This window comes from Acinetobacter sp. YH12098 (assembly GCF_013419235.1).
Classification (GTDB): Bacteria; Pseudomonadota; Gammaproteobacteria; order Pseudomonadales; family Moraxellaceae; genus Acinetobacter; species Acinetobacter amyesii.
Genome location: NZ_VPAO01000024.1, coordinates 1 through 57,671, shown reverse-complemented (window position 1 = coordinate 57,671; position 57,671 = coordinate 1). Strand labels below are relative to the sequence as shown.

Below are 57,671 nucleotides of genomic sequence, written 5' to 3'. Positions count from 1 at the left end.
TTGATTTTGTTTGCTTTTTCAAGCCTGATTTGTATGTTACTCAGCGTGCTTTTGAAGAGTTTTAAATTACAGCTCACAACACTCACCGCGATTCCTGCAGTAGAACATAAAGTCGATGGAATTTTCTATTGTCTCTTAATTGTGTATAGCACCAGTGCTTTTGCTTACGTGCCCCATTCATTATTTTGGATTGACTATTTAACTCACACCCTACACCTGAGCCCGATCGGGATCAATTTCAATTGGATTTTATATGGTCTGGGGAGTGCTTTAGGGGCATTTGCTGCTTACTGCCTAGCACAAAAACTGGGAAATATCAGCGCTCTTAAAATTTTATATAGCTGCTATGTCTTCGCGATTTTTATAGCAATTATTAATATCCATCCACTTTTTACTTTTTTATCTTCTTTTGCTACAGGCCTACTCAATCCAGCAGTGGTTTTTCTTACCTCTTATACCATTCTGCAAATCTATGGTAGCGCCTATAAAAAGCTCTGGAGTATTGCAACCCTGTGCTTTGCATCTATTCAATTGATTGGCGGTATAAGCTTTAGTTTTTTACAGCGAATCGGTATTGATTATTCACAGCAATTTATTTTGGCCGCATGCGTGCTCTTCATTGGAACACTACAACTCTTTTGGTTCACTCGCACTGCAAAATTAAGTAAGCATCTCGTCTAGGTAGATCACAAGACATTCAACTACATCACCAATCATGTATATAAAGAAAAGACCTATTTAAATAGGTCTTTTCTTTTTGATAAATCGTGAATGGACTAAGCTTTTTTCAGCTTTTTCTTTAACTTTTTCAAAGCAGAATTATGCTTTGAAATTTTGTTCAACCTCGCTTTAATTTCCTTTTTAAGTGATTTGGTTTTCTTAGACAAATTCATCTCCTTCTCGTCTACGTATAAAACTTAAATTTCGATCAATTAAAAACCATTCGGCCAAATGAACTTTGATTCACAAAGTCTTTAGCCTACTAATGATGTTGTTGACGCTGATTTCGTTGATGTGGCTGTTGTTTCTGTTTTTTTTGGTCTTGTTGCTGTTGCTGTTGCTGATCATTTTGCTGCTGTTGATCAGTTTGTTGGTTTTGTTGATGCTGTTTACGAGACATTTCATTTCTCCTTATCATCATAAGTGTCACAATGTACTGTTACTAGATGTACATCTACTAAAGGACAACAACCAATGTACCGCTAATTTTCATGGAACCAACCCGATAAATGTTTCGAATTACGTCATTGTAAAATTTCTGGAGAATAATTAATTTGAAATCAATCCCCCTCTATTTTCTGCATTACTTAAGTTCACTCGAATAGTGTGGTTTTAAACTTTTAGTAACATGACAAGCATGCCAGACCATCTGATTGATTGCGTGAAGTCACCTTTTGAGTGCTGTTTTTTGAATGGTATTGAGAAGCTATGATTCTGTGTTTTTAATTATTCCCCATAAAAAAGACTGAATCATTCAGTCCTTTTTACCTAGCCTTTTTATACACCTAGCTTTTTTACACCTAGATTAGCAAATAAACTTAGTCCATATGCTCAATGATGGCTTGTCCAAACTCCGAACAACGCAAGAGTTTTGCACCTTGCATGAGTCGTTCAAAATCATAGGTCACTGTTTTGGCTTCAATCGCCCCTGCAATACCTTTAATAATTAGATCTGCAGCTTCTGTCCAGCCCATATTTCGCAGCAACATTTCTGCAGACAGAATAATAGAACCTGGGTTTACTTTATCTTGACCCGCATATTTAGGCGCTGTGCCATGTGTCGCTTCATATACTTGCACAGCGCCACCAATATTGGCACCCGGTGCAATACCAATACCGCCAACTTCGGCCGCCAAAGCATCTGAAATATAGTCACCGTTTAAATTTAGGGTAGCAATGACTGAATAATCGGTCGGACGCATTAGAATTTGTTGTAAAAATGCGTCTGCGATCGCATCTTTAATCACGATCTCTTTGCCAGTTTTCGGATTTTTTATTTTGACCCAAGGACCGCCATCTAGCAATTCACCACCAAAGCGCTCAACTGCGACTTCATAGCCCCACTCCTTAAACGCCCCTTCGGTATATTTCATGATATTGCCTTTGTGCACCAAAGTGACATTCGGCTTATCGTTATCAATGGCGAATTGAATGGCTTTACGCACTAGACGTTGAGAACCTTCTTTAGATACAGGCTTAATCCCGATACCGCAATTTTCCTCAAAGCGAATCTTGGTGACGCCCATTTCCTCTTTAAGAAATTTGATCATTTTCTTGGCTTCAGGTGAATCTGCTTTCCATTCGATCCCAGCGTATATATCTTCTGAGTTCTCTCGGAAGATCACCATGTCTGTACGTTCAGGATGCTGAACAGGTGAAGGAACGCCCTTAAACCAACGTACTGGGCGCACACAGACGTAGAGATCTAATTCTTGACGTAGTGCAACATTTAGCGAACGAATGCCACCACCGACAGGTGTCGTTAACGGCCCTTTAATTGAAACTACAAATTCGCGTAAAGCCTCAAAGGTTTCTTCGGGCATATAGGTACCATAAATTTTATTGGCTTTTTCACCACAATAAACTTCCATCCATTCTATGGCACGTTTTCCACCATAAGCTTTTTGTACTGCGGCATTCACCACAGTTTTCATCACGGGCGTGATATCAACACCAATACCATCACCTTCAATAAATGGAATAATTGGATTATTGGGAACATTGAATGATAAGTCTGAATTTACTGTAATTTTTGTCCCATCCACTGGAACGACGATCTTCTGATAACCCATTTTTATGATCCTCCCTGAGAAGCGAGTGAAAAAATAATTGCTGTTTGATAAGACTTTTAATTGCGCTTCACGCATAATACTCTAAAGCAAATCTACCTTTTTTGAGATTTAGATGGGAAATAGCTGCATTTCCCTATTGAATAAATCTTAACCAATTTGAATTATTGTATTTAATAGAAGTTATTTCCTATGAAAATCGTCATCTTAAACAAGCCATATGACGTGCTCTCCCAATTCCGTAAAGACGAAGCGCATATGACCATATCTGACTTCGTGGACGATCCTAGTCTACGTATTGCAGGTCGTTTAGATATGGACTCCGAAGGTTTGGTATTTTTAACCGATCATGGTGGTTTAAATCAGTACATCACCAATCCTGAAAATAAAAAGTTCAAAACCTACTTAGTGCAAGTCGATGGCGACATCACAGAAGAAGCGCTTGAACAATTACGTAAAGGCGTTGAGCTAAAAGATGGTATGACCTTACCAGCCAAAGCCATTAAAGTGCAACAGCCAGAATGGTTATGGGATCGTGATCCTCCTGTACGTTTCCGTGCAAACATTCCAACCTCTTGGGTTGAAATCCAAATTTGCGAAGGCCGTAACCGCCAAGTTCGTCGTATGACTTCAGCAGTAGGTTTCCCGACTTTACGTTTAATTCGTACACGTATTGGTGCCATCGATTTAGTTCAATTGGGTTTAGAACCAGGTAAAACCAAAGAAATTGAACCGTTACTTTACCCTGACTTTCAAAATGTACCTGCAGAAGAACCTTACCGTTCGCGCTCTTATGTGAAAAAACCTGGCGGTACAGGTGGTAAGCCAATGGTTCGTAAGAATAAAGATGGCTCAGTGAAAAAGTCTGGTACAAAACGTATCTGGCAAATGGATGAGAGCGAAAAACCAAAACGCCGTACCAATGGTACAACTCGTCCGAATACCAAAGCCCCTCGTGGCCGTGGTCGTAACGGACGTTAAGATTTAAGAATTAAAGCTCACGAAAGTGGGCTTTATTTTAATGGAATTTCTCGCTGTAAAATTAGCCCCTCAGGTTGAGGTTTCATCTTTTCCTCAAACTGCACTGCAAAAGATAAATACATCAAAGAATTTCTAACTAATCGAACAAGATCCATTAATGAGTTTTCAAATTCTGATAAAGGTATTTCTAAAATATAGTTTGCTTTCTTTTCTTTTTCTTTTATCTTTTCTAAGATTTCCAGATATTCAAAAGTCTCTACTTCGCCTTGTTTTATTAAAATATTCTGCTGATCTTTTAAGTTCTGATATGCAAATTCTGACGTCATATCAAATTTGGTATTTAATTCATATCCAAAATCATCAATAACTCTAAAAGACCTATGCTCTAGACAATTACGAATTTTTGATAATCTAGGCTTTTCAATTTTTTCTCTAGAATTTAATTCGCTCACTTTATCATGACCATTCAGCTGATCAGATTCAATTTCTTTTAAAATATAGAACAAAGCATGTAAAAAGTAGTTCTTTGAATCCTTCAGTTTATCACGTGGCTTAAATTTTCTATTTTCATTCCATCCAAAAACTTTTGAAAAAGTAATTTGACGATCATTCATTTCTAAATCTAAATACTTAGCTAAAAAGTATGAAATTTTGTCAAAAATTGAATATAAAATTCTAAAAGCCGATTTCATTTGTGATGTTTTTAAATTATCAATTGCATGTAAAGTATCATACACATGTGGATAGGTTTTATTATAAAAATGTTGAGTATCCGTTTTTATTTCAGAAGCTTGAAAAATTAAAAATCTAGCATAAGTATATTCATTTCTAAGCTCATCAAAATTTGAATGATATACGAGACTTTCTTTAAGGCTCAAAGACGAATTAATTTTATAGGTCATATCAGGAAGCCCCAAAATGTCCTGAAGTACAATTTCATCCTCAAATAAATCGTTTAAGTCATTTAAAAATAATTTGTTTTCTGCACTCCAAACTAGATACCTAAGCTCAGCCTTAGTTTTTGTCTTTTGTTTATATTCTTTTACATAATCAAAATCAGTATCTTGGAAGTGCTCTTGATACCAACAAGTAAAATGATATAAATCACCTGTCTCCTTTAACGGAATTTTCTGTTCCTCTTCTAAAGCATCAAAACTCATGTATGCCTGCTTTATCAACTGATTTGCAAAATAGTAATGAATATTTACATGTGATTGGTCATACAGTTGACTTGACCTAAAAATTACACCTTGTGCTTTAGCAACTAACGCTACAGGGTTATTATCCATTTTTATTGCTTGATCCCAATAATATTGAGCACAAAAACTGCGCCCTATTGAAGATAAAAAATTCCCAAAATTTGTTAAAACAAATGATAATAATCCATGATTATCATTTGTTTTTTTAAGGATATATAATGACTTCTCATACAAATTAACCGTAGTTATTAAGTTTTTCGAAAACCAATGCTCATCCTGATATTTATAAATTTCTGAACTACAATTCGCTAAAATATAGTAAAAATAGCCTTTACAGCCATCATCAGTAAAAGTGAACTCGTTATCAAAATGAAAATTAAACCACTTTATTAATTCAGCTTTTCGACTTGTATCCAATAATAAATCATCTACCAACCCTGCAAATGAATTTAATTGTTGCAGCCCCAATTCCATAATTTTTCTAATAAAAAACCCATACTAAGTATGGGTTTTACATGAAATTTAAATGTTTTTCAAATTAAGCCTTCAACCACTTCTCAGCTTTAGCCTGATCTTCCACTTTAAGTTCAACTTCCGTCAATTCTGAACCTGCCGCTTCTACTTCAAAGCTCATCAACTCATCACGGCGGAATGCCAGTACGGTATAAGTTCCATCTTGCTTGGCATATTTTTCTGCCAATTTAACGGTTGCTTTTAGACCATCAATTGCAATAATCACATCATTTGCAGACAAGCCAGTTTTTGCCGCCGCACCGTCACGGCGAGCAGACTGAACCAACACACCTTCAGGCTTATCAGCCAGTTTTAAACCAAATGGCAATGATTTGTCATTTTTGAGTGTATAGCTTAAGCCAAACTCAGGGAACAACTGATCTAACGGCAATTCATCTGTAGTATTAATCAAGTGATTGATTTGTTCTAACCAATCATCACCTGTTAATTCATTACATAAATTGAAAATAGTCCGTTCATTGACTTGAATGCCATTTTGCGCATTTTCATATAGCTTACGCATTAAGGCATCAAGGCTAGAACCGCGCAGGCGTAAGCCTAGATCTAAACACAATGCAACGAGGCAACCTTTGTTGTAGTAACTTGTACCTGCGTTATTTGAGTTTTCATCCTGACGGTAGAATTTCACCCATGCATCAAAGCTTGATTCAGCCACAGTTTGAATCTCACGACCCGGATTTTGCAAATAGCGATCAATTTGTGCTTTTAAAAGCTTGATATAAGAATCCTGATTGATCACACCGCTACGCAGCAAGATCAAATCATCATAATACGATGTAAAACCTTCAAAAATCCAAAGCAAAGAGGTATAGCCTTCTTTGTTGAGGTCATAATTCACAAAGTTTTCTGGACGGATAAATTTTACCAACCATGAGTGGAAATATTCATGGCTGCATAACCCTAAGAAACGTTGATAATCTGCCGATGGTTCTACAGGTTCATTGGCTTTTGGTAAATCATCACGCGGGCTAATTAAACTCGTACTGTTTGGATGCTCTAAACCACCATAGCTATTGACCGTTGCCATGGTCATAAAGGTATAGTCTTTAAATGGCGCCGAACCAAACATTGAAATTTCAGTCGAACAAATTTTTTCGATGTCTTGCTGCATACGCTGCGCGTTCATAGCATGTTTGCCCGACACCACAAACTCATGCGGAATGCCGTTGGCTTCAAAACTAAAACGGGTTTGTTCCGCCAGTTCAAACGGTGCATCAATTAACTGAGCATAGTTATCTGCATATAAGGTATAACGACCTTTCACTAAACTTTTTGACTTTAATCCAGTCGCAAGTTGGAAATGCTTTAACTCGGGTGGCAAGAAAACTTCAACCTCAATGGCTGTATCTTCTTGGTCAACTAAACCTAAACATGCGCAAGCTGGATTGACATATAAACGGCTTTGATCGACATAAGCACCACGGACCGATAAATCGAAGGCATATACATCATATTCAACCGTGATCAACTCATGATCTGTATTGAATAAACGCCATTTATTTTTTTCAAATTTCTCAATTTGTAACAAACGCCCATCTTCATCATATGCTCGAACGGCTTCGATATGCTTCGAAAATTCACGGATTAAGTAACTTCCGGGAATCCAAGTAGGCAACGAAAGCACCTGTGTAGGATTTGCCAAGAAACGTGCAGTGACATGGACTAGATGCTGACGATAATCGTCAAATTCGATTTGATAATGCAACATAATGGGCGATATAAAATAAATAAAAGATAACTTATCAATTAGATTAACATTTTTTACAACTGAATGCGGAACTGTCGCAATTGTCTACAATAATGACTAGTCAGCAGAAAAAAAAAGGCATAGCATGCCTAAAAATTTTTTCGTTTTACCACCAACGGAATGGTTGGTTAAGGAACCTCATTGAAACACATGATTTACCTCATCGCGCTGCTTAGTTTTCTATGCTCCACGATAGCAAATGCTGCCCTTTTAAATATTGTCCCTGAAACCGTTGAAGCTGAAGCTTGGACCATTTTAGACCCTCAGTCGGGTCAGGTGATTGCAGAACATAATAGCCATGTTCAGCGTGCCCCTGCTTCACTTACCAAAATGATGGTGGCTTATATTGCTTTAAAGGAAATTAAAGCAGGTCATTTAAAGAAAAATGAAATCCTAACCGCAACCCCAGTTGTACAAGTGGTTCAATGGGATGAATCACAAATGTATCTCAAAGCAGGCGAACAAATTTCAGTTGATCAGCTTTTGGCAGGTCTTGTGGTCATGTCTGCCAATGATGCCGCTGTGACTTTAGCTGAACGCATTTCTGGTGATATTCCAAAATTTATTGAACGCATGAACAAAGAAGCCAAAGCTTTGGGCATGAATGACACTAATTTTCAAAATCCAGCCGGCATTACCATGCCAGAACATTACTCTTCGGCGGCTGACCTTGCACGTTTAGGGCAAGCGCTAGTGACCGAAACACCTGACTATTTATATTATTCAAAACAACAAAGTTTTAGTTATAACCAACGCTTCCACCGTGCAACCAATATCTTATTAAAACAAGATCCCACCGTTGATGGCTTAAAAACAGGTTTTACCAAAGCTGCAGGTTATAACTTAGCCTTAACAGCCAACCGTTTGATCGCGAATCCTGACGCGCCAGAACGTCGTTTGATTGTTGTGGTATTAGGGGCGAAAAGTGGCTTAAAACGTGCTGAAGTGGCTCACAGCCTCATGAACTTGGCTTATACCTATACCCGTAATGAAGTTGCAATCAAAGATAAGCAATTAATTGCAGAATTACCTGTGGTTAAATCAACCTTGAAAATGTTTAAGGTAGAAACTCAACAACCTAAGCTGATTACAACTTCGCTTTATGATCAAGCTTATGCCATCGATTTAAAAGCTTTTGACCCAACACAGCAACGTATTCTTTTAAATACAGACAATGGTCAAATTCAAGCCATTGAACCACTTCACGAAACACAGACTAAACTGAGTGTTGAAGTAAATGAAAAAGAACTCACTGCGCCATTGGCTGAAGTGATGAAATTAGCTACCGTTACGGTTTATCAAAATAATCAGCTGATCAATACCTTTGATATCGAAGATGACGTGCAAATTGAAGAAGCCAATATTTTTGAGCGTTTCATGATGTGGATCAAAGGTCTTTTTAGCATCTTTAATACTGATTCAGCAGAAGTTAAAACCTACCCTTTAGGTCAATGATGTGATTATGTAACTTGTAAGACAATTCGTTATTCGTGCAAAAAAGAAGATGGCATACTCGTGCCATCTTCTTTTTTTCAACAATAATAAAATAGGTAATTCAATGAATAACGCTGATGACTCCAAGTTACACCATATTGTCATTGTCGGTGGTGGTGCCGGTGGTTTAGAACTGGTCACACAACTCGGTGATTTACTCGGTAAAAAAAAGAAAGCGCGCATTACCCTCGTAGATATGAAACTCACGCATGTTTGGAAGCCCCTCTTGCATGAAATTGCCGCAGGCACGATGTCAGTCAGCGAAGAAGAAATCAACTACTATGCGCATGCTGCGAAGCATCATTATGAATTTGTCTTGGCTAAGTTTGAAAATGTTCAGCCTGCTGAAAAAACCATTCAGCTCAGCAAAGTCCAACAAGGTAAATATGAATCTACTCAAGAACAACTGCAACTGAGTTATGACACCCTTGTTCTTGCTTTAGGCTCAGTTTCCAACGATTTCAGCACGCCGGGCGTGTATGAACATTGCCATTATTTGGACAGTCTGCAACAAGCTGAAATCTTCCAACAAGATCTCTTACAGTTATATTTGGATGCGCAAAATAGCAATACAGCACGTGAGTTGAAAATTGCCATTATTGGCGCAGGTGCAACTGGCGTTGAACTCTCCGCAGAATTGGTCGAAGCCAAACATAATTTTTATAAATATGGTTTAAATAAAATTCATCCGCAAAGCGTACAGATCAATTTAATTGAAGGTGCTGATCGGATTCTACCTGCACTCCCTGAAAAAATGGCCGAGCATGCACAGCAGCAATTAAAACGCATGAAAATTGAAGTGTTAACCTCTAAACGTGTGGAAAAAGTCGATGCTGAACATGTTTATTTTAATGATGGCAGTAAAATTAAAGCTGAACTGAAAGTTTGGGCGGCAGGTATTAAAACACCAGAAGTGATTTCGAAGCTTGAAGGTTTTGAAAAAGACCGTATGGGGCGTTTAAGTGTGTATGCAACACTACAAACCAAAGCCTACCCTGACATTTTCGCTTTTGGTGATTGTGCTCATTGCCAACCGCGTGCAGATGAACCCGTCCTCGGCCCACGCGCTCAAGTGGCCAGCCAACAAGCGTCATTTCTCGTGGATTGCTTAAAGGCACGCATCCGTGGTCAGCAACTCCCAATGTTCGTATTTTCAGACAAAGGCTCCCTAGTCTCATTAAGCAAGCATAAAGCGGTTGGTGAACTTTTAGGTCAGGTCAATGTTCAAGGCTTTGTTGCCAAATCAATGTATGTTTCATTGTATCGAATGCATCAAGCCACAATTTACGGCTATGCACATGCAGGACTATTAACGGCTAAAGATTTTGTTACACGAAAAATCGCGCCTAAAATTAAATTGCATTGAAATTTACAGATCTGCCCCGATTAATGAAAAAAGCATCATAAACATTTAAAAATTGCATTTTTTTGATAAATTTAGTCTACAAAAATGCAATTTCACTTTATGATGTAACCCTTAAAAAATTGAATGGATCAATAACATGACTGCTATTGCAAATAACTCTGTGGTTTCTTTCCACTACACATTGACTAATGCAGAGGGTGAAACTCTCGACCAATCTCAAGGTGAGCCACTAGCATATTTGCACGGCGCTGGTAACATCATTCCAGGTCTTGAAAAAGCTCTTTTAGGCAAAACAGTTGGTGAAAAATTCACTGTAACTGTACCTGCTGCTGAAGGTTATGGCGAATACAATCCTGATCTCGTTCAAGAAGTTCCTGCTCAAATGTTCCAAGGCGTGGACAACATCCAACCAGGTATGCAATTCCAAGCTCAAACTGATGACGGCGTTCAAATCGTGACAGTTAAAGCGGTTGAAGGCGACAACGTTCTTGTTGATGCGAACTTTCCACTTGCTGGTCAAGATTTAACTTTCGAAGTTGAAATCGTTGAAATCCGTGAGGCTTCTGCTGAAGAACTTGAACACGGTCACGTACACGGTGCAGGCGGTCACCACCACTAAGATCTTCTGATCTCTAGTGCAAAAAGGCAAAGTTTTTACTTTGCCTTTTTTATTGCGCCTGATATAGGTATGCCATATAAGAACTTTTCAAACTATTAAATACAAAAAAGCAAGCCACGGCCTGCTTTTTTAAAACGGATAATTAATTCTTATGAATTAACGACGTTGGTTATAAATCTGCTGCGCTGCAGGTAGATTTTTACGCATCGCTTCAATACGTTGTGAGTTTGATGGATGCGTAGACAGGAATGATGAACCTCCCGCACCTTCAAGCTTGTTCATTTTTTCCCAAAGTGTAATCGCCGCTTGTGGGTTATAACCTGCACGTGCCATTAACATTAAACCACCTTGGTCAGCACGGCTTTCTAGAGAACGTGAATACGGTAACCCTATACCGATTTGACTACCTAACTGCGCAGCAGCAGTGCCCAATTGACCGACATTATTGCCTGCGGCACTTAAACCAATATTCAGCGCAAGATCCGTTAAAGCTTGAGCACCCAATTTACTTTTTGCATGTTCTTCAAGAGCATGGACCATTTCATGTCCCATAACCGCTGCAATTTCTGCATCAGTTAAATTTAGTTTATTGACGATACCTGTATAAAATACAACTTTACCGCCTGGAGCTACAAAGGCATTGACTTGATCAGATTTCATGACCGCCAATTGCCATTGGAACGCTTGACCCGTTTGGTTCATTTGGTCTGCATAAGGACGTAGTTTTTGGAATACAGTATTAATGCGCTTATATGTACTCGAAGAGGTATCGAGCTGATTTTTAGAACGCGCATCTGTCACCATTTTGTTATAACTTTGTGTTGCTTGCGCGTTCAATGTAGCAGTATCCGCTCCTGCCATATCTGCCACTGTCGCACAGCCCGAAATCGTCATTACACCGGCCATACACAGGCTCGTTAGAATTATTTTTTTCATTAAGGATACTCCAGACCATTAAAATATAAGTGAATTTATGGATATTATATTCTTATGGTTTGGAGCTTAAAACGAAGTTATAGCGACTTATAATAGTATTTATGTAATTTTTTTAAGCTGAAAATTGAAGAACCAACCAATAGATTAAACAAACCACATTCAAGCCTAAATAAACATGCATTAATGGCTTGATTTTTTCTTCTAACTGCACATTTTTTCGCTTAAAAAATAGGACAGCATTTTGTATCAAAACTATAGGTACAAGAATACAGGCAATAATCACCGACAAACCAATTAGGGCTTGATAAATCAATTGAGGATCTTGAGTTTGGGCACGAATAATCATCATGGCAATGGTAGGTGCTCCCCCCATCGCAAATAATAAAGAATAAAAAATGGTCGTCGAAATATTCTTTTGCATCCTGCACTTCTCTTCCTAATTTAAATTGCATTTTAGCAACTCAACACAAAGTGTGTAGCGAACTAAAATGCAACTTTAGTCTTGAAAACAGCCGATATTAACGACGTACACTCGATGGTGTCGCATTTTTATAATATTGCTGTGCTTCTGGCATCATTTTTTGCATAGCAGCAATACGATCATTGTTACTTGGGTGTGTAGACATAAATTTGCTCAGTGCATCATTGCCACTGTTGTCATTCGCATTCATTTTTTTCCACAACGAGATCGCCGCTTCTGGGTTATATCCAGCTTTTGCCATCATCACTAGGCCACCTTTGTCTGCGCGGCTTTCCAAATTACGTGAATATGGTAAGCCCACACCGAACTGACTACCCAAATCAAGCAAGGTTGCACCATAGCCGCCTGCAGCATTGCCTACATATTGTGAACCGATACTCACCGCAAGATTGGTTAGTGCTGAAGCGCCAATTTTATTTTTTGCATGTTCTTCTAAGGCATGAACCATTTCGTGACCCATGATTGCAGCGACTTCATCATCCGTAAGTTTGAGTGTTTCGACGATTCCTGTATAGAAAACAACTTTGCCACCGGGTGCGACATAGGCATTGATTTCTTTAGACTTGATCACGGCAACTTTCCAATCAAAAGCCTGACCCGTTTGATTCATCTGATCTGCAAATGGTTTCATTTTCCAGAAAACACGGTTTACTTTTTGATAAGTCGCAGACTTGGTATCGAGCACTTGTTTGGTCTGTGCGTCTTTCAGCATTGCGTTATAAGACTGTGTTGCCTGTAAGTTCAAAGATGCAGAATCAGCACCTGCAAGATCAGCAATCGTGGTACAACCTGATAAAGAAGCTGCTACGGCAAAGCATGCCAAAGATTTTTTATAATTCATCATGATCTCTAGTTATTTATAAAGAGTGTCAAATATATACAAAAAATTGACTGACTCAATATTTTTATGCTTATTTTTTCAAAATCTTTATTTTTCCATCATTTAAATTTAATCAACTTTTTTGAAGTTGTATTCTTCGTTATATAAAAAAGCCCCGCTTTCGCGAGGCTTTTACATCTTAATTCAACAACATTATGCGTCGAATGGATGACGTAATACGATTGTTTCATCTCGGTCTGGACCAGTTGAAATGATGTCGATTGGACATTCAATCAATTGCTCTAAACGTTTCACGTAGTTAATTGCATTTTGTGGCAATTGATCTAGTGATTTCGCACCGAAAGTAGACTCAGACCAACCTGGCATAGTTTCGTAGATCGGTTTTAAAGTTTCAAATGCAAGCGCATCAGAAGAACCTACACAACCAGAATCAGCTGCTTCGTAACCTACACAGATTTTCACTTCTTCTAAACCATCTAGAACGTCTAGTTTAGTTAAGCAAATACCAGAAAGTGAGTTTACTTCTACTGAACGACGTAGAATTTCAGCATCGAACCAACCACAACGACGTTGACGGCCAGTAGACGCACCAAATTCAGAACCCACTGTACCTAAGTGTTTACCGATTGCATCACCAACATCGTTAGCAGCATCATAAACAAGTTCAGTTGGGAACGGACCAGCACCTACACGAGTTGTGTACGCTTTAGTAATACCCAATACATAGTCAAGGTGTAATGGACCAAGACCTGAACCTGAGCTTACGCCACCAGCAGTCGTATTTGAAGAAGTAACGTACGGATATGTACCGTGGTCAACGTCAAGAAGTGAACCTTGCGCACCTTCAAACATGATTTTCTTACCTGCTTTACGGTAAGCATGAAGTTCGCCAGTAACGTCCATCACCATAGGTTCGATGACTTTACGCCATTCGTCACATAGAGCGATTACATCTTCAACTTTAACGGCTTCAACACCGAAGAATTGAGTCAATTGGAAGTTATGGTATTCAAGAAGCTCTTCTAGTTGAGCTTTAAGATGAGCACCACCACGAACCAAGTCAGCAACACGGATTGCACGACGAGCCACTTTGTCTTCGTATGCAGGACCGATACCACGACCTGTAGTACCAATTTTCGCATTGCCACGTTTTTTCTCACGTGCTTGGTCAAGGGCGATATGGTGTGGAAGGATCAATGGGCAGTTTGGAGAAATACGTAGACGTTCACGTACAGGCACGCCTTCTTTTTCTAAAACTTCCATTTCGTGGATTAAAGCTTCAGGTGATAAAACAACACCATTACCAATTAAGCACAATACGTTGTCACGTAAAATACCAGATGGAATGAGGTGTAAAACAGTTTTCTTACCACCAACCACAAGTGTATGACCTGCGTTGTGTCCGCCTTGATAGCGAACTACCGCAGCCGCTTGATCTGTGAGCAGGTCGACGATCTTACCTTTACCTTCGTCGCCCCATTGGGTACCAAGTACCACAACATTCTTGCCCATAATAGCCTCATTGCATCATGCTGTTAAAATTGGAAAAAACGTGTGTGCCCGCAGGCACATCCGAGATTAAATTTGTTTGATTGTCCACTCGCCATTTGCATTCACCAACTGGTGCGTTGCATACGGTGCTGAGCTTAAATCATCATTACCTAACAATTGAACAACACTGAATCCTTCGGTACGTGCTGCCTCAATTGCCTTTAATAAATCTGCTTCGATGCCTTTTGGTGCAACCAAAACTTGGTTTTTCTGAACTTGACCTGCAGTTAATGCATATAGATCACAAGAGAAACCTGTCGCTGGACGCGCGCGACCGAAGTGTTCACCAATACCGTCATAACGACCACCTTGAGCCAATGGCGCAGCACGGTTTGGTGCATATACGGCATACATTAAACCAGTGTGATAATGATATGAACGAAGTTCTACAACATCGATACCAATATGTAGTTCTGGCCAACGCACCTGAATTGCGGCTTGTGTCGATTTCACTGCATCAAATGCAAGTTTAAATGCTTCGTTATTTAAAACTTCAGCACTTAAATTTGCTTGTAACGCATCTAAATCACTTGCAAAACGACCTAAAGTATAGAAGTCAGCACCATTTGGAATGCTTTGTGTGAATTCAGCAAGTTCAGGTAAAGCTTTACGTTGATACAAGTCAGATAACTGACGTTCAACCGCTTTGCTCAAGCCAGCTTGTTTTACCATGCTGCGGAATAAACCGACATGCCCTAAATCAAGATGGATACCATCTGCATGACCTGCTTTAGCAAGCAAGTTGATCATGACATCAATCAGTTCAACGTCAGCATCAATGCTGTCTGAACCAAATAATTCTGCACCTAACTGTAAAGGTGCACGTGTGGTATTAAAACCCTGTGGCTTAGTATGTAGTACTGTACCAGCGTAGCAATAACGAGCTACACCTTCGACAGGATGTACATGCGCATCAATACGAGCCACTTGTGGTGTCATATCGGCACGCACACCAAGCAAACGACCTGAAAGTTGGTCGATAACTTTAAAAGTGGCTAAGTCTAAATCTTGATTCGATTCTGAAAGAGAAGATAGAGATTCGATGTATTCAATGAATGGCGTGTACACCAACTGATAACCTCGAGATGCGAGGAAATCTAATGCTTCACGACGCAAAGATTCAATCACTTGCGCCTGTTCTGGCAGTACATCAGCTACACCATCAGGTAATAACCATGTCTCTGAAATGGGCATGTTGTAAACCTAAATTCTTGTCAGCGCGGAACAAATCCGCATAAAAAAATCGGGAGCACACCCGATTTCTCCTAGTTTAGCACGATAGTTTTACGCTTGCACACGACTTTTTCATAAAAGATGCTTCAGCATTCATTACTTCATCCACAGCTTTAACTTTTACAACTAAATCCATGTTTATGCTTCTATTTTAAAATCCTATGAACGTTATTTTTTAACCATTTGATAAAAAATAATAAGCATCCTACTTTCTATAGATGAAGTTTTAAACAAAGTTATAAATATGATCAGGCTCAACAACTTAATTTAAGACTCGAACATCAATCCAAAGGAAGCGCTGTGGTTAGTTTAACAGCCTGTAACGGTATCTCTGTTTTTACATTTTGCACACTGGCGATCTGCGTTAAATGATGAATCTGAAACTTTCGATAGGCTTCTAAATCTGCCACGACGATACGTAAGAAAAAGTCACAATCTCCTGCCATGAGTTGACATTCAATCACCTCAGGCATCGTTTGAATCGCTGCGACAAAATCATTCACGGTTTTTGCATCTTGACCTTTTAGCCAAATCCGCGCAAATACCGTTAAACTTAAATTCAATTTTGACTGATTCAGTAAAGCCACATATTTCTCAATATAGCCTTCATCTTCTAGTTGCTTAACCCGTCTCAAACACGGCGAAGGTGATAAACCAACTAGTTGGGCCAATTCATTATTTTGTAGTTTTCCATTTTGCTGTAATGCTTGCAAAATGCGTTTATCTATCTGATCCATCAATAAAGGCACTAAATTTCACAATAATCTTTATTTTAGCAATTTCATTGCACAATAAAAGCAATCTTTCACAAAACAGCTGCCAAATGCTGCTCAGATATCCATAAAATATTGCTTTCGATCTCGCTTCATGGAAAACGTCATGTTGATGTTTAGACAAAGTACACTCAATCATACCCATTCAGAGCATTCTATTGAGTTTAAACGAGGTCTAAAAACATCTATTCCAATGCTGCTGGGCATTATTCCTTTTGCATTAGTTCTGGGTGCTCAGGCAACACATAAAGGCTTTTCTAGTTTAGAAGTTCCGCTTTTGACTGGTCTTAACTTTGCAGGTGGTTCTGAATTTGCCATTTTGCAAGTTTGGACCAATCCCCCTAATATTCTCATGCTGATGTTTATTACGTTTTTAGTGAATAGTCGGCACCTATTAATGGGGGCGAGCCTTGTCCCGTATTTACGACATTTACCGAATCGTACGGTTTATACCGCTTTATTTTTTATGTGCGATGAAAGTTGGGCTGTGGGTTTGGCTGATGCGCAAAAAAAATCTAATGTTTTGGGAATTCAGCGCGCCTTTAGTTTAATGTTCTATGCAGGCTTATGCTGTGCTCTATATTTGATGTGGGTTGGCTTTACCACGCTAGGGGCAATAATTGGACCGATACTTGGCGATATTAGTCGACTTGGTTTTGACATGGCCTTCCCTGCTGTATTTCTTGTTTTACTGCGTGGTATGTGGAAAGGCTTTAAAGCGGCGCGCCCATGGCTGGTCAGTTTGATTGCCGCATCTCTGGCGTATTTTTATCTCCCAGCGGGCTGGTATGTTCCGATTGGCGCAGTTACGGGTATTGCTTCTGCATTTTTCCTAATTGGAGATGATGCATGATCCACACTAGCACCCTGATCTCGATTCTATTTATAGCCTTAACCACTTACCTGACCCGCATCTTGGGTTATGTGTTACTGAAAAACCGTAGCCTCACCAACAAACAACGTCAAATTATGGAAGTTGTCCCCGGCTGTGTTTTGATATCAGTGATTGCGCCCTATTTTGTCAAAGATAATCCTGCCGATCTGATTGCGATAGCTATTACCCTATTTGCAGCATCACGTTTTTCGTTATTGCCTACCGTTGTGATTAGCATGCTTTCAGCAGCAGTATTAAGACAAATTTTGATTTAACTAAGTAATACGCGATCATGTTTTGAATAACGAAAGAACTACGATTTAAACCCAATGATGATGAATATTAGGAATCATCTTATTGGATAAAAAAATACCCATACCTTGAGATTACATGCTTCATGCAGATATCGAGCTATGGGCAGTCTTCTTTATCTTTCGATTAGCTTTGATCGGTTTTGACCACTTTTGCCAAAATGTTCACCAATTCTGCATTTTGCAATTCAACTTGCTGTAATTTGTGAGTGGTTTGATCTAATACTTCTTGCTGGATATGCATTTTCTTTGCAAGGTCTTGCATAATTTCCAAGGTCTTTTTCAGGTTGGCTTCTAGATGCACCACTTTTTCTTCAAGTGGCAAGGTTTCATGCGCGGTAGATTGCGATACGTCACGATTAAACTGTAGCCAAATTAAAAATATAACCGCCAGCGCCAATAATAAAATAAATCCCCAAAGTAACATCAACATCATGCTCAATACTCTTTATATATTTCTTTGACTTTCATCTTAAACAATAAATCGGCTGTGCTTGAATATTTTTTAAAGTTTTTCAATATTTTCGAGATACATCAACGACATTACGCATGATTTTTCATCTAATTTTAGAAAATAAAAAAACACCTACAAGCTAGTAGATGTTTTCTATATTGGATAAGTTTGAATTTTTATAAAGAGTGAAAACTTTCACATAAATCGAGCAAGCGGTTCGCATAGCCCCATTCATTGTCATACCATGCGAAAACTTTTGCTTGCTTTCCTACCACCATGGTTTGATTCAAATCGACAATCAATGAATAAGGTGAATGATTAAAATCACTTGAGACCAAGGGCTCATCGGTTACTGACATAATTTCATGATAATCAAAACGTGCAGCTTTGCTTAACACTGCATTTAACTCATGCTTGGTGATAACTGATTGAGACACAAAACTTAAATCGATTGCAGCAACATTGATAGTCGGCACACGAATCGAATAGCCATCGATTCGATCTTCCATTTTCGGCATGACCCGTTTCAACGCACCCAGAGCTGAAGAGGTCGTTGGAATAATATTTTGACCTGAAGCTCGCGCACGACGTAAGTCACGATGTGCATGATCCAATACAGACTGATCCGCAGTCACAGCATGAATTTCTGTCATGAGTGCTGTGTCTATACCAAAGGCATCATCAATAATTTTGACTAAAGGCACCAAAGCCTGCGTGGTACACGACACACTCGAAATAATTTGATCCGTCGCTTTGACTTCATGATGATTAACACCATACACAATCGCAGCATCAACACTGTCAAACGGCGCCGCACCAATAATCACACGTTTGGCACCTGCACCAATATGTTGTGTGGCTGCCTCTCGCGATCTAAATAAACCTGTGCATTCGAGTACCACATCGACATTCAGGTGTTGCCAAGGCAAAAGACTCGGCTGTGCTTCATTTAAAACTTGCACTTTGAGATGCGCTTGAGCACAAGAGATATCTAGAAAAATAGCGCCATCTTGTTCAAGAATTTCGACTTGGCCTGCAAAACGACCATGCGTGGTGTCGTATTTAAACAAATGCACCATGGTTTCCACGTCAGCGACATCATTTATGGCAACAATTTCATAGTGAAATTCCTTTGGATTTTCAAACCAAGCGCGTAATACATTGCGTCCGATCCGACCAAATCCATTAATTGCCACTCGCTGCATGACCAATCCTTCGTTTTGAAACAAAAATAAAGCATCTATATGTTAATGGATTTCAACATGAAAACGTTATCATTTATTCGTTTAATGCTTATTGGGCTATATTTTTATAAACCGTTAGCGCCTGTATAAATCCAAATATTAGCTTCACTGAAAATGTACAGCACCAAGATCAAGTTCAATCACTCTTAATAAAATGGATACAAACATGCAATTTTCCCAATGAACTGAAAAATATAAATGCAAAACACCTTCATGTAGACCATTCATCAACATGTTGAATTTGAACTTTTAAAACTTTTCAAGACATATAAATAAAACGCCGAAAACAGTGCTCACTAGATTAATCAATAAATACTTTCAGCGTTACAAAGGTTTAAAAATCTAAAAATATAGGTGCTAAATTTAAAACATATAAAAAGTCATAGAGATAGCCGAAAATCATTGGTCACTACACCTTTTTCCGTTATAATTTAGCGTTTTTAAATTTTATGTCAGCATCTCAAGCCAGCTTTAAATTTTTGTAAGACTTGCTTGATATGCTATTACCAAATCGAAATTAGGAGAGACTTGGTTGTGAGTACTCGTTTTATGACATCAGCTGAAATTCGCGAAGCTTTTTTAAGCTACTTTGAATCGCAAGGGCATACACGTGTCGCGTCGAGTTCTCTGGTACCTGCCAACGACCCAACACTATTGTTCACAAATGCTGGTATGAACCAGTTTAAAGACTGCTTCCTTGGTCTTGAAAAACGTGACTACGTTCGTGCAACTTCTTCACAAAAATGTGTCCGTGCTGGCGGTAAACACAACGACTTAGACAACGTTGGTTATACAGCACGTCACCACACATTCTTTGAAATGTTGGGTAACTTCTCATTTGGTGACTACTTCAAACGTGATGCCATCACATTTGCTTGGGATTTCTTAACCAACGAAAAATGGTTAGGTCTGCCAAAAGATAAACTTTATGCCACTGTTTACCATACAGATGACGAAGCATTTGATATCTGGAACAAAGAAATTGGTCTAGACGCTTCACGCATTATCCGTATTGGTGACAACAAAGGCGAAAAATACGCTTCAGATAACTTCTGGGCAATGGGCGATACAGGTCCTTGCGGTCCATGTTCTGAAATCTTCTTTGACCATGGTGACCACATTTGGGGCGGCTTACCGGGCACTCCTGAAGAAGATGGCGATCGTTTCATCGAAATTTGGAACAACGTATTCATGCAGTTCAACCGTACTGCTGATGGTGTTCTGCATGCCCTTCCTGCACCTTCTGTAGATACAGGTATGGGCCTTGAGCGTATTTCTGCAGTTTTACAGCATGTAAACTCAAACTACGAAATTGACCTATTCCAAAACCTACTTAAAGCTGCTGCTGAAATCATTGGTTTAGATACCACTGAACTTGAAGCAAAAGCACAAGCAGAAAACAAACCAGTTGAATACCCTGCTTCACTTAAAGTTGTGGCTGACCATGCACGTTCTTGCTGCTTCTTGATTGCAGACGGTGTTAACCCGTCTAACGAAGGCCGTGGCTATGTACTTCGCCGTATTATCCGTCGTGCAGTACGTCATGGTAACAAATTGGGTGCAACAGGTTCATTCTTCCATAAAATGTTGCAGCCGCTGATCGACGTGATGGGCGCTGCTTATCCTGAGCTTGCTGCACAGCAAGCACGTATCGAAGCACAGCTTTTGAAAGAAGAAGAACAATTCGCAAAAACTTTAGAGCAAGGTTTGAAATTGCTTGAAGGCGAATTGGCTCAACTTAAAGGTTCAGTGATTCCAGGCGAAACTGTATTTAAACTTTACGATACTTACGGCTTCCCGACTGACTTAACAGCAGACATTGCACGTGAACGTGATTTAACGATTGATGAAGCTGGTTTCGAAGTCGAAATGGCGGCTCAACGTCAACGTGCGCGTGATGCTGGTAAATTTGCTGTCGACTACAACTCAATTGTCAAAGTTGAAGGCGAGACTCAATTTGACGGCTATGACGCAACTCAAGGCCAAGGTCAAATTGTTGCAATCTACAAAGATGGCGAACAAGTTGATGAAGTTTTTGAAGGTGACGAAGCACTAATCGTTCTAAACCAAACTCCTTTCTATGCAGAAAGTGGCGGTCAAGTTGGCGATACAGGTATCTTCAAAAACGAAACTGGTATTTTTGAAGTTCAAGACACCAAAAAATCAGGCGGCGCTTTTGTACACCAAGGCATCGTGACCATGGGTAACTTAAAAGCAGCTCAAGCAGTTGAGGCTATTGTTAAAGCGGATATCCGTGAAGCAACTTCACGCAACCACTCTGCAACTCACCTATTACATGCAGCACTTCGCCAAGTTTTAGGTACGCACGTACAGCAAAAAGGTTCATTGGTTGCAAGCGAACTTTTACGTTTTGACTTTGCTAATGACCAACCTGTTTCATTTGAACAGCTTCAAGAAATTGAACGCATTGTCAATGCCGAAGTGATTGCCAATACTGCTGTTTCAACTGAACTTTTAGACATCGAGGCGGCCAAAGAAAAAGGCGCAATGATGTTGTTCGGTGAGAAATACGGTGACGAAGTACGTGTACTTTCAATGGGTACAACCAAAGATGAGAAAAACTTCTCTATCGAACTTTGTGGCGGTATTCATGTAAAACGCACCGGTGATATTGGTCTATTCAAAATCACTTCTGAAGGCGGTGTTGCTGCAGGCGTACGTCGTATTGAAGCCGTTACGGGTACTAAAGCTGTTGAAGCTGCGCAAAAAGCAGATCGTGACATTCATGCAATTAACGACTTGCTGAAAGCGCAAAAAGATCAAACTTTAGAAAAAGTTGAAGCTTTGTCTCACACAGCATCTAGCTTGCAAAAACAAATTGAACAATTGAACCAAAAATTGGCAAGCTTCCAAGCCGCTGAGTTATTGAGTCAAGTTCAAGAGATTGGTGGCCGTAAAACATTAATCACCACGGTTCAAGGTGTAGATGCGAAATCACTTCGCAACTTGCACGACGGTGTGAAATCTAAGTTAGACAATGCTGTGATCGTGATCGCAGCGGTTGATGCCGACAAAGTGAGCCTCATTGCTTCGGTTGCTAAAGAATACACTGCTGCTGTAAAAGCAGGGGACATCATCAAACACCTTGGTCAAGAACTTGGCGGTAAAGGTGGTGGTAAACCTGATATGGCTCAAGGTGGTGCGCCTTATAGCGACAAACTTGAAGCGGTAATGACTGACCTCGTTGCATGGTTAGCTGCAAAATAAGACCAAAAGTCCTATAGCTCAAAGTGACTCACCTCCTTTGAGCAAATCAACAGGTTTAAGCAGTGTGTTTTTTAATGCTGGATCCTGCTTAAACACTATTGATGCGTGAAAGCGCAAACTCAATCATCATGTTGAAACCAATATTCAACCTCTGGCTAAATGATGAAAATGGAGTCTAAAAGGCTGGGTTCATGTGAATCCCCTGCAGACACAAAGTATCTATTTGAACTCCTCCTACCTTGGAGTTCATGAGCTACGTGGTATATTAAAATCGCGCCGAAGTGCGGTCTTAAAATATGTGTAAGTGCTTTAAGTCTTTAGACTTATTTACTTGGTAAGGATAGTTATGGCATTAATCGTTCAAAAATATGGCGGTACCTCAATGGGTACTCCAGAGCGCATTTTAAATGTTGCTCGTCGTGTAAAGCGTTGGCATGATCACGGTCACAAAGTTGTGGTTGTTGTATCTGCAATGAGTGGCGAAACCAATCGTCTACTTGCTTTAGCGAAAGCCATTACCGAAACCCCTGATCCACGCGAATTAGACCAAATGGTGTCTACGGGTGAACAGGTAACGATTTCTATGTTAGCAATGGCACTTAACTCTATTGGTGTTGAAGCTAAATCACTTACGGGCCGTCAAGTCGGTATTAAAACCGACAGCGCATTTACCAAGGCGCGTATTGAAGCGATTGATACGGATGTATTGACTTCAAACCTTGACGCTGGACGTGTCATTGTAGTGGCAGGTTTCCAAGGCTTTGATGCCGAAGGTAACACTACGACTCTAGGTCGTGGTGGTTCTGACACTTCAGGTGTTGCATTGGCAGCTGCACTTAAAGCTGATGAATGTCAGATTTACACAGACGTTGATGGTGTTTACACCACTGACCCTCGTGTCGCTCCAAAAGCGAAAAAAGTTGATCGTATTTCTTTTGAAGAAATGCTTGAAATGGCATCACTTGGTTCTAAAGTCCTTCAAATTCGCTCTGTAGAATTTGCCGGTAAATACCAAGTGCCTTTACGCGTATTATCAAGTTTTGATAATGACGATGATGGCGCATTCGACGAAAACTTTAAACAAAACGTCGGGACACTAATCACCACTGAAGCGGAAGACAACATGGAACAACCAATCATCTCAGGTATCGCGTTCAACCGTGATGAAGCTAAATTAACTATTCTTGGTGTACCGGATAAACCAGGTATCGCTTCAAACATCCTTTCACCAATTGGTGATGCCAATGTTGAAGTGGATATGATTATCCAAAACGTGGAAGAAGACGGTACAACTGATTTCACTTTTACAGTTAACCGTGGTGAATTACCAAAAGCGAAAGCTATTCTTGAAGCGACTGCACAAGAAATTGGTGCACGTGAAGTTGCAACTCGCGCAGACATCGTTAAAGTATCGATTGTTGGTGTTGGTATGCGTTCACACGCTGGTGTAGCAAGCAAAATGTTTACTGCTCTTGCAAAAGAAGGCATTAACATTTTGATGATCTCGACTTCTGAAATCAAAATTTCAGTGATTATCGATGAGAAATACTTAGAGCTTGCTGTACGTGCTCTACACACTGCATTCGGTCTAGATCGTGAAACAGGTGAATCAAGCGCGCGTGCTTAATTGACCTTGCTGTGTGTCAAAATTTGTCATTGTTAGACAGATTTTGAAAAACATCGTAAAAATTCAGAGCCACTATAGTTTTTTTTATAGTGGCTCTGTTATATTAAACCTGAGGATTTTAAAATTTACTCAGTTTGCGACTGTCACAATGATTGTTTCAGATGCACTGCTAAATTTTTTTGCTTTTACAAGTTATGAATTTTACATAACAGATCATTTGCAGGTTTTGCATTTTGCAAGGAGAGAAACATGCTGATTCTGACTCGTCGTGTCGGAGAAACATTAATGATTGGAGACCAAGTTAGCGTGACTGTACTTGGTGTTAAAGGTAATCAGGTTCGTATTGGCGTGAATGCTCCAAAAGAAGTATCTGTTCATCGTGAAGAAATTTACCAACGAATTCAACATGAACGCGCAATGCACGAACATCTCCAAAACATTGATCAAGAATATCAGCCATCTTTTGAAGAAACTGATTATTCACAAAACAACTATAATCGCTAAGATTTAAGTTGTTAAATGATAAAGCGGCTCATTAGGCCGCTTTAAATTTATCTAGAACATGCGTTTACTATATAAGTTCAACTGAGCTTAATTACTGCCCTTCTAGAACTTTACGTACGGGGCCAAAACTGCGGCGATGTTCATCAATCACCCCATACTGTGCAATCGCTTCGAAGTGCGCTTTGGTTGGATAGCCCTTGTGTTTCGCAAAACCATACTGTGGATATTTTGCATCCAGTTCAACCATTTCGTGGTCTCGAGTCACTTTTGCCAAAATACTCGCAGCCGAAATCTCTGGATGAATCGCATCACCGCCCACGATTGCATCACAGCTCATTGCTAAACCGGTTGGGACTTTATTACCATCGACCAACACGTGTTCTGGCTGTACATTGAGTTTTTCCACTGCACGACGCATCGCAAGTAACGATGCTTGCAAAATATTGATCTCATCAATTTCTTGTGCAGAACTTTCAGCAATTGCCCAAGCCAAGGCTTTTTCTTGAATCTCAATAAATAACTTTTCACGTTTTTTTTCAGTGAGTTTTTTAGAATCGTTTAAACCTTCAATCGGGTTATTTGGATCTAAAATGACAGCTGCCGCAACAACCGAACCCACCAATGGACCGCGACCCGCTTCATCTGCACCAGCAATTTTCATATATCTCTCACTCAAAATAAAATACGACCCTTAATTTGGATTTGCTGATACTCAGCTATACCAATGTCTGGGTCGTATAAAATGTTCTAAATCTTAGTTTTTAAATGTTTCAATCACGCAAGCATTTAAAGTATTTGTCACGATTTTAGCCGCAAGATTTGCTTGTGAAGTTTTATCCATTGCTGCTACAACCAAATCCGTTGCAGTCACGCTAGTTGTCGCTTTCTCGCCTACACATGAACACACTTCAGTTTGTAGTTCAGATTTTTGAGTTTCTGTTAATAGTTTTGAACCAGTTTTCCAGTAGCTGTTGTTATTTAGCTCAGTCACGCATTTCGCTTGAACACCCACTTTAACCGCCATCATTGCCAAGCTGTTTGCTGAAGTTGTACCTGTAGAGGTACTTGTACCTGTTGTACCAGTCGCAGCACATGCAGAAAGAACAAGCGCTAATGGTGCTAGAATAGCAACTAATTTTTTCACGAATATTTCCTTTGTTCTGTTAATTAACGCGCATATTGTGCCCCAAATCACACACCATCTGATATGACTATTTAAAATAAATTCGGTAACTGTGTAGTTAATCATCAATGCCTGCGTTGCATATTCACAACACTGTGTACCGATTTTAAACGACGCATATTTTTGTGGTCTGTATTAGAATCTGCATAAGATTGGACGCTTAAATAATCAACATGAGCAATAACACACAATACTACACTCGAACAGCTCAGGTCTTACATTGGCTGATGGCGATCATATTCATCGTGGCATGGTTAATTGGCTTTTATAGTGGCAATTTTCTCAGTTATGACGTCGATGGCAGCTTTAAAGGACAAGTCATTACCCTCCATAAAAATATTGCGACTACGATTATTTTTTTGGTGGTGATACGAATCTTTTGGCGCTATACCCACCCCGCTCCAGATTTACCTGACAGCATGTCATCCGGCATGAAAACCTTGGCACATTTGGGTCATTTAGCACTGTATTTTGTACTACTGGCTTTACCGATTACAGGTTGCTTATTTAGTTGGAGCGCAGGTCACCCGGCCCCTGTCTTGTATTTGTTTGAAATACCACGCTTGGTACAAGATAATCCTGAATTATTAGCCATCGTGAAACCGCTACATATTTGGATTTCTTGGGCAGCAGGCTTGCTCTTAGTGGGTCATATTTTGGCAGCGTTGAAACATCATTTTATTGATAAAGACCATGTGCTCAAAAGTATGACACGACAACCAAAACCCTAATAAAGACAAAATAAAAGCCACATCATGTGGCTTTTATTGTGAGCATCATCTTTTAATTCAGCACTTGCTGAGCACAGCCGCGCATACTATTCAAAACCGCTTTAGAAATCAGTTTATTCTTTTCAGTTTCATTCACTGCAGCAGTCATCAGATCTTTCGCACCGATATCATCCATGGCATGCTCACTCACGCACTGACAAATCGCAGTTTGATTGTCTTTTTTCTGTTGAGCACTCATAAACAACGCAGCGCCTTTCCAAATTTTAGAACTATTTAATTCTTGCGAGCATTGATATTCAATCACAGGCTTTAGCATACGCTGACTTAAACTTGATTTATCTGCAATAGCAGCGGATGAAATCAATACTGAGGCTAAAAATGTAATCGATGGGGCAAATATAGAGCGATTTGAATGAGAGAAAAGCATGATTTAAACATAAAAAAGGCAGTGAATATTCACTGCCTGAGATTATACGCTGATTATTAATTCAACGCTTCAATCTTTTTAATCCAAGCTTGCTTTTCAGCAACTGAAATAAATGATGCTTCAAAAGAGTTGATTGCCAGTTGCTTTAACTCTGCATTGCTTAGATCAAGCGCTTTGGTGATCGCAATGAAGTTATCATTCATATAACCACCAAAGTACGATGGATCATCTGAATTGACGGTCACATGCACACCTTGTTGCAATAGACGGCGAATATTATGCTCAGCCATATCTTTGACCACGCATAGCTTTAAATTGCTCAATGGGCAAACGGTTAATGGCATTTTCTCTGCAATTAAACGTTGCATCAAAGCAGGATCTTCTTCTGAACGTACACCATGGTCAACACGATTTACTTTCAACAAATCCAAGGCTTCCCATACGTATTCTGCTGGACCTTCTTCCCCTGCATGCGCAACGATAAGAAAACCGGCTTCACGGGCTTTTGCAAAAACACGTTCAAATTTTGATGGTGGATGACCCACTTCACTCGAATCTAAACCGACACCAATAATTTGATCTTTATATGGTAAAGCTTGTTCTAATGTTGCAAATGCTGCGTCTTCAGATAAATGACGCAAAAAGCACATAATCAGATGTGAGCTAATGCCCAGTTTCGTTTTAGCATCATCACAAGCGCGTTGTAAGCCATTCAAAACCGTTTCAAAAGCAACACCACGGTCTGTATGGGTTTGTGGGTCGAAGAACATTTCAGTATGAACCACATGATCTTCTGCACATTTTTCGAAATATGCCCATGCTAAATCATAAAAATCTTGCTCATGAATCAGTACATTTGCACCTGCATAATAAATGTCTAAAAAAGACTGTAAATTATGAAAGTTATACGCTTCTTTTAATTCTTCGACTGATTGATAAGGGATTGCAATATTGTTGCGTTGGGCAATTGCAAACATGAGTTCAGGCTCAAATGTCCCTTCAATATGCACATGTAGCTCTGCTTTTGGCAAAGCGCGAATCAGCTCAAGTTGATCCATCTCTTATCCTCATAAAAATAAAAAAGGGTGCAAACTGAGTTTACACCCTTTCGCTGTTTGACAGTATTAACCGCCAAATGCAGCAAATTTTAATGCCCAAAGTACAGCAATAATCCAGACCATATATGGTACAGTTTTCGCCTTACCTGTAAGCAATTTAACCAATGCATAGCTAATGAAGCCCATTGCAATACCGTCTGCAATTGAATAGGTAAACGGCATAAATACAATTGTTAAGAATGCAGGGACTGCTTCAGTAATGTCATCCCATTCAATATGAACGATACCTTGAATCATTAACACACCAACAAACAACAATGCTGGCGCAGTTGCAAAACCTGGTACTGACTGAGCAAGTGGTGCTAAGAACAATGCCAAAATAAACAATACAGCAACTACAACTGCAGTTAAACCTGTACGACCACCGGCAGCAACACCTGCTGATGATTCAATATAAGGCGTAGTCGAAGACGTACCCAATGCCGCACCCGCAACAATTGCAGATGAGTCAGCAAATAATGCTTTCTTCAAACGTGGTAATTTACCGTCTTTTAATAAACCTGCACGGTGTGATACACCGACCAATGTACCTGTAGAGTCAAATAAATCGACCAAGAAGAATACAAAGATCACGCCAATCAAACTTGCGGTGAATAGACCTTCAAAGTTCATTTGCATGAATGTTGGAGCGATTGAAGGAATAGCACCTACAACACCTTTAAATTCGTTGAAGCCCAACAGGGTTGAAATTGCAGTAATCACCAAAATACTGATGATGATTGCACCACGTACTTTGAAGTGATGCATAACCACAACCATCAAGAAGCCAAGTAAAGCCAACAAGACAGACGGCTGTTTTAAATCACCCAGACTAACCAATGTTGCAGGGTTATCAACAATAATGCCGGCATTTTTCAAAGAAACCAGTGCAAGGAATAAACCAATACCGCCGCCGATCGCCAGTTTAAGCGACATTGGAATCGCATTGACAATCGCTTCACGGATTTTGAACATGCTGATAGCGATAAAAACAAGGCCAGAGACAAAAACAGCTGCTAAAGCAGTTTGCCATTCCACGCCCATACCCAAACATACAGAATAGGTAAAGTAAGCGTTTAAGCCCATACCGGGTGCTAAGGCAATTGGATAGTTAGCAACAAGACCCATCACCAAACAGCCAATGGCTGCTGCTAGACAGGTTGCGACAAAAACAGCACCATGATCCATACCCGTTTCGGACAAAATCATTGGATTGACAATAATGATGTAACACATTGTCAAGAAAGTAGTTACACCTGCAATGACTTCTGTTTTGAAACTGGTTTTGTTTTCGCTCAGTTTAAACAGACGTTCAAGCATGTTCTCGGAAGATGGATTAGGAGTCGTCATGACCTAGCCCCTATGAAGTAAACTTTATGCATATAAGCATTCCACAAAATTAATCATGTGATGTATTCATCATTAATTTTGTGTATGCCTAAGCAACGAATATGCCAATTCGGCAGATTGTAGGCTTTAAAAAATCCTATTTTCAACAGCATACAACACAGTACAAATGTTGAAATTTGCAAACAAAAAAGCTGCATAAACTTATGCAGCTCCTCTATTTATGTCATTTAATTCGTATTTAATATCAATAAATACTGATCAAATTAATTTCGGCAAATTATAACACATTGATTTTTTAATGTTTCCAAATTTTCATCGCTTTTCAATTTAGTAAATTTAAGACATTGTTTTCTTTATAAAGTTTCAAATTATTATATATAAAAATAAAATATCAAGATTTAGACGAACACTTCAAGACCATGCTTGAGCTCAATGCAGAAGCTGCAAGATTGACTTTTTTTAGCGCATATAAGGTGATGCGTTCAAATCATCATTGAACACCTGATTAATTTCTTGCTGTCGCTTTAACTCTGCATTTTTATAAACACTAAACCCTAAGAACACAATGCTGAGTATAAAAATTGGTATCAGTATTTTTTTCATAACAAAATTTTATTCATGTTTAAATATTTGGCTATAATAACAAAAAACTTAAACAAAAAAGTGACGTGTTTCACAATTTTATATCTTATTAAGTTATTTAATAAGCTATTTGTTCGATCAATGTTAAATTTGTAATATGTTTTAGACTGATAGACAAGATAATCACTGAATGTTTTTTCGAATCCTTTTCCGCAAAAAGCTTCAAATCATAGATCATTTCACCTAAGAAATTTAAAGCACGATCAATTTCACAACCCACTATTAAATCTCGAATGACGAAGATGAAAAAAGCCGCTGACTTCTAATCAGCGGCTATTCATATTCTTTTCAGTCTAAGTTTTTCAATTTTAAAATTAAGCGGCTTGTTGTTCATCTCGCTTAAAGACCAATTCGCCCTTTAAGCTACTCTCAGCATCGAAATAATAACCATCGGTATTGAACGACTTGATATCTTCAATACGTTCAATTTTATTTTCCAACAAATAACGCGCCATTAGGCCACGTGCTTTTTTGGCATAGAAGCTGATGACTTTATATTTGCCGTTCTTTTGATCGAGAAAAACAGGCTTGATGATTTCGGCTTTGATTTTTGATTCTTTGACCGACTTATAATATTCATCTGAAGCGATGTTGACCAAAAGTTCAGAGCCCGCTTTTTCCAAATCGTCATTGATGAGATTGGTGATGGTATTGTCCCAAAACTCGTATAGGTTATGTCCACGTGGATTTTGCAGCTTGGTCCCCATCTCTAAACGATATGGCATCATTAAATCCAGTGGACGCAATAAACCGTAGAGACCCGAGAGCATACGCAAATGGGTTTGTGCATATTGAAGGTCTGTGTTTGCAAGTTGATAAGCATCTAAACCCGTATACACATCACCTTTAAAGGCAAAGATTGCTTGGCGTGCATTGGCAAAATCAAAATCAGGCTGCCAATCTCGGAAGCGCTCAACATTTAAAGTCGCAATTTTCTCACTGACACTCATCAAGCTTGAAATTTCACTTACCGACAATTTACGTGCGACTGAGATTAATTCTTCAGAATGATCTAATAGCCGTGGTTGAGTGAATTTTTCAGTCGGTAAAGCGGTTTCGTAATCTAAAGTTTTTGCTGGAGAAATTAAAGCGAGCATAAACATCCTGATTAATTTTTAATTAAACAAACTATAACAGTAGAGCAATTTCAAAGCCAATCTGTGTTTTAGATAATATTAATCTGTAAACTATAGTCTCTCCCGCTTTCACATTTTAGTCATTATGTCAGAACAAATGTTCATTCAAGGGCCGATGGGTCAACTTGAAATTTTTGTTGATTATCCACAGGGTGAAGTGAAAGGATTCGCGGTAGTTACACACCCTCACCCATTGCAAGGTGGTACACCACAGCACAAAGTCCCTGTGCTTTTAGCGCAAATGTTCTTAGAACGTGGCTATGTTGTTTATCGCCCAAGTTTCCGTGGTTCTGGCCAAAGTGCAGGAATACATGACGAAGGCAATGGTGAAACCAAAGACACTATGCAAGTCATTGAATTTGCTCGTAACCAACATCCGAACCTGCCATTTTATGCAGGCGGTTTTAGTTTTGGTGCAAATGTCATGACTAAATGCTATGCCCTATTGCCAGTAGAATTGCAGCCTGTACAAACTATTTTATGTGGCCTACCAACCACAACAGTTGCAGGTGTACGTCACTATGTGACTCCGCATATTAAGGGTGATATTTTATTTATTCATGGTGAAGAAGATAATGTCACACTGTTATCTGACTTGATTCAGTGGGCCAAACCACAGCGCCATTTAATCACGGTTTTACCGGGTGCAAACCACTTCTTTACGGGTTATCTCAAACAGCTTCGTATCGCGATTTCACGCTTTTTAGTATAAAAAATACCAAAAAATGAGTCAGCTTATCTGGCTCATTTTTTTGCCTAGTGAGCGCTCTTTCCACCCAATATTCCAGATAAATTCAACTACTCGCTTTTCGATTTATCCATCTTTTTAATGCATGGCGATCTTTAGCTATTCAATATGTAACGACCTAAGCCGACGCTCGTTTAATTTTGATTATGCCTCAATTTTTTATCTAAAAACCAATTATTTACTTGTTTAAATGACTAACTAAAGAAATAATACCCAGAAAAATTAAGATAAAATTTAGAGGGAAAAATGAAATTTATTGTTGCTGTGATTTTAAGTCTAGGCATTGCAGCTTTGGTCTATTATTTTAATTCAACGCCTTCCACAACGACAAATTTGCCAGCGTCTACGGTTGCTGCGAACGATGGTCCCAAAGCCTATTTGACTGCGTCATACAAAATGAATGTCGATGGTCGTGATTTTAGCTTAAAGATGGTCTATGACTTTCCCAACAGCCAAGTGTGTGAAGCCCAACTCAACAGCACTGACACCATGAATATGATTTCAACCTTTAAACAACGCTGTTCGAGTGACTCGGTATGTAAAGAAGCTGATATTTCGTCTTGTTCATCTTTTACCGATCAAAAATATAAAGATATGCTCGATAAAAACTATCATGACACCCATTATATTTATTTAAGCGATAGCAAATTGACTGATCAACGTGGTGTGATTGTGTTTTGGGGACTCAATGAACAAGAGTCAGAAAAAATGTGTGACTATGTGAAAAGAGCAATCGAACCATTAATCCAATCAATATTGAATGTCTATAACCTTGTTCAATACATTCTGTTAAAAACAAAAAAGCAGCGCTATGCTGCTTTTTTATGGATGATTTTTAATTCAATTTTTCAGATCATTTTGTCATTTGTTTCCATTGAAACTCACTATATGACTCTTCTTCTTTTAAACTGTTTTCGACTGCTTGAGCCAATTGGTTCAATAAACTTTGCTCAGTAATACGATCTAACCAATCTTGGTCTTCATCTGGATAAGAGGTAATTTCACAGACTAGACGACCGGATTCATCCTGCCCCTGACATGTCACTGAAAGTGGCAATTCATGTTGATCGACACTGACTGCAATCTGATCACCACTTTGCGATAACGTTTGAAAGCCATATTTCTCAAGCTTACTTGCTAAAAACTCAGCCACTTGAGTTTGCGTATCAGCACTGCTTTCAACTCGATTTGAATCGCTATGGGCGGTGAATTGTAGTTTTCTCATGTATCTATCCAAAGACATTCTTGTTGTATGGTTTTAGCATAAGCAATTAAAACCAAACAGCCAAGCATTTGCTTGGCTGTTGTTGAATAAATATACAAATTTAGTGAATTATTTATTCACTTACCACAATCGTTAAACCGGCTTGAGTCGCTAGCTCTGTAAATGTCGGGAAGCTGGTCGCAACAGTTTCTGTACCCACGATATTAATTTCACCCGAAGTACGTAAACCTGCCATTGAGAAGCTCATTGCAATACGGTGGTCATGATGTGATTCGATTTGACCACCTGTGAAGATTGCACCCCACTCACCCGCTTTGCCTTGACCTTCAATGATAATGCCGTCCTCGGTTGGCGTACAATCGATACCCATAATTTTTAGGCCATCTGCCATCACTTGAATACGATCCGACTCTTTCACTCGAAGTTCAGCTGCACCGGTCAAAATGGTTTGACCTTCTGCACATGCCGCTGCAATAAATAACGCTGGGAATTCATCAATCGCCAATGGCACTTGATCTTCTGGCATATGAATGCCTTTGAGTGTACGTGAACCACGAATACGAATATCTGCAATCGGCTCACCGCCAGCGATACGTTCATTTTCAACAGTCAGGTCAGCGCCCATCTGTTTTAAAATTTCGATCACACCTGTACGGGTTGGATTAATGCCGACCGCTTCGAGTGTGACATCTGAACCTTCGGTAATCGCTGCACCCACCATAAAGAATGCTGCAGATGAAATGTCAGAGGGTACTTGAATGTCTGTACCGACTAACTTGCCGCCACCTTGAAGTGAAATGCGGTTGCCTTCTGTTTTCACGTCATAACCAAATGCACGAAGCATACGCTCTGAATGGTCACGTGTTGGTTCCGGCTCAGTGACAACAGTTTCACCTTCCGCCCAAAGACCAGCCAACAAAATACCGGATTTTACTTGTGCAGATGCCATTGGTAAGTCGTAGTGAATACCTTTCAGGTTTTGACTTCCGGAAATAGACACGGGCGGCGTACCACGCTCACCTGTAGTTTGAATTTGCGCACCCATTTCACGTAATGGTTTGGCAATACGTTCCATTGGACGTTTTGATAATGACGCATCACCCGTCATCACCGAATCAAACTTCTGTGCCGACAACATGCCTGAAAGCAAACGCATTGAAGTGCCTGAGTTACCCATATACAAAGCGCCTGCCGGTGCTTTTAAACCATGCATGCCTACACCATGAATGGTGACTTCACCATTTTTAGGGCCTTCAATACTCACTCCCATATCGCGGAATGCTTGGAGGGTTGCCAAGGCATCTTCACCTTCAAGGAAACCAGTGACGTGCGTTGTACCTTCTGCAATAGCACCAAACATGATAGAGCGATGTGACACAGATTTATCACCTGGCACAGTAAATTTACCTTGGAATTGCTTTGGACCCGGTAAAATTTTGAATTGCTGTGTCGTCACTTTATTTTTCTCCATCAGTGGTTTCTTTGCGAGCATGTGATTGAAATGTTGACGTGCCGCTTGTGCATGTCCCAACAGTCCCATCAACGCTTGTGAGTTTTCATCTTCAATCAGTTTGCGAAGAATAGCCAATTGTTTTTCAAAGCCATCCACCGCATTTAAAATTGCCTTTTTATTGGCAAAAAAGATGTCATGCCACATATGTGGGTCGCTTGCAGCAATGCGTGAGAAATCACGAAAACCGCCAGCGGCATAACGGAAAATATCTAAATTGTCTTCTCGGTTCGCAAGTTGCTCAACCAAGTTAAATGCCATCAAATGCGGAAGATGACTGGTATGGGCCAACACTTCGTCGTGTTTTCCCACATCCATGCAAATTACTTCCGCTTTGGCAGCTTGCCACAATTGAATCAGTTTCTCTACAGCCCAATCTGCACTGCTAGGTAATGGTGTCAAAATCACTTTGTGATTAGCAAATAAATCTACCTTACCTGCATGCACACCTGTTAGTTCAGCCCCAGCAATCGGATGCCCCGGTACAAAACCAGCAGGTAATTGCTCACCATAGACCGCTTTCGCTGCATCAACGACATTGCCTTTAGTACTTCCAACATCGGTAATAATCGTCTGTTCGGATAGATAAGGCTTGATCGCTTCAAGGACTTTTTGTGTCGCACGTACAGGCAAAGCCAAAACAACGAGATCTGCACCTTTGACCGCTTCGGCAGGATCGCTATAACCCTGCTGAATAAGTCCTAAAGCTTTTGCATCTTCTAAAGTTTTTTGTGAACGCGTAGACGCCACAATTTCCTTAGCTAAACCTTCAGCAATCATGACGCGAGCTAGGCTTGAGCCAATCAGCCCAAGCCCAATAAAAGCAACTTTTTCAAATAGTGGCACAGACATGACTTAAGCTTTAGCCTCTAAGCCCAAAACTTTAGCCAAAGCAGCTAAGAATTTAGCATTTTCAGCTTCAGTCCCAATTGATACACGTAAATGCTCAGGGATACCAACTGGACGAACAATCACACCTTCTTTTAATAAAGCATTGAACGTCTGTGCAGGATCTGCTTTTACATTTACTAAAATGAAGTTCGCACGTGAAGGCACATACGCTAAACCTAGAGCATCAAAACCTGATTCAAGTTGTGCCATACCTGCTTTATTCACTACACGTGATTTTTCAATAAACGCTTCGTCTTTAAGTGCAGCAACTGCAGCCACCATCGCAAGATGGTTCACGTTAAATGGTTGACGAATACGATTGAGGAAATCCGTCACCTCAACTGAAGCCAAGGCAAAACCAACACGTAGCGCAGCCAAGCCATAGCATTTTGACATGGTACGGCTAACGATTAAGTTTGCGTATTGATCTAAGAATTTTAAGCTGTTGAAGTTTTCTGGGAAATATTCCACATAAGCTTCATCTAAAACCACGATCACATTTGCAGGTACTTTTTGCATGAACGCTTCAAATTCAGCTTCTTCAAACCATGTGCCTGTTGGATTATTTGGGTTCGCAATAAAAATCAATTTAGTATTGTCTTTGATTGCCGCAGCCATTGCATCTAGGTCATGTGAAAAACCTTTTGCAGGCACTTCAATCGCTTCAGCATTAATCGCTTGAGTCACCAGACCATACACAGCAAATGCGTGTTGGCTATACACCACAGAGTCTTGCTCTGAAACAAAAGCACGAGCAAAAATTTCTAGAAGATCGTTTGAACCATTACCCAACGTAATGCGGTCATGTGCAATACCAAATTGTTTTTCAACTTGGTCTTTCAAAATAAAACCGCCACCATCCGGATATCGACCAATTTCTGCAAGTTCAGCAGCAACAGCTTCTTTCACTTTGTCAGAACAACCCAATGGGTTTTCATTTGATGCGAGTTTTACGATATCTGTAATACCCAACTCACGCTCAAGTTCACTAATTGGTTTACCTGGTTGGTAAGGCTTTAGCTTTGCAATGCCTTCATTGGCTGGGAAAAACGTCATTTTACACTTCCAGTTTTTTCAAATGATGAAGGTGATCAACTCCTGATGGAATTGATCACAGTTGTGATCTTAAAGAACAGCAATCGGATATGAACCCAATACACGAATTTCTTTAACCAATGGACGAATTTCTTCAATCGCCGCTTTCACGTTTTCTTGCTCAACATGACCTTCCAAGTCCACAAAGAATACATAAGCCCATTTTTCGGGTAATGCAGGACGTGTTTCGATACTTGTTAAGCTAATATTATGCTTGGCAAACGGTGCAAGAATTTCAAGCAACGCCCCTGCACGGTCATGCGCAGAAATCAACAATGAAGTTTTATCATTGCCCGATTGCGGTACTTTCTCACGACCAATCACCAAGAAACGAGTAGTATTTTCAGGATTGTCTTCAATATTGCTATGCAAAATTTCAAGGTTGTAAATGTTCGCAGCGACTTCAGAAGCAATTGCCGCTGAGTGCCATTCATTACGAATACGGCGTGCAGCTTCTGCATTTGAACTGAGTGCAACACGTTCTACACCCGGATAATGTGCATCTAACCAACCACGGCATTGCGCCAAAGTTTGTTGATGAGCATAAATTTGTTTAATGCTGTCTTTACGTGTGTTTTCAGACACTAGGAACTGGTGATGAATACGCAGTTCAACTTCACCAATAACATTCAGATGTGAAGATTTAAAACAATCTAAAGTGTGGTTCACCACCCCTTCAGATGAGTTTTCAACAGGCACTAAACCATAGTGTGCGCTGCTTGCTTCAACTTCACGGAACACTTCATCAATCGTTGGAAGAGGGCGAACAACAGCGTCTTGACCGAAATGTTTTAAAACAGCCGAATGCGTATAAGTTCCGACTGGACCTAAGAACGCAATACTTTGCGGTGCTTCAAGGGCTAAACAAGCCGACATGATCTCACGGAATAAACGTGCCATTGTCACATCAGACAATGGGCCTTCGTTACGATCCATAACTTTACGTAAAACTTGCGCCTCACGTTCAGGACGATAAAACAATGGATTCTCTTCTGCAGCAAATTTTGCTTTTGCCACAGCTTCAGCTAGTTTCGCACGACGGTTGATAAGTTGTTGAATCTGCATATCAACAGAGTCGATATCTTCACGAATTTGAGCTAAGTCCAGAGAAGTCGGAGTGTTTTGATCATCGTTGATCATTGTTATGTCGCCCTTCAAAAAAATTTTGCAAACAGTATAACAATAGTTAGCTTTCAAATGTTGCGCAATACGACTTTGATGGTTTCAGCCTTAAAAACAGACAGTTGATTAAAGCTTCATCAGCTTAACTTAAGAGCCAAAACAGCCAAACTGATAGGTCAAGCCATAATTAAGGCAAATCTTACCTTTTGACGGCTTTATTGATCATTCATCTTGAGCAGCACAATAAATAGACCTTCTCTTTTCCTCCAAATTTGCATCAGATCCATCCCCTTGTATAAGCCCATCAATCAATTTGTTTCATTGGTCATTTCAGTTTTAAATTTTGCTCTCAATACTTGAAGCAAAATAAAAATTTCAAAACTTGGCTTTCATGGCATAGAAATAATTTGAAACTTAAAGATGATCTATATAAACACTTGGTCATTGATCGTTTTTTCAGTGACTTAATAGGCACTTTCATCTAGTGTTTACAGTCATTGACGCATTTATTACAAAAGACACAGGTAATTTTTATCGTTGCTTTGTAGTCTAAATATCAGAAAAAAAATAACAGACCCATAGGTACAAGTATGCACAAGAAAATTGCAGTGTTAGTGACCTACGATTTTGAAGATATTGAGTACCTTGAGCCTGTGGAGGCCTTTCGAGCCGCTCGGCACAGCATTATCAATATCGAAGATCAGGTTGGAAAAATTGTTTACGGTATTAAACGCCGTTCCCAGATCACCATTGACCAGAGTATCGACGACGCCTCTGTACATGATTTTGATGCCTTATTTATTCCCGGCGGTTATTCACCCGAGAAACTCGCTTTAGATGACCGTTTTATCTATTTTGTTCGTAATTTTGCAGATAGCCAAAAGCCGATTTTGAGCAGTTGCCATGGTCCACAGCTGTTATTAGAAGCTGGTGTCATACAAGGTCGCCATTTCGCCCAATCTGAAACGCTGAAATCTGCTTTGTTAAACGCAGGTGTGGTGGTGTCGGATCAATCGGTCGTGAATGATAATAACCTGTATATATCGTCGCGTAGTACTTCAGATACGTCTGAATTTATTGAAGTCTGTCTGCAAGTTTTGGGGCAACCTTCATTATCATAGATCTCAATATATTCACTCAAACTCAACCGCATAATCTAATTCACACACGCAAATCTATAGAAATACATCGTCTCTATAGAAATACATCCTAAAAAAAATAGCGAAGTCTTCACTTCGCTATTTTAATTTCAGCCTGATAATTTGCTTATCGACCTAAAATACTTCGTGCCACGATTTCTTTCATAATTTCATTGGTGCCACCGTAGATTTGCTGAATACGTGCATCGACAAAGAAACGTGAAATTGGATATTCCGTCATATAACCATAGCCACCAAATAATTGAAGTAGATTATGGGCCACTTTCATTTGCATATCGGTAGAGAAGCTCTTGAGTGCTGCTGCAGTTTCAACATCAAGTTTGCCTTGCATATAAAGCTCAACATTTTGATTATAAAATGCCGCTGTAGCCAATTCGTCAATCTTAGCCTGCGCCAATACAAAACGAGTATTTTGAAACTGTCCAATCGCCTGTCCGAACGCTTGACGCTCTTTGACATACTGCGTTGCCACATCAATGGAACCACGAATCGCACCAATTGCAGTCGAAGCAATCGCAGTACGTTCACGCGGTAACTCTTGCATCAAGTAAGCAAAGCCTTGTCCAGCTTGACCCAAAAGTTGCTCTTTCGGCACTTTGACATTGTCATAAAACAACTCTGAAGTGTCTTGCGCATGCAGACCAATTTTGTCGAGGTTAGTACCCTTCTTAAATCCATCCAAATGTGTGTCGACTAAAAGTAATGACACGCCTTTGGCACGTGCTTGTGGATCGGTTTTCGCCGCCAATACCACTAGGTCTGCATGTTGACCATTTGAGATAAAGGTTTTCGAACCGTTGAGCAGATAATGATCACCCTGCAAAATTGCACTACTGCGCATAGACTGTAAGTCCGAACCTGCACCCGGCTCTGTCATACCAATAGCACCGACCACTTCACCCGTGACCATTTTCGGCAACCAATATTGTTTTTGTTCTTCTGAACCAATGTGCAAAATATACGGCGCTGCAATTTCAGAATGGCATGAAATACCTGTCGATAATGCACTAAAACCTGCGCGAGCAGATTCTTCAACTAACATCAGTGAATAATGCGTTGGGACGCCATAGCCGCCATATTCTTCAGGCACATCGACACATAAAAAGCCATTTTCACCCAAGGCATTCCATACTGAACGCGGCATAATGCCTTCACGTTCCCATTGCTCATAATGTGGTGCGACATGCTCTGCCATAAAACGGCGAAAGTTATCTCGAAATAATTCTAAGTCTGCATCATAAGCCAGCATGTGTTTCTTCCTTGGTTAAGTTTGTTGTTTTGTTGAACTCCATCCTATTGCAGTTTAGAACAGCCGTCATGCCTAAAAACTAAAGCGTTCAAATTTGGCTTTAGTCCTGCATTAAAAAAGGAAGCCGAAGCTTCCTTTTTAATTACATCTTTTACATCACAGCATCTGCCTTAGGCATGATGTGCATTGCCTTCTTCTTGCATCTGACGGTCAATTTCTTCAGGATTTGCTAAAGCAAAATCCAGTTTTTCTTTGTCTAATTGACCCACCCATTTTGCAACCACAATCGTTGCCAATGAGTTACCGACAAGGTTCGTTAATGCACGTGCTTCTGACATGAAACGGTCAATACCAAGAATCAATGCCAAACCAGCAACAGGAATATGCCCCACAGCAGAAAGTGTTGCAGCCATGACAATAAAGCCTGAACCCGTCACACCCGCAGCACCCTTAGATGAGATGAGTAGGACCAACAACAACGTGATCTGATGCGAAATATCAAGCGGTGTATTGGTCGCTTGTGCAATAAAGATCGCCGCCATAGTCAGGTAAATAGACGTACCATCTAAGTTAAATGAATAACCTGTTGGAATAACCAGACCCACTACAGATTTTTCTGCACCAGCAAGTTCGAGTTTTTTCAACATACGTGGTAGTACAGATTCAGAAGATGACGTACCCAGTACAATCAAGAGTTCTTCGCGAATCATACGAATCATTTTGAGGATACTGAAACCGCAAATACGTGCAATTGAGCCAAGTACAAGGAAAATAAACAGCAAACAGGTAATATAGAAGCAGATGATCAACTGACCCAATTGCGCCAAACTACCGATACCATATTTACCAATGGTATAAGCCATCGCACCGAAGGCACCAATTGGCGCAAGCTTCATGATCATGTTTACAATGTTAAAGAATACATGTGCAATTTGATCAATAAACTTCAATACAGGCTTACCTGCATCACCAAGTTTATGCAATGCAAAACCAAATAATAAGGCAAATAATAGAACTTGAAGAATCTCACCTTCAGCAAACGCACCAACAACGGTGTTTGGGATGATATTCATAAAGAAATCTTGGGTAGATTGTGCTGCACCAGATTCAACATATTTAGAAATACCTGAAGTATCTAAAGATGCTGGATCGACGTTCATGCCTACACCTGGTTTTGCAATATTAATCACTGCAAGACCAATGATGAGTGCGATGGTCGAAACGATTTCAAAGTATAGTAAAGCGACGCCACCTGTTTTACCCACAGATTTCATGCTTTCCATGCCTGCAATACCACTCACCACGGTACAGAAGATCACAGGTGCAATAATCATTTTAATCAGCTTGATGAAACCTTGTCCTAGTGGATAGAACAATTCACCCCAGCCTTTTACGTATTGCTCGGTACCATTGATAATTTGCGTGCCACTTGGTGAGAAATGCCCCACCAAAACACCCGCAATAATGGCAACGATCACTTGAAAATATAGTGACTTATAAATTGGTTTTTTAGCCATGACATTACTTCACGATATATTTCTGCTTCAAAGAAATATTCAGTTTTTGTCTATTTTCAAAAAATAAACAGCCCAAAACCCCTTTGCCTTCGACAAAAGAGCACCAAAAGTATTTGACTTAGCCAAATACAGAAAAACGAAATATGTATGATGATTAAATAATCACATCAGGACCTGATATAAAATCAGTGCATTGATCAGGAGATGAAACACATACTAAAGTAGGTTAAATTTTACCTGTTTTTTAATGGCGTGTTCTGTCACAAATGTTAATTTCGGTTAAATAATAGACCGAGATTATTAGACAATAGTCTAAAGACCACGTTTTTTAAGCTCATTGTCAGGCTGAAAAACACCAACTATAGAAGTAAACTATCCTTAAGTCCTAATTTTAAGCCCAGTATTTACATGAACAATAAACGAAATATTTACAAAGATTTTGAACATCCTTTTGCGCAATTTGTCCGTATCGTGGGTAAAGGTAAAAATGGCGCACGTTCTCTCACTTATGATGAAGCCTACCAAGCGTTCAGCATGATCTTAAAAGATGAGGTTTTAGACGTTCAATTGGGCGCTTTCTTGATGTTATTGCGTGTAAAAGAAGAATCTGTCGATGAACTCACTGGCTTTGTCCAAGCCACACGTGATCAGCTCAAGTTTAAAAAGCTTGATGTCGATTTAGATTGGTCATCTTATGCAGGTAAACGCAAACATTATCCTTGGTTTTTATTGGCCGCATTAACGCTGGCAAAACACGGCTACAATGTCGTAATGCATGGCGCTTCAGGTCATACCATTAACCGCCTTTATACAGAACAAGTATTAGAGTATTTGGGTTTTCCTATTTGCAAAAATGATACAGATGTGGAACAGCAGCTTATACAACGTCATTTTGCTTATATTCCGCTCGACGTCATTTCACCAATACTCAGTGATTTAATTTCACTACGCAATGTCATGGGCTTACGTTCCCCAATTCACACCCTTGCGCGTCTGATAAATCCATTTAATGCCAAAGCCACCATGCAAGCGATTTTCCATCCGGCCTATCGTGGATCACACCAACGTGCGGCATTCCAATTGGGTTATCAAAATAGTGCTGTCATTAAGGGTGAAGGTGGTGAATTCGAACGTAACCCCGATGCAAAAACCTTAATTTGTGGCATCAAAGAGGGTGAAATGTATGAACATGAGTTGCCTAAACTGACGGACAACCGTAGTCCAGTCGAAGAAGAACTCGATTTGGCCGTTTTTAAAGCCGTTTGGGACGGTCAGCAGACACATCAATATGGTGAAATCGCGGTCACCGAAACCATGGGAATCGCACTGTATACCATGGGCGCCGTCGCAAGTTTTGATGATGCAATGCAAACTGCCAAAACCATGTGGGCAAATCGTCACGTTTAAATAAGCAGTATGAAGCAAAAAATTTAGGCATGCATCAAGCCAATAAAAAGCCAGCATTAAGCTGGCTTTTTCAATCAGAAAGAAAATAGATTAAACGAAACGAATCGGCTTGAACTCAGGTTCTTCCACATGCGAGTCACAATGCTCATCTTCTTCTTTGGTCCCACGGTCGATATAACCACTACGCTCATCTTCTGGCAAATGTTTAATTTCCCATGCATACACCGCTTGCATACAAATTTGACGTTGTTCTTGAGTCAGCGCTACGCCATTTGGCCATTTACCAATTTCAATTGCCGTTTTTAATCGACCAACAATTTCAGGATCGAGTACGGCAAGCATCTGTTCAATATTCATAATTAATCCTGCTTTAATGAGTCAAAATCTTGGTTCCAGCCTAGCTTGGTACGACATGCCATATAGAAGTCATAACCAGGTGGATGTAATAAGTTGAGCTTAAATGGATGTTTGCGGATATGTAAACTATCGCCTACACCCAATGATACACTGTGTTGACCATCGGCACTGACCATTGGTAGAACACGATTTTCACGAATCAAAATTTTAATTTCGCTTTGTCCGCCTACGACAATCGGCCGTGACGACAAAGTATGTGGATGCATTGGCACTAAGGCAATCGCATCCATACTTGGGTGGACAATCGGCCCACCGCCAGATAATGCATAAGCTGTAGAGCCGGTTGGCGTGGAAACAATTAAACCGTCACTGTGTTGGCGGTACACATATTGGCCATCGATATTCAGTTCAAAGTCGATCATATGTACCGATTTACCTGAATGCAGCACAATATCATTTAAAGCCACGGCATCATAAATCGACTCACCTTTCGAGCGAATTTCCATTTCCAGCAAGAAACGTCGATCCAACTGAAACTCACCTTTGAGCACTTGATCTAACTTGAAAATCACTTCTGTCGGTTTGATATCGGTCAGGAAGCCCAAACGACCACGGTTCACCCCAATCACAGGGGTATTGTATTTCACCAAGGCACGTGCGGCATGAAGCAATGAACCATCACCGCCGACAACGATCACCAAATCGACAACTTCACCCAATAAATTACGGCTGACCGTCTGAGTATTATTGTAGGGAACCAGCTGCGCTGTTTGCGTATCAAATACAGGATGTAATCCCAAACTCAAAATATGATCGTGGATCAAACATAGGGTTTCGATCACTGATGATTTGTCTGGACGACCAATCAACCCAATGTTTCGAAATGATTTATGTGAAATTTGCACCTGCGCTTTTGCTCCGCTTCGCCTCATTGGTATCATATCACTAACAGAAATGATTTAAAAAAACTTTAAAGTTTCGACTTTAGTGAAGTAGCTTCCAATATTTTGCATACATATAACAGTTTAAATATTGCAAAATACTGAAAAGCTTCGCATGATTAGCAAAATTTCTCAGGGTTTTATCACTATTTATGAAGTCTGAACGTGGCATAGGCATAATTGCACTGATTTTTTCGCTGTTGATTATCGGCGGATTTCTCGTGTTCAGCATTTATCTTATTCGTCTAGATAATATTGTACGGGATAAATTCGAAGGTCAACGTTGGGATATTCCAGCCAAGGTATTTGCTCGTCCTTTAGAAATTTACACCAATGCGCCTGTAAGCCAAGCAGACCTCAACCAAGAACTGAAACTTTTGGGCTATAACGCTCAAGACAGCTATGCGAAAACGGGGAGTTACGTTACTTCTGGCAATGTGACCTATATCCATACGCGTGGTTTTGACTTTGGTGATAGTGTCGACCCTGAACAAGTCCTTAAAGTGACTTTTGGTGAAGATCAAATCACTGAAGTAAGTGCGACCAAGCCTTCAAGCAGTGGTATTGCCCGCTTAGAGCCGATGTTAATTGGTGGTATTTATCCTCAGCACAATGAAGACCGTGTGCTGATTAAACTTGATAAAGTACCTAAGCCTTTAATCCAAGCTTTAATTGCTACCGAAGACCGTAATTTCTATCAGCATCATGGTATTTCCATTCGTGGTACAGCACGTGCCATCGTAAGTAATGTCACCGGTGGTAAACGTCAAGGTGGCTCGACCCTCACTCAACAATTGGTGAAAAATTTCTATTTATCGCCTGAAAAAACCATTAAACGTAAGGCCAATGAAGCCTTAATGGCGATGCTGATTGAACTTCACTATGACAAAGATGAAATTCTTGAAGCTTATTTAAATGAAGTGAATTTAGGTCAAAACGGTAACTATTCAATCAATGGTTATGGTTTAGCTTCACAATTCTATTTTGGTTTACCACTGCGTGAATTAAATATTGCTCAGCAGGCATATTTAGTCGGTCTGGTTCAAGGCCCGACCCTATTTAATCCGTGGAAAAACCCTGAAGGTGCGATTAAACGCCGTAATATTGTGTTAAACAATATGGTGGTGATGGGCTATTTAACTCAGGAACAATATGAAACTGAGTCAGCACGTCCATTGAATGTCATTACAAAACCAACATTGGGCCCTTCTCGCTTCCCAGACTATATGGATATCGTGCGTCGTCAACTGCGTACTGAATACCAAGAAAGCGATTTGACCAATCAAGGTCTGCGTATTTTCACTGCGATGGACCCGATTGCTCAAACTCGTGTACAAACTGCATTTAAAGAATCTGTGGCACGTTTAAGCAATGCCAATCCAGCACGTTTGAAAGAATTACAAGGCGCGGTACTGGTGTCTCATCCTGAAAATGGTGAATTGGTTTCAGCAGTCGGTTCAACGCAGGACTTTACCGGCTTTAACCGTACAATGGATGCTAAACGTCAAGTCGGTTCATTGCTAAAACCTGTGATTTACCTCAGTGCGATAGAATCCAACCGTTATAACTGGGCGAGTCAAATCGAAGATAGTCCGATCAGCATTCAAAGTGATGGCAAAGCTTGGACACCGAAAAACTATAGTGGTGGCGCACATGGTGTCGTACCAATGGTTGATGCCCTATCAAACTCTTATAACCTCTCTGCGGTACGCTTAGGTCAAGAGTTCGGTATGTCGACTTTTATTAACCATCTGAAAAAGTTTGGTGTGACGTCTAATATTCCAAACTACCCTTCGATTTACCTCGGCGCTATCGATATGTCACCGATGGAAGTCATGAGTGTCTATGGAAACTTTGCAACCGGTGGCTTCAAATATCCAGTGAAAGCTATTCGTTCAGTGGTCGATGCCAATGGTCGTTTATTAGATCGTTATAGCTTAACGGTACAACCGACTATTGCACCTGATGCAGCCTTTATATTGAACTACGGTTTACAACAAGTGATGAGTTCAGGGACAGGCCGTTCTGCTTATGCATCATTACCAGCTTCACTCAAACTTGCAGGTAAATCAGGGACAACCAATGATACGCGTGACTCATGGTTTGCAGGTTATTCAGGTAATTATTTAAGTGTGGTTTGGTTGGGTTTAGACAACAACAAAGTTACAGGCTTAACTGGTTCGTCAGGAGCACTTCCTGTTTGGACCAATGTGATGAAGCAGTTACGTCAAAAACCAGTTAATTTACGTCAACCAGACAGTGTGCAGTGGCATTGGTTAGACCGTTATTCAGGTAATTTATCTGCGCAGCATTGTACAGGTGCGATGTATATTCCTCTGTCGCGCAACTCCACTCCAAATCAGGCGACAGCATGTGGTTCGACACAATATGAAGTAGAACCTTACACAGTTGATACTGAAGAGACGCAGCCAACTCAGGAACAAAATGATAGTTTAGGTGACTACATTCGTGAAAGTGATGTCGATAATGATCAGGGTTCATCTGATCAACCTCGCATCATCTCAAGTGGAGAGTATTCAAATTAAACTGCAAAACATTAAATTTTTAAAAACGTTCAGTATTCTGAGCGTTTTGACGATCATTTTGGCAGGTTGCCAAACCATGATCGAACCTGAGCAAAAGCCGCCTGCTCCACCTGAAAAAAAGGCAGATATCCATGACCCTTCTAGGGTCATTATTACGCCATATGACCATCCAGAAATTAAACGTCAACGTATCGTTATTCCTGAGCAGAAAACCCAAATTCAAAAGTTTGATGATGGTCGCGACTTGCCTGCATTCAAAAAATTGATGCAAACTACGCAAACCGCTTATGCCAATGGAAAATGGAATGAAGCTGAAAGTGCTGCAACTCAAGCACAGCGTTTGGCACCACAATCTGCGGAAACTTTTTTATATTTGGCAATGATCGCCAATCGAAAAAATCAACCTGCGAATGCAGAATCGTTGGCACTGCGTGGATTAAGCTATGCTCAAACCAAGCCGATGAAACAACAGCTTTGGAATGTTGTTTTAAAAGCTGGTCAAATGCAAAAGAAAAGCAGCACCATTCAAAAAGCCCAACAAGCCATTAAAGCTCTTTAAGCACCCATAAAAAAGCCTGATCTTAATTGAGATCAGGCTTTTTTATTTAAAACATACTAAAAGTAAGTTTATTTCTCATAGTTATTATTAAATAATGTTACGCAGTAACATCAGAAGCATAATTTGATCTAAATAAAATACGATACACGGTAACGTCATCCGCAAGCGTTTGAGACAAGACCACATCTATTTAAAAATATTTTTGCGATACTTTGGATAAATTGACGCTAGCGAACGAGTTTTGTCGGTGAGGTGCATTGCACCGCAAGATGGTTTCCTTGTGAAGCACGCTTCTCATTTTGCCTAATGAGAAGCATCGTTTCGTAAGAGTACCTCCAGCCGAAGGCTAATCCCTTTATTCAATCTCTAGATTTAAGACTCCGTCGTATCGGTTTAAAAATCATTTTAAAAATGCGTAATTATTTTTACGGGCGTAACATCAGTAAATAGCTTACAAATAGTAAGTCTATTTCTAACCAACCTTCACTGAATTTTACATAACGACTTTCAAATACAAATTTAATTCAATATACACATTCTAGTTTCTAAAAACTGCGAATACCTGCCACCCCATAAGCATGATGCTGCTGTGCAATAGGTAGCAATTCAGGACGCATGCCACCTAAAGCAAAAACAGGGATTTCTATGCCTCGTGCAATCTCAGAAAAATGCGCCCATCCCATACCTTGCGCCTCTGGATGACTTTGTGTCGCCAGAACTGGGCTCATAAAAATAGCCTCACAGCCAATTTTTTGCGCATGCAGCGCAGAAACTTGATCATGACAAGCTGCGATATAGCGCTTCCCAAGCTGTAAATCACCTTTATTTTTTTTCAGCAATTGGTGCTGCTTAAGATGTAAAGCCGAAATATGTGCTTGCACCTCTGTAGAGAGTAATGACCATAGATCTTCATTAATTATCAGTTGTTTTAAAATCACTGTTGGTAATTGATTTAATGCCTCTGCATTTTTTGCGCTGGCATCGACTCGCCAATAATACAACAGCGTCTCTTGAAGCGTTTCAAATGTTGGTAGATCGGCGGTGATTTTGATCTGTTGCTGCCAATATAAGCGCTGCAAAATAGCTTGATTGGCCTTTGGAAAATTCAAACTCATGAGTTGTTGACGCGAATACCAGACCCATGGCTTTTGGATTTCATTCAGCAACGCATGCGGGACGGTGGCATGAAATAAATGCAATTTCACAATAACATCATCGTATTCATGTTGAATAAAATCAAAAGCATGCCAGTCATGTAAACCAATTCCAACTTCTTCAAAAATTTCACGACGACACGCTTGTTCAGGACTTTCACCCTGCTCTACTTTACCGCCCGGAAACTCATGTTTATTGCCCTGATGTTGTTTTGCTTCACGCCAACCCACCAGTACTTTGTCTTGATGCAATAAAATCGCAATAGCGACATCGATTTGCGGTTTCGACATAGTTCCCTGCTCTCTTCTCTATTCCAATTGATATCCAAGTGTAAGCAAATTTATCTTTTTTATAAAATCCTAAAATTACCGTTGACAGGCCTATTCGATAATGATTATCATTTAAACCATTCAGAAATACACCACGGAGTCGACGGAATGAACGCACCATTTAGCCTTTTTACTCGTAGCAATGAAGCACACCACTCACTGCCTATGCTACATTCAAACAACCTTTTTGCCTTAGGACGTGAAATTCGAATTATGCATGCAGGTGAAGAATATCGACTACGTTTAACACGAAATAATCGCCTTATTTTGACCAAATAATTTCTGATAAAAATAATAATTATCAGCGCAATAAAAATAATCGTGGACACAAGCAGTAAGCCATCCGCTTACTGCTTTTTAAGTTTTGTACTTAGTCAAATTAAGTTTTATAGCTACTTAAACTTAATTTAAATCGCAACACTCATCTTCCTCTCAAAATACTCTTTCGCTCAAATTCCATAGGGCAAATCATGTGTTTAGCGGATTGGAAAAGTGAGTTGTACCTTTAAGCCACCCAGTTCAGATGCATCCACATTTAAATGGCCTTGATGTAACTGTACAATTTTTTGGGCAATTGAAATACCTAAACCTGAACCTTGCGTCTTCGTTCCCAATACACGGTAAAATCGCTCGCCAATGCGTTGCAATTCTGCGACTGTCAGTCCCGCACCTTGATTTTCAATCGTCCAAACCGCCTGCTGTGCTGTTACCGTTAAATCAATCTTTACCTGTCCTTGCGTAGGACTATAGCGAATAGCGTTATCGACTAAATTGCGTAGACAGCTAAACATCAACTCTGCGTTCATAGCAAACTGTACAGACTGGGTCTGTAGCTTCAATTCGATCTGTTTTTCTTCAATAAACGGCTGTAAAGCATCAATGACTTGTAAACTCAGCTGTTCTAAGTCGTTCTGTTTTTTATCCAATTGCTCTGATTGCGTCGGGTCGAGCCGCGCCAAAATCAGTAGATTTTCCAGCACGCGCGTTCCTCGATTAACATCGTGCTGTATGCTCAATAAATCCTGCTGAATGTTGGGATATTTTCGTTTTAATACCTGAAGTCGCATTTGAATCGCAGACAATGGTGAGCGTAATTCATGTGAGGCATCGGAGGTAAAACGCTGTTCCGCCTCTAAGGCTTGATCTAATCGGTTTAATAAAAAATTCAGCTGTGTTTGGATCGGCTCTAGTTCCTGTAATACAGGTTCAGGTAAAACAATGGCTTGTAAGTCGTCTACATTTTTTTCAGCGATTTGTTTTGAAAAGAGCTTTAGAACTTTCAATTGACGTTTAATCAAAATATGCAGTAATAGCCATTGGATCAACCAGACAATCAACAGAATCCCTGCATAGCCTAGTACGCTTTGCAGCGTTTCCCTCAGCCGTGTTTTCATCGGTTGAACGATTTGTACGGTTAATCCATCGTCCTGAAGTGCATAGCTACGCCAAAGCGCGCCTTCTCTCCATTGATAATGCAACCCTTGTTTTAAATTGGGCTGATGTTCAAATGCTGTGTGTTGTTCCGATGTGGTTAAGACTTGCGACCCTTGCATGAGTTGATATTGCATATCAAACTCTTCACTCAGTTCATCTATTTGTTCGTCTTGCTTCAGCGTTAGATCAGTAGCAGTAAGCATATCTGCCACTTCGTCCATCAGGGCATCGTGTACATTCATGATGTGATACAAACCAAATCCCAACATCAGACACAGAGAGATTGCTCCCGCCCAAATTGCACTGAGCAGTGAGGTTTTAATCAGTTGCGACTGTAAGGAAATGCTTTTTTTATCACTCATAGACTTAACTTTGTTGCGGAAGATTCATGCGATAACCCAAACCCCTTAAGGTTTTAATGTAATCACTGCCAATCTTCTTACGCAATTGGTAAATAAAAACTTCGATCGCATTACTTTCAACTTCATCGCCCCAAGCATAGAGTGATTCTTCGAGTTGGCTACGCGTCATAATATGCTCTGGATTCAACATCATCTTATGCAAAATTTGATATTCACGCGAAGTCAACGTAATCAATTCCGCATTTTTACGCAGCGTTTTGGCATGTACATCTAAACTTAAATCACCAAAAGTCAGACAATTATCACGCTGCTGATGATGCAAGCGTAATTGGGCACGTACCCTTGCTGACAACTCTTCTAAGCTAAACGGTTTCACCAAATAATCATGGGCTCCCAGATCTAAACCTTCAACACGATCTGCAATACTGTCCCGAGCAGTAATGAATAAAACTGGTGTAAACGGATGCAACTGTACGATACGTTTTAAAATTTCATCACCAGTTACTTTTGGTAAGCCACGATCTAAAAGTATGCAATCATATTGATGTTGTTCTAAAGCCAAAATAGCGTGATCGCCGCGATCAACCCAATCGACACTATAGCCATCCATTTCAAGCCATGTTTTTATACTGTCTGCTTGGGATGCATCATCTTCTGCCAATAAAATTCGCATCTTACCTACCCTATTTCTATGGTCACGACTTCAGTGTATCGAACTTTTGCTCATATCTGCTCATAACATAAAAAAACCACAGCAAGCCGTGGTTTTTTATGGAGCAGCACTGAAATGAATAACAGGCTAAATTAAAATTTTACTTGATCGACATCAACTTCAACGCGTTTCGTCGGTTTGTAATCAATGTCGATTTCTCCAATGAGCGTTACCGGTGTTTTAGCTGAAATCGCTTTGCCTTGCCAAAGTTCATCATCAATATCCACTGTAATGCTGCCTGTGCTATCGCGGAACTGATATTTTTCATCGCCCATCGATTTCACAACATAACCTTTCAATTGAACTTTACTATCATCTTTTAAGCCTAAGGCATGTTTCACCGATGTGGTTTTCATCGGTGCAACTGCAGCCTGATTGACTGCTGTATTCGCAACTGCCACTGATGCCACACCTGCAAATGCTAAACCACATACCAATTGAGTGAATGTTGTCATCTTCGGTCTCTCTTACTTTGTCTATTTCGATAGCGCTATTTAAACAAAGCAAGATGAGTCGAATCTTAAGCTGCAAAGACGTTTTTATTTATTTGATCGAACCATTAGTTGAGCGGTACGACACGCAGAACTTCCTCTAAAGTCGTCACCCCTGCAAGTACTTTACGCGCACCTGCAATTCGTAATGGCTCGACATGTTCTTTACGTGCCTGTGTACGTAATTGGGTTAGATCTGCATTGGCACCAATCAATTGTTTGGTTTCAATACTGAGTGGCATAAATTCATAAATCCCCACACGGCCTTTATAACCCGTTTGACGACATTCATCACAGCCCACCGCCTCGTAGACAAAATCAGGCATTTGTATCGCATATTCAAAGGTCAAATGTTTCCACTCTTGTTCATTGATAAAAGTCTCACGCTTACAATGTGGACAGAGTTGACGAACCAAACGTTGTGCCAAAACCCCTAAAATGGTCGCTGCCGTTAAAAAAGGCTGAATCCCCAGATCATGTAATCGCGTCAAACTCGATGGTGCATCATTGGTATGTAAAGTTGAAAGCACCAAATGACCTGTTAATGCAGCTTGGATCGCCATATTTGCCGTATCATGATCTCGGATCTCCCCGACCATGATAATGTCAGGGTCTTGACGCATTAAAGCCCGTACACCATCGGCAAAGCCCAGATCAATCCCTATATTCACCTGCATTTGGTTAAAACTTGGCTCTAACATCTCAATCGGGTCTTCAATGGTGCAGACATTCACTTCTTCAGTTGCCAATTGTTTGAGTGATGAATAAAGCGTGGTGGTTTTACCCGAACCCGTCGGACCGGTCACTAAAATAATACCGTGACTATGACTGGTTAAGGCCTTCCAATCATCTAACAGACGCCCTTCAAAACCGAGCTGTTGGAAACTACGTACCAAGACTTCAGGGTCAAAAATACGCATGACTAACTTTTCACCAAAGGCTGTTGGCAGCGTCGATAAACGTAGCTCTGTTTCTTGGCCTTTGGGTGTACGGGTTTTTAAACGTCCATCTTGCGGTTTACGTTTTTCAGCCACATTCATCCGACCTAAGATCTTAATTCGCGAGACCACGGCTGTCAGGGTATTTGCGGGCATGTTGTAGATGGTATGTAATACCCCATCGATACGAAAACGCACCTTTCCTGTATCTTTACGCGGCTCAAGGTGTATATCACTTGCACCTTGTTCGAAGGCAAACTGTAAGACCCAATCGACAAGCTTCACAATATGCTGATCATTGGCATCTGGATTTTGTGTATCACCTAATTGTAATAGTGCTTCAACGCCTTTATTTTCGCGGTCATAACTCGATGATTTTTGCGAATTACTGACTGCGCGACTCACTTGGTAATATTCAACCAAATAACGCTGTAGTTGATCTGGACTGAGCAATACACGCTGAATCTTCCGTGGTAAAACTGTTCTCTCTAAATTGGCAATCCATTCATTTTTATAAGGTTGATCCGTTGCAATCAGCACATGCTCATTTTGTAATTCAACCGCTAAAATGCGATTTCGTACTGCAAATTCCTGAGACATAATGGCTGTCAAAGCAGGCACATCAGCTTTTAGAGGATCGATAATATAAAACGGTACTCCAGACTTTTCTGCCAACCATTGGCAAAGTCTATTCAATGTTAAGGTAGACTGCGGATGACTCTGATCGACTAAATTAAAATTGGCAATCCATTGTAGAGGATGCCATTTCAACTGCTCACGCTGACGGTGCGTGGTTTGAATCAGTATTTTGTCCCGTTCATTAATACGTCCATCTTTTTGTAATTGGTCTAAACACCAAGAAGTGTCAATTTCAAAATTAAAAGTCATTGTTCTATGTTCCCCAAACATAGGTTCACTATAACAAAACCAGCTGATTAAAACGCAATATTTTTTACTTAAATTATTAAGAAAAATTTAACTTAAATCATTAATTTTAATTAGTTAATTTTTAACATTCCCTTTTTTATGTTTTTCTATACTATATGCAACAGTCACAAATAATAGTGACGTAATTCATAATTTATTAAAGAGGGTAACATGAAATTTAAAATTTTAAGCCTAGCCATTTTTAGTTCCTTAATTCTAAGCGCTTGCGGCGGCGGCTCTTCAGACAATAGTTCTACTTCATCTGAAACTGGATCAGGAAATGGAGCTGAAACTAGTTCCGAAAATAATAAATGGTCAATCTACTCATCATCATATTGGGATGGAAGCGACAATTTATTCGAAAAAACACATTTCAATATTCAAAATAATACTATTTATTTCAATGTTGATTATTTAAGCAATAACAATGAAAATTATGACTTGAAATGGATAATTTCTGATTATTTAACAGACGAAGGCCTTTATACACCAGTGCTGAACAAAACCGAATATGGTTATAAATTTGCCAATTTAATTTCTAAAAATGATAGCCAATGGATTTTCACACCAGCATCTAGTCAAAACTTCAATGGTCTGAAACTGACTCAAAATTTCGAAGTGGTAAATTTAACAGGTAAAGAAATTGGCTATTACGTAGACACATTTAATTATCTTTCAGGTGCAGATACTACGTTAGCAACGAAGTTGGGCACATTCCCTAGTTTCTATTATTCAAAATTAAAAGGAAAAACTTTTCCTCAAGGTTCAACTTGCTTAAGACTGAAAACATCATCAAGTTCAAAAAATTATGTTGAACTCCTTGGTGACAACATTAATGGTTTTGATCCTACTGAATATTTAGATGACGGTTATACCATCCAAAACATAGCTTCTTATCCAGTTTATATTTCGAAAAATCAACCTGTAAATTATGATTTTGATGCTTATGTGCAGTTTAATCAAAATTATCGTTATGGCTCATACTATAAATCAGGGACCACTTACACATTGGCTAATGATATTAAAGACTATCAAGCTGACTTAGATGAGGCGATTCAAAATTATGGAAAGGATAGCCTGGAAGCAAAAGTTGAAACTAACTATGTAGAAGCAATCAAAAATGAATGCTCGCTATTTAACAATATCGCTAGTACTGAAATTGATAAATACTCTAAATTAAAGTAATTCGATTTCAAAAAAGATCAGGTTTAAAACCTGATCTTTTTAACTACTTAGAATTTCGTGTACGACTATTTTATTAGTGTCTACGCAAAAACGCACATTACAACCGCCAAACAACATGCCATATATACGTTCAACATCATGCTGATAAGCAGGACGTGGATCTAAACTCAATACTTGTTCCAGTTCTGCTGTTAATTGTTCGGTTAAATTGCCATTATTCAAAAATACCTGTTTTTGTTGCTCAGCGTGCTCTGACCAAATCACAGATTTTCTTTCTGGCTCATCCTGCGCATAACCGCTTTGCGCATCCATAACTGCATCTGAATATTGAATATAGGGTTTGATATCTAAAATTGGTGTTCCATCCAACAAATCACTACCGACAACATAGACACGTACCGATTTTCCGACTTTTTTCACCCCTTTGAGCTGCACAACCGACAAGCCCATAGGTGACGGTCGGTACATACTTCGTGTCGCAAATACCCCGATTTTTTGATTACCACCTAAACGCGGAGGACGAACTTGCGGACGAAATTTTGTCGAATCTGCATTTTTATTTTCATGAAACTGCCAAATCAGCCAAAGATGACTAAAATCATCAATCCCTTCGAAAGCCAATAAATCGTTATAAGGTTCCACCATTTCAATATAAGATTCGACTTGCACCAAATTCGGCTGACGTGGAATACCAAATTTTTCTCGGTAGGGAGATTTCATATACCCGATAATTGGCATTTTAAGCTCAGACATAATCACTTTTTCTGATAAGTTCAATTAAATATATTCAGTTTATCGAGAATGATTTTAGATTAGAATAGTAAGCTGTTCTAATTTGATAATTTTATTGAGACCTTTAATGGCTGCTTTTAACGTCGAAAAGATTACTCACGTCCACCATTGGAATGACACTTTATTCTCTTTTAAAACCACTCGCGATACTGCGTTACGTTTTAAAAACGGTCAATTTGTGATGATCGGCCTTGAAGTAAATGGTAAGCCTTTAATGCGCGCTTATTCTATTGCAAGCGCAAACTATGAAGAAGAATTAGAGTTTTTCTCTATTAAAGTTCCAGATGGTCCTTTAACGTCTATTTTACAAAAAGTAAAAGTTGGCGATGAAATTTTAGTATCTAAAAAACCTACAGGTACGTTGGTTCTAGATGACTTAAACCCTGGTAAAAACTTATACCTACTTTCTTCAGGTACAGGTCTTGCACCGTTCCTTTCTGTAATTCGTGACCCTGAAACTTACGAACGTTTTGAAAAAATCATCGTTGTACATGGTACACGTTTCATTTCGGAATTGGCTTATCAAGATTTAATCTTAGATGAAATTCCTAACCACGAATTCTTTGGTGAATTAGGCGCGAAAGAAAAATTGGTTTACTACCCTACGGTAACTCGTGAAGAATTCCATACTCAAGGCCGTGTAACAACTGCCATTGAATCTGGACAACTTTTCGAAAAAATTGGGCTTCCACGTTTCAACCCTGAAACTGACCGCGCAATGCTTTGTGGTTCACCTGCATTCCTAGACGACGTTGCTGCACTACTTGACCAGCACGGTTTGAAAGAATCTCCTAAGATGGGCGTTCTAGGCGACTACGTGATTGAACGTGCATTCGTTGAAAAATAAGATTTCTTATTATTTCCAATAATATTGGATCAAAAAACCGAGCTATTTAGCTCGGTTTTTTATTGCTATCATCACGAAAAAATTAACGTCCACGGCCTTCTTGGTTTGCAGAACCTGAACAACCTGCGCCCCCCCAATAATAAAACCTCTTTCCGCCTTACATGAACCGATCATACGACCATGTGAGTCAAATGTAGTAACCGTCGATGCACAACCCGTCAGTACAACTGTTGCTACTAATGCAATAAGTGCTGATAATTTCACAATATTTCCCCTGAACCGTACCGGGTTTGTCGGAGACCAAGCTTTCTGAGAGAATGTCCCGATGAAAAAAGTAAAATATACCCCTGAAATCAGAGAAAGAGCGGTTCAATTATTGATTGAATCCGAGAAAGATTATCCATCGAATTGGGCTGCGATCACCGCTATTGCTCCCTGAGCAGTATACTGCGCAAGGGTTGTACTCCTGAAACACTACGTGTTTGGTATCAAAAATATTTAGATAAACAAAATCCAGTTAAAGTACAGCAGCTTTCAGACCAAGAACGTATCAAACAACTGGAACGCGAAAATAAAGAACTGCAACGCGCCAATGAAATTCTACGTAAAGCAGCCGCTTTTTTCGCCCAGGCGGAGCTCGACTGCCCACACAAATAATGGTGGATTTTATCCAGAACAATAAAGATCGATATGGTGTTGAAGCGATTTGTAGAATTTTACCGATTGCAGCTTCGACCTATTATCGGGCTTTAGATCTCGCTGACAATCCAGAACATCGAGCGAAACGTGCTCTGCATGATTTACATCATGCAGAGCAAAT

52 protein-coding genes, 2 pseudogenes and 1 other annotated feature (1 of these 55 running past the window's edge) are annotated in these 57,671 nt (G+C 39.8%); of the genes and pseudogenes, 21 read left to right on the top strand and 33 right to left on the bottom strand.

The window, feature by feature from the left end:
• Positions 1-681: the 3' portion of a YbfB/YjiJ family MFS transporter gene (locus FTU38_RS09640; protein WP_180012098.1), read on the top strand. Its footprint begins 495 nt before the window's first position; only the last 681 of its 1,176 coding nucleotides appear in the window; the start codon falls outside the window, past its left edge; the stop codon is at positions 679-681.
• 301 nt (positions 682-982) lie between these two features.
• Here FTU38_RS09640 and FTU38_RS09635 read toward each other — a convergent pair whose 3' ends face one another.
• Both FTU38_RS09635 and icd read right to left on the bottom strand, forming a co-directional pair.
• Positions 983-1,120: a hypothetical protein gene (locus tag FTU38_RS09635; RefSeq protein WP_180004097.1), complete on the bottom strand. Its 138-nt coding sequence runs from the start codon at positions 1,118-1,120 to the stop codon at positions 983-985.
• A 418-nt stretch (positions 1,121-1,538) separates the two neighbouring features.
• Entirely contained in the window at positions 1,539-2,792 is a 1,254-nt protein-coding gene (icd, locus tag FTU38_RS09630) for an NADP-dependent isocitrate dehydrogenase (RefSeq protein WP_180111051.1), read from the bottom strand.
• Between the two features lie 189 nt (positions 2,793-2,981).
• On the opposite strand from icd, the gene FTU38_RS09625 reads away from it, so the two are divergent.
• Complete coding sequence (locus tag FTU38_RS09625) at positions 2,982-3,770, top strand: rRNA large subunit pseudouridine synthase E (RefSeq protein ID WP_180111050.1); 789 nt, start codon at positions 2,982-2,984, stop codon at positions 3,768-3,770.
• A 32-nt stretch (positions 3,771-3,802) separates the two neighbouring features.
• On the opposite strand, the gene FTU38_RS09620 is transcribed toward FTU38_RS09625, so the two are convergent.
• Both FTU38_RS09620 and FTU38_RS09615 read right to left on the bottom strand, forming a co-directional pair.
• Entirely contained in the window at positions 3,803-5,443 is a 1,641-nt protein-coding gene (locus FTU38_RS09620) for an LA2681 family HEPN domain-containing protein (RefSeq protein WP_218954048.1), read from the bottom strand.
• 64 nt (positions 5,444-5,507) lie between these two features.
• On the bottom strand, positions 5,508-7,211 hold the full coding sequence (locus FTU38_RS09615) for a M61 family metallopeptidase (RefSeq protein ID WP_180108761.1): 1,704 nt from the start codon (positions 7,209-7,211) through the stop codon (positions 5,508-5,510).
• Between the two features lie 180 nt (positions 7,212-7,391).
• On the opposite strand from FTU38_RS09615, the gene FTU38_RS09610 reads away from it, so the two are divergent.
• The 3 genes from FTU38_RS09610 to FTU38_RS09600 all read left to right on the top strand — a co-directional run bounded on the left by FTU38_RS09610 (position 7,392) and on the right by FTU38_RS09600 (position 10,729).
• A complete protein-coding gene (locus FTU38_RS09610; protein ID WP_306670333.1) occupies positions 7,392-8,705 on the top strand; it encodes a D-alanyl-D-alanine carboxypeptidase PBP6B in 1,314 nt (437 codons plus the stop codon).
• A 103-nt stretch (positions 8,706-8,808) separates the two neighbouring features.
• The gene (locus FTU38_RS09605) at positions 8,809-10,110 is read left to right on the top strand and encodes an NAD(P)/FAD-dependent oxidoreductase (protein ID WP_168379354.1); all 1,302 of its coding nucleotides are present in this window, start codon (positions 8,809-8,811) and stop codon (positions 10,108-10,110) included.
• Between the two features lie 136 nt (positions 10,111-10,246).
• Positions 10,247-10,729 (top strand): peptidylprolyl isomerase, encoded by a 483-nt coding sequence (locus FTU38_RS09600; protein WP_078189067.1) that lies wholly within the window; start codon positions 10,247-10,249, stop codon positions 10,727-10,729.
• 156 nt (positions 10,730-10,885) lie between these two features.
• Here the strand turns inward: FTU38_RS09600 and FTU38_RS09595 are convergent, their stop codons facing one another.
• The 6 genes from FTU38_RS09595 to FTU38_RS09570 form a co-directional block, all read right to left on the bottom strand.
• Complete coding sequence (locus tag FTU38_RS09595) at positions 10,886-11,665, bottom strand: M48 family metallopeptidase (protein ID WP_078194384.1); 780 nt, start codon at positions 11,663-11,665, stop codon at positions 10,886-10,888.
• 112 nt (positions 11,666-11,777) lie between these two features.
• On the bottom strand, positions 11,778-12,086 hold the full coding sequence (locus FTU38_RS09590; protein WP_078194385.1) for a hypothetical protein: 309 nt from the start codon (positions 12,084-12,086) through the stop codon (positions 11,778-11,780).
• 97 nt (positions 12,087-12,183) lie between these two features.
• Positions 12,184-12,987, bottom strand: coding sequence for a M48 family metallopeptidase (locus FTU38_RS09585; RefSeq protein ID WP_078194387.1), 804 nt, complete (start codon positions 12,985-12,987; stop codon positions 12,184-12,186).
• 192 nt (positions 12,988-13,179) lie between these two features.
• The gene (locus FTU38_RS09580) at positions 13,180-14,499 is read right to left on the bottom strand and encodes an adenylosuccinate synthase (RefSeq protein WP_078189071.1); all 1,320 of its coding nucleotides are present in this window, start codon (positions 14,497-14,499) and stop codon (positions 13,180-13,182) included.
• Between the two features lie 66 nt (positions 14,500-14,565).
• On the bottom strand, positions 14,566-15,732 hold the full coding sequence (locus FTU38_RS09575) for an ATP phosphoribosyltransferase regulatory subunit (RefSeq protein ID WP_180009417.1): 1,167 nt from the start codon (positions 15,730-15,732) through the stop codon (positions 14,566-14,568).
• 320 nt (positions 15,733-16,052) lie between these two features.
• Entirely contained in the window at positions 16,053-16,508 is a 456-nt protein-coding gene (locus FTU38_RS09570) for an Lrp/AsnC family transcriptional regulator (RefSeq protein WP_180009416.1), read from the bottom strand.
• Positions 16,509-16,650: 142 nt separating this feature from the next.
• Here FTU38_RS09570 and FTU38_RS09565 point away from each other — a divergent pair, with 142 nt between their 5' ends.
• Positions 16,651-17,397 carry an AzlC family ABC transporter permease gene (locus FTU38_RS09565; protein ID WP_180009415.1) on the top strand — a complete coding sequence of 249 codons (747 nt, stop codon included), beginning with the start codon at positions 16,651-16,653 and terminating at the stop codon, positions 17,395-17,397.
• The gene (locus FTU38_RS09560; protein WP_180111048.1) at positions 17,394-17,693 is read left to right on the top strand and encodes an AzlD family protein; all 300 of its coding nucleotides are present in this window, start codon (positions 17,394-17,396) and stop codon (positions 17,691-17,693) included. Before FTU38_RS09565 ends, FTU38_RS09560 begins: the two co-directional genes overlap by 4 nt.
• Before the next feature lie 163 nt (positions 17,694-17,856).
• Here FTU38_RS09560 and FTU38_RS09555 read toward each other — a convergent pair whose 3' ends face one another.
• Both FTU38_RS09555 and FTU38_RS09550 read right to left on the bottom strand, forming a co-directional pair.
• Positions 17,857-18,159 carry a hypothetical protein gene (locus FTU38_RS09555; protein WP_168379360.1) on the bottom strand — a complete coding sequence of 101 codons (303 nt, stop codon included), beginning with the start codon at positions 18,157-18,159 and terminating at the stop codon, positions 17,857-17,859.
• Between the two features lie 200 nt (positions 18,160-18,359).
• On the bottom strand, positions 18,360-19,388 hold the full coding sequence (locus tag FTU38_RS09550; protein ID WP_180003987.1) for a type I glyceraldehyde-3-phosphate dehydrogenase: 1,029 nt from the start codon (positions 19,386-19,388) through the stop codon (positions 18,360-18,362).
• A 573-nt stretch (positions 19,389-19,961) separates the two neighbouring features.
• On the opposite strand from FTU38_RS09550, the gene alaS reads away from it, so the two are divergent.
• From alaS to csrA, 3 genes are all read left to right on the top strand, one after another.
• Positions 19,962-22,655 (top strand): alanine--tRNA ligase, encoded by a 2,694-nt coding sequence (gene alaS / locus FTU38_RS09545; RefSeq protein WP_180111047.1) that lies wholly within the window; start codon positions 19,962-19,964, stop codon positions 22,653-22,655.
• A gap of 346 nt (positions 22,656-23,001) precedes the next feature.
• On the top strand, positions 23,002-24,282 hold the full coding sequence (locus FTU38_RS09540; RefSeq protein ID WP_078189079.1) for an aspartate kinase: 1,281 nt from the start codon (positions 23,002-23,004) through the stop codon (positions 24,280-24,282).
• A gap of 249 nt (positions 24,283-24,531) precedes the next feature.
• Positions 24,532-24,786 carry a carbon storage regulator CsrA gene (csrA, locus tag FTU38_RS09535; RefSeq protein WP_078189080.1) on the top strand — a complete coding sequence of 85 codons (255 nt, stop codon included), beginning with the start codon at positions 24,532-24,534 and terminating at the stop codon, positions 24,784-24,786.
• A 91-nt stretch (positions 24,787-24,877) separates the two neighbouring features.
• On the opposite strand, the gene rnhB is transcribed toward csrA, so the two are convergent.
• Positions 24,878-25,447 (bottom strand): ribonuclease HII, encoded by a 570-nt coding sequence (gene rnhB, locus FTU38_RS09530; RefSeq protein WP_168379347.1) that lies wholly within the window; start codon positions 25,445-25,447, stop codon positions 24,878-24,880.
• Between the two features lie 93 nt (positions 25,448-25,540).
• A complete protein-coding gene (locus FTU38_RS09525) occupies positions 25,541-25,930 on the bottom strand; it encodes a hypothetical protein (RefSeq protein WP_180003980.1) in 390 nt (129 codons plus the stop codon).
• A gap of 212 nt (positions 25,931-26,142) precedes the next feature.
• On the opposite strand from FTU38_RS09525, the gene FTU38_RS09520 reads away from it, so the two are divergent.
• Positions 26,143-26,700 carry a cytochrome b gene (locus FTU38_RS09520; protein WP_180042035.1) on the top strand — a complete coding sequence of 186 codons (558 nt, stop codon included), beginning with the start codon at positions 26,143-26,145 and terminating at the stop codon, positions 26,698-26,700.
• A gap of 52 nt (positions 26,701-26,752) precedes the next feature.
• Here the strand turns inward: FTU38_RS09520 and FTU38_RS09515 are convergent, their stop codons facing one another.
• The 4 genes from FTU38_RS09515 to yaaA form a co-directional block, all read right to left on the bottom strand.
• Positions 26,753-27,127 carry a hypothetical protein gene (locus tag FTU38_RS09515; RefSeq protein ID WP_180009410.1) on the bottom strand — a complete coding sequence of 125 codons (375 nt, stop codon included), beginning with the start codon at positions 27,125-27,127 and terminating at the stop codon, positions 26,753-26,755.
• A 56-nt stretch (positions 27,128-27,183) separates the two neighbouring features.
• On the bottom strand, positions 27,184-28,185 hold the full coding sequence (locus FTU38_RS09510; protein ID WP_180050097.1) for an adenosine deaminase: 1,002 nt from the start codon (positions 28,183-28,185) through the stop codon (positions 27,184-27,186).
• Between the two features lie 66 nt (positions 28,186-28,251).
• Complete coding sequence (locus FTU38_RS09505) at positions 28,252-29,574, bottom strand: NCS2 family permease (RefSeq protein WP_078189086.1); 1,323 nt, start codon at positions 29,572-29,574, stop codon at positions 28,252-28,254.
• Positions 29,575-30,530: 956 nt separating this feature from the next.
• On the bottom strand, positions 30,531-31,313 hold the full coding sequence (gene yaaA / locus FTU38_RS09500) for a peroxide stress protein YaaA (RefSeq protein WP_180111046.1): 783 nt from the start codon (positions 31,311-31,313) through the stop codon (positions 30,531-30,533).
• A gap of 124 nt (positions 31,314-31,437) precedes the next feature.
• On the opposite strand from yaaA, the gene FTU38_RS09495 reads away from it, so the two are divergent.
• On the top strand, positions 31,438-32,064 hold the full coding sequence (locus FTU38_RS09495) for an alpha/beta hydrolase (protein ID WP_078189088.1): 627 nt from the start codon (positions 31,438-31,440) through the stop codon (positions 32,062-32,064).
• A gap of 282 nt (positions 32,065-32,346) precedes the next feature.
• Positions 32,347-33,057 (top strand): hypothetical protein, encoded by a 711-nt coding sequence (locus FTU38_RS09490; protein WP_180111045.1) that lies wholly within the window; start codon positions 32,347-32,349, stop codon positions 33,055-33,057.
• Here the strand turns inward: FTU38_RS09490 and FTU38_RS09485 are convergent.
• The 4 genes from FTU38_RS09485 to pheA form a co-directional block, all read right to left on the bottom strand.
• Entirely contained in the window at positions 32,954-33,325 is a 372-nt protein-coding gene (locus FTU38_RS09485; RefSeq protein WP_180020847.1) for a hypothetical protein, read from the bottom strand. The genes FTU38_RS09490 and FTU38_RS09485 overlap by 104 nt on opposite strands.
• Before the next feature lie 112 nt (positions 33,326-33,437).
• Positions 33,438-35,687 carry a bifunctional prephenate dehydrogenase/3-phosphoshikimate 1-carboxyvinyltransferase gene (locus FTU38_RS09480; RefSeq protein WP_180111044.1) on the bottom strand — a complete coding sequence of 750 codons (2,250 nt, stop codon included), beginning with the start codon at positions 35,685-35,687 and terminating at the stop codon, positions 33,438-33,440.
• A gap of 3 nt (positions 35,688-35,690) precedes the next feature.
• Entirely contained in the window at positions 35,691-36,782 is a 1,092-nt protein-coding gene (gene hisC / locus FTU38_RS09475) for a histidinol-phosphate transaminase (RefSeq protein ID WP_180111043.1), read from the bottom strand.
• Positions 36,783-36,851: 69 nt separating this feature from the next.
• Positions 36,852-37,961, bottom strand: coding sequence for a prephenate dehydratase (gene pheA / locus FTU38_RS09470; RefSeq protein WP_168379338.1), 1,110 nt, complete (start codon positions 37,959-37,961; stop codon positions 36,852-36,854).
• Positions 37,962-38,533: 572 nt separating this feature from the next.
• On the opposite strand from pheA, the gene FTU38_RS09465 reads away from it, so the two are divergent.
• Positions 38,534-39,064, top strand: coding sequence for a DJ-1/PfpI family protein (locus tag FTU38_RS09465; protein ID WP_180027225.1), 531 nt, complete (start codon positions 38,534-38,536; stop codon positions 39,062-39,064).
• A gap of 145 nt (positions 39,065-39,209) precedes the next feature.
• Here FTU38_RS09465 and FTU38_RS09460 read toward each other — a convergent pair whose 3' ends face one another.
• Complete coding sequence (locus FTU38_RS09460) at positions 39,210-40,352, bottom strand: acyl-CoA dehydrogenase family protein (protein WP_180020843.1); 1,143 nt, start codon at positions 40,350-40,352, stop codon at positions 39,210-39,212.
• Between the two features lie 170 nt (positions 40,353-40,522).
• Complete coding sequence (locus tag FTU38_RS09455) at positions 40,523-41,869, bottom strand: dicarboxylate/amino acid:cation symporter (protein WP_180009487.1); 1,347 nt, start codon at positions 41,867-41,869, stop codon at positions 40,523-40,525.
• A gap of 408 nt (positions 41,870-42,277) precedes the next feature.
• Between FTU38_RS09455 and FTU38_RS09450 the strand changes: the two genes are divergently transcribed.
• Positions 42,278-43,276, top strand: a complete 999-nt coding sequence (locus tag FTU38_RS09450) for a glycosyl transferase family protein (RefSeq protein ID WP_180111042.1) — start codon at positions 42,278-42,280, stop codon at positions 43,274-43,276.
• A 90-nt stretch (positions 43,277-43,366) separates the two neighbouring features.
• Here FTU38_RS09450 and FTU38_RS09445 read toward each other — a convergent pair whose 3' ends face one another.
• Complete coding sequence (locus FTU38_RS09445; RefSeq protein WP_078189099.1) at positions 43,367-43,633, bottom strand: YeaC family protein; 267 nt, start codon at positions 43,631-43,633, stop codon at positions 43,367-43,369.
• Positions 43,634-43,635: 2 nt separating this feature from the next.
• On the bottom strand, positions 43,636-44,574 hold the full coding sequence (locus FTU38_RS09440; RefSeq protein ID WP_078189100.1) for an NAD(+) kinase: 939 nt from the start codon (positions 44,572-44,574) through the stop codon (positions 43,636-43,638).
• Positions 44,575-44,726: 152 nt separating this feature from the next.
• Here FTU38_RS09440 and mrcB point away from each other — a divergent pair, with 152 nt between their 5' ends.
• Positions 44,727-47,120: a penicillin-binding protein 1B gene (gene mrcB / locus FTU38_RS09435; RefSeq protein WP_180111041.1), complete on the top strand. Its 2,394-nt coding sequence runs from the start codon at positions 44,727-44,729 to the stop codon at positions 47,118-47,120.
• Between the two features lie 76 nt (positions 47,121-47,196).
• Positions 47,197-47,679, top strand: coding sequence for a tetratricopeptide repeat protein (locus FTU38_RS09430; protein WP_218954715.1), 483 nt, complete (start codon positions 47,197-47,199; stop codon positions 47,677-47,679).
• 545 nt (positions 47,680-48,224) lie between these two features.
• Here FTU38_RS09430 and FTU38_RS09425 read toward each other — a convergent pair.
• Positions 48,225-49,124, bottom strand: coding sequence for an NUDIX domain-containing protein (locus FTU38_RS09425; RefSeq protein ID WP_180111040.1), 900 nt, complete (start codon positions 49,122-49,124; stop codon positions 48,225-48,227).
• 147 nt (positions 49,125-49,271) lie between these two features.
• On the opposite strand from FTU38_RS09425, the gene hemP reads away from it, so the two are divergent.
• Positions 49,272-49,442: a hemin uptake protein HemP gene (gene hemP, locus FTU38_RS09420; protein ID WP_078189103.1), complete on the top strand. Its 171-nt coding sequence runs from the start codon at positions 49,272-49,274 to the stop codon at positions 49,440-49,442.
• A gap of 197 nt (positions 49,443-49,639) precedes the next feature.
• Here hemP and FTU38_RS09415 read toward each other — a convergent pair whose 3' ends face one another.
• The 4 genes from FTU38_RS09415 to FTU38_RS09400 all read right to left on the bottom strand — a co-directional run bounded on the left by FTU38_RS09415 (position 49,640) and on the right by FTU38_RS09400 (position 53,988).
• On the bottom strand, positions 49,640-50,959 hold the full coding sequence (locus FTU38_RS09415; protein WP_180111039.1) for a HAMP domain-containing sensor histidine kinase: 1,320 nt from the start codon (positions 50,957-50,959) through the stop codon (positions 49,640-49,642).
• Positions 50,960-50,963: 4 nt separating this feature from the next.
• On the bottom strand, positions 50,964-51,632 hold the full coding sequence (locus FTU38_RS09410; protein WP_180020831.1) for a response regulator transcription factor: 669 nt from the start codon (positions 51,630-51,632) through the stop codon (positions 50,964-50,966).
• A 131-nt stretch (positions 51,633-51,763) separates the two neighbouring features.
• Entirely contained in the window at positions 51,764-52,126 is a 363-nt protein-coding gene (locus FTU38_RS09405) for a NirD/YgiW/YdeI family stress tolerance protein (protein ID WP_180066629.1), read from the bottom strand.
• Between the two features lie 104 nt (positions 52,127-52,230).
• Entirely contained in the window at positions 52,231-53,988 is a 1,758-nt protein-coding gene (locus FTU38_RS09400; protein ID WP_180111038.1) for a GspE/PulE family protein, read from the bottom strand.
• Between the two features lie 210 nt (positions 53,989-54,198).
• Between FTU38_RS09400 and FTU38_RS09395 the strand changes: the two genes are divergently transcribed.
• Entirely contained in the window at positions 54,199-55,212 is a 1,014-nt protein-coding gene (locus FTU38_RS09395) for a hypothetical protein (protein ID WP_168379329.1), read from the top strand.
• Positions 55,213-55,251: 39 nt separating this feature from the next.
• Here FTU38_RS09395 and tsaA read toward each other — a convergent pair whose 3' ends face one another.
• Positions 55,252-55,965 carry a tRNA (N6-threonylcarbamoyladenosine(37)-N6)-methyltransferase TrmO gene (gene tsaA / locus FTU38_RS09390; RefSeq protein ID WP_180005251.1) on the bottom strand — a complete coding sequence of 238 codons (714 nt, stop codon included), beginning with the start codon at positions 55,963-55,965 and terminating at the stop codon, positions 55,252-55,254.
• A 106-nt stretch (positions 55,966-56,071) separates the two neighbouring features.
• Here tsaA and FTU38_RS09385 point away from each other — a divergent pair, with 106 nt between their 5' ends.
• Positions 56,072-56,851: a ferredoxin--NADP reductase gene (locus FTU38_RS09385; protein WP_078189109.1), complete on the top strand. Its 780-nt coding sequence runs from the start codon at positions 56,072-56,074 to the stop codon at positions 56,849-56,851.
• A gap of 82 nt (positions 56,852-56,933) precedes the next feature.
• On the opposite strand, the pseudogene FTU38_RS09380 reads toward FTU38_RS09385, so the two are convergent.
• Positions 56,934-57,115: pseudogene (locus FTU38_RS09380) on the bottom strand (hypothetical protein).
• A 61-nt stretch (positions 57,116-57,176) separates the two neighbouring features.
• Here FTU38_RS09380 and FTU38_RS09375 point away from each other — a divergent pair.
• A pseudogene (locus tag FTU38_RS09375) lies at positions 57,177-57,671 on the top strand (IS3 family transposase); the annotation flags it as partial.
• Positions 57,466-57,582: a sequence feature (AL1L pseudoknot), on the top strand. (Overlaps the previous pseudogene by 117 nt.)

Coding starts and splice junctions, on each gene's coding strand:
- FTU38_RS09635 (WP_180004097.1), bottom strand. CDS start 1,120: ATGTCTCGTAAACAGCATCAACAAAACCAACAAACTGATCAACAGCAG.
- icd (WP_180111051.1), bottom strand. CDS start 2,792: ATGGGTTATCAGAAGATCGTCGTTCCAGTGGATGGGACAAAAATTACA.
- FTU38_RS09625 (WP_180111050.1), top strand. CDS start 2,982: ATGAAAATCGTCATCTTAAACAAGCCATATGACGTGCTCTCCCAATTC.
- FTU38_RS09620 (WP_218954048.1), bottom strand. CDS start 5,443: ATGGAATTGGGGCTGCAACAATTAAATTCATTTGCAGGGTTGGTAGAT.
- FTU38_RS09615 (WP_180108761.1), bottom strand. CDS start 7,211: ATGTTGCATTATCAAATCGAATTTGACGATTATCGTCAGCATCTAGTC.
- FTU38_RS09605 (WP_168379354.1), top strand. CDS start 8,809: ATGAATAACGCTGATGACTCCAAGTTACACCATATTGTCATTGTCGGT.
- FTU38_RS09600 (WP_078189067.1), top strand. CDS start 10,247: ATGACTGCTATTGCAAATAACTCTGTGGTTTCTTTCCACTACACATTG.
- FTU38_RS09595 (WP_078194384.1), bottom strand. CDS start 11,665: ATGAAAAAAATAATTCTAACGAGCCTGTGTATGGCCGGTGTAATGACG.
- FTU38_RS09590 (WP_078194385.1), bottom strand. CDS start 12,086: ATGCAAAAGAATATTTCGACGACCATTTTTTATTCTTTATTATTTGCG.
- FTU38_RS09585 (WP_078194387.1), bottom strand. CDS start 12,987: ATGAATTATAAAAAATCTTTGGCATGCTTTGCCGTAGCAGCTTCTTTA.
- FTU38_RS09580 (WP_078189071.1), bottom strand. CDS start 14,499: ATGGGCAAGAATGTTGTGGTACTTGGTACCCAATGGGGCGACGAAGGT.
- FTU38_RS09575 (WP_180009417.1), bottom strand. CDS start 15,732: ATGCCCATTTCAGAGACATGGTTATTACCTGATGGTGTAGCTGATGTA.
- FTU38_RS09570 (WP_180009416.1), bottom strand. CDS start 16,508: ATGGATCAGATAGATAAACGCATTTTGCAAGCATTACAGCAAAATGGA.
- FTU38_RS09565 (WP_180009415.1), top strand. CDS start 16,651: ATGTTGATGTTTAGACAAAGTACACTCAATCATACCCATTCAGAGCAT.
- FTU38_RS09560 (WP_180111048.1), top strand. CDS start 17,394: ATGATCCACACTAGCACCCTGATCTCGATTCTATTTATAGCCTTAACC.
- FTU38_RS09550 (WP_180003987.1), bottom strand. CDS start 19,388: ATGCAGCGAGTGGCAATTAATGGATTTGGTCGGATCGGACGCAATGTA.
- FTU38_RS09540 (WP_078189079.1), top strand. CDS start 23,002: ATGGCATTAATCGTTCAAAAATATGGCGGTACCTCAATGGGTACTCCA.
- csrA (WP_078189080.1), top strand. CDS start 24,532: ATGCTGATTCTGACTCGTCGTGTCGGAGAAACATTAATGATTGGAGAC.
- rnhB (WP_168379347.1), bottom strand. CDS start 25,447: ATGAAAATTGCTGGTGCAGATGAAGCGGGTCGCGGTCCATTGGTGGGT.
- FTU38_RS09520 (WP_180042035.1), top strand. CDS start 26,143: ATGAGCAATAACACACAATACTACACTCGAACAGCTCAGGTCTTACAT.
- FTU38_RS09515 (WP_180009410.1), bottom strand. CDS start 27,127: ATGCTTTTCTCTCATTCAAATCGCTCTATATTTGCCCCATCGATTACA.
- FTU38_RS09510 (WP_180050097.1), bottom strand. CDS start 28,185: ATGGATCAACTTGAGCTGATTCGCGCTTTGCCAAAAGCAGAGCTACAT.
- FTU38_RS09505 (WP_078189086.1), bottom strand. CDS start 29,574: ATGACGACTCCTAATCCATCTTCCGAGAACATGCTTGAACGTCTGTTT.
- yaaA (WP_180111046.1), bottom strand. CDS start 31,313: ATGCTCGCTTTAATTTCTCCAGCAAAAACTTTAGATTACGAAACCGCT.
- FTU38_RS09495 (WP_078189088.1), top strand. CDS start 31,438: ATGTCAGAACAAATGTTCATTCAAGGGCCGATGGGTCAACTTGAAATT.
- FTU38_RS09490 (WP_180111045.1), top strand. CDS start 32,347: ATGAAATTTATTGTTGCTGTGATTTTAAGTCTAGGCATTGCAGCTTTG.
- FTU38_RS09485 (WP_180020847.1), bottom strand. CDS start 33,325: ATGAGAAAACTACAATTCACCGCCCATAGCGATTCAAATCGAGTTGAA.
- FTU38_RS09480 (WP_180111044.1), bottom strand. CDS start 35,687: ATGTCTGTGCCACTATTTGAAAAAGTTGCTTTTATTGGGCTTGGGCTG.
- hisC (WP_180111043.1), bottom strand. CDS start 36,782: ATGACGTTTTTCCCAGCCAATGAAGGCATTGCAAAGCTAAAGCCTTAC.
- pheA (WP_168379338.1), bottom strand. CDS start 37,961: ATGATCAACGATGATCAAAACACTCCGACTTCTCTGGACTTAGCTCAA.
- FTU38_RS09465 (WP_180027225.1), top strand. CDS start 38,534: ATGCACAAGAAAATTGCAGTGTTAGTGACCTACGATTTTGAAGATATT.
- FTU38_RS09460 (WP_180020843.1), bottom strand. CDS start 40,352: ATGCTGGCTTATGATGCAGACTTAGAATTATTTCGAGATAACTTTCGC.
- FTU38_RS09455 (WP_180009487.1), bottom strand. CDS start 41,869: ATGGCTAAAAAACCAATTTATAAGTCACTATATTTTCAAGTGATCGTT.
- FTU38_RS09450 (WP_180111042.1), top strand. CDS start 42,278: ATGAACAATAAACGAAATATTTACAAAGATTTTGAACATCCTTTTGCG.
- FTU38_RS09445 (WP_078189099.1), bottom strand. CDS start 43,633: ATGAATATTGAACAGATGCTTGCCGTACTCGATCCTGAAATTGTTGGT.
- FTU38_RS09440 (WP_078189100.1), bottom strand. CDS start 44,574: ATGATACCAATGAGGCGAAGCGGAGCAAAAGCGCAGGTGCAAATTTCA.
- mrcB (WP_180111041.1), top strand. CDS start 44,727: ATGAAGTCTGAACGTGGCATAGGCATAATTGCACTGATTTTTTCGCTG.
- FTU38_RS09430 (WP_218954715.1), top strand. CDS start 47,197: ATGATCGAACCTGAGCAAAAGCCGCCTGCTCCACCTGAAAAAAAGGCA.
- FTU38_RS09425 (WP_180111040.1), bottom strand. CDS start 49,124: ATGTCGAAACCGCAAATCGATGTCGCTATTGCGATTTTATTGCATCAA.
- hemP (WP_078189103.1), top strand. CDS start 49,272: ATGAACGCACCATTTAGCCTTTTTACTCGTAGCAATGAAGCACACCAC.
- FTU38_RS09415 (WP_180111039.1), bottom strand. CDS start 50,959: ATGAGTGATAAAAAAAGCATTTCCTTACAGTCGCAACTGATTAAAACC.
- FTU38_RS09410 (WP_180020831.1), bottom strand. CDS start 51,632: ATGCGAATTTTATTGGCAGAAGATGATGCATCCCAAGCAGACAGTATA.
- FTU38_RS09405 (WP_180066629.1), bottom strand. CDS start 52,126: ATGACAACATTCACTCAATTGGTATGTGGTTTAGCATTTGCAGGTGTG.
- FTU38_RS09400 (WP_180111038.1), bottom strand. CDS start 53,988: ATGACTTTTAATTTTGAAATTGACACTTCTTGGTGTTTAGACCAATTA.
- FTU38_RS09395 (WP_168379329.1), top strand. CDS start 54,199: ATGAAATTTAAAATTTTAAGCCTAGCCATTTTTAGTTCCTTAATTCTA.
- tsaA (WP_180005251.1), bottom strand. CDS start 55,965: ATGTCTGAGCTTAAAATGCCAATTATCGGGTATATGAAATCTCCCTAC.
- FTU38_RS09385 (WP_078189109.1), top strand. CDS start 56,072: ATGGCTGCTTTTAACGTCGAAAAGATTACTCACGTCCACCATTGGAAT.